The organism is Rathayibacter sp. VKM Ac-2759, assembly GCF_009834225.1.
GTDB lineage: Bacteria > Actinomycetota > Actinomycetes > Actinomycetales > Microbacteriaceae > Rathayibacter.
On the sequence record NZ_CP047176.1, the window covers coordinates 3,062,505 to 3,118,698 of the forward strand.

Sequence of the window (56,194 nt, forward strand, 5' to 3'; positions counted from 1 at the left end):
AAGAGCGCGAGCCAGGCTTGCGCCTGAGCGGACGTCATCACGGGCGCGACGATCGTCACGCGGCGGCCCCTCGGAGCAGTTCGGCGATGCGGGAGCGCTCGCGCACCCCGTCGTGTCGGGCGAGGTCGACGAGGAGTAGGCCTAGAGGCAACGGGGACGGCGGCACGTGGTCCATGAGGTGGAGACGGACGTTGGGCTGGTCGGAGGGGCGCAGCAGGTACTCTCGCCGCAGTGGATCGATGTCGGCCTGGGCGACTCGGGCTTCGAGCTCGCCAGCAGCTGCGATCTCCGCGCGCGGGTCGCTGAAGCCGGATCGGACGAGGCGCCGATCGTCCGCGAGGTCGGTGAGGTCGCTCGGGGCCACCCGGAGCTTCAGGACCGCCTTCTCGCGCACCCATGCGGCAAGGATGCGGTCCGGCTCTGAGCTGTGGACGAGGGTGTTGCGGTAGCCGCGGAGGCGGGCGTGCTCGGAGGCGGAGAGCCCTTGTGGCTGGTCTCCGGAGAGTAGGGCGAGCAGGCCTGCCTGCATGCGCTCGCTCAAGGGCCTGCTCGGCGCCGGGCGATGCGCGTGGGCCTGGTCGATGAGCCACTGGCCGCCGACTCGTCGGGCAGGGAGGATGCCACGTTCGATGAGTGCGCGAACCCGGCGTGGTGACACGCCCTCGCGCTCGGCGAAGTCCGAGACGCTCTCCTCAGGCATACGCACAAGCATACCGACATCGGAATAGATGTGTAGGGCCCAACGGGAACGAGAGCCCGCCTGCACGAATTCGATGTCCTCTGCCCAACGGAGACCTCGATGTGGACTCGCGTGCCCTTGCCTGAACGAACAGAGCCGCCCCTTCCGCTCGCACGCCCGTACGGTCGAGCGCGACTGGCGGATCGCGTGCCAGCGATTCGTCGTGCGCGGACGCAGGACGCTCTGCGGATCGCGACCACCTCGCCGAGCCGACCGCGGCCGATCGACGAGCGCAGCGAGGAGAGAGGCGAATGAACTCAGTTCTGCGGGAACCCCAGGTTGATGCCGCCGTGGGAGGGGTCGAGCCAGCGCGAGGTGATCGCCTTCTGCTGGGTGAAGAAGCGGACGCCCTCGGCGCCGTGGGCCTTGGTGTCGCCGAACAGCGAGGACTTCCAGCCGCCGAACGAGAACGTCGCGACCGGGACGGGGATGGGCACGTTGATGCCGATCATGCCGACCTCGACCTCGTTCTGGAAGCGCCGCGCGGCGCCTCCGTCGTTCGTGAAGATCGCGGTCCCGTTGCCGAACGCGCCGTTGTTGATCAGCGCCACGCCCTCCTCGTACGACTGCACGCGCACGATCGAGAGGACCGGTCCGAAGATCTCCTCCGTGTAGACCTTCGACGTGATCGGCACGTCGTCGATCAGCGTCGGGCCGAGCCAGAAGCCGTTCGCGTCACCGTCGACCTCGATGCCGCGGCCGTCGATGACGACCTTCGCGCCGTCCTCCTCCGCGATGGCGATGTACGACGCGACCTTGTCCCGGTGCTGCTGCGTCACGAGCGGGCCCATGTCGCAGCCGCGACGGCCGTCCCCGATGCGCAGCGTCGACGCGCGCTCCTGGATCTTCACGATCAGCTCGTCCGCCACCGGCTCCACCGCGACGACCACCGAGATCGCCATGCACCGCTCGCCCGCGGAGCCGAAGCCCGCGTTGATCGCGGAGTCCGCGACGAGATCGAGGTCGGCGTCCGGCAGGACCAGCATGTGGTTCTTCGCGCCGCCCAGCGCCTGCACGCGCTTGCCGTGCTTCGTGCCGGTCTCGTAGACGTACTGCGCGATCGGAGTCGAGCCCACGAACGAGATCGACTTCACATCGGGGTGCTCGAGGAGGCCGTCGACGGCGACCTTGTCGCCGTTCAGCACCGTGAACACGCCGTCGGGCAGGCCCGCCTCCTTCCAGAGCGCGCCGAGCCAGATCGCCGACGACGGGTCCTTCTCGGACGGCTTCACCACGACGGTGTTGCCGGCCGCGATCGCGATGGGGAAGAACCACATCGGCACCATCGCCGGGAAGTTGAACGGCGAGATGATGCCCACCACGCCGAGCGGCTGCTTCGTCGAGTAGACGTCGACCCCGGTCGACACCTGCTCCGAGTACTCGCCCTTCAGGTGGTGCGCGAGCCCGGTCGCGAACTCCACGACCTCCTGGCCGCGGGTGATCTCCCCCATCGCGTCCGAGAGGACCTTGCCGTGCTCGGAGGTGATGATCTCGGCGAGCTCCTGCTTCTTCGCCTCGAGGAGCTCGCGGAACCGGAACACGATCTGCTGGCGCTTCGCCAGCGACGTGTCGCGCCACGCGGGGAACGCGGCCTTGGCGGAGGCGACCGCCGCGTCGATCTCGGCCGCGTCGGCGAGCGCGACCTCCTTGGTCGCGACACCGAGCGCCGGGTCGTAGACCGGGGAGGTGCGACCGGACGACGACGCCGACGGCGCCCCGTCGATCCAGTGGCCGACGACGGACAAGCCGTCAGTGGACGGGGTGGTGCGGGGCTCGGCGATGCTCATGGGGTCGACTGTAGGCCGCGCACCCCGTCCCGGGATCGCGGATTCGTCTAGACCGGCTCCTCCGCACTGGACACTTCCGGCTCGAAGCGCGTCAGTGCGGCCGTGATGTTGTCGTGGCCGCCGCGCTCGTTCGCCCAGGCGACGAGCGCCTCCGCCAGCGTCACCGGATCGGTGCCGACCCGGGAGACGGCCTCGTGCAGCACCCGGGCGAGATCCTCGGCCGGCGACGCGTAGTTCCACAGCCCGTCCGAGCACGCGAGCACCCAGCCCGGCTCCTCGAGCACGACGGAGGCGATGGTCGGCGACTCGTCGTGCGCATCCGCGCCCAGCCACTTCGTGATCGCGTGGGCGTCGGGTGCCGACTCCGCCTCCTCGCGGCTCGTGCCCGAGGCGATCTGCTCCTGCGCCCACGAGTCGTCCACGGTCAGCTGCCGCGCCGGGCCCGCGTCGGGGATCCAGTAGCTGCGGCTGTCGCCGACGTTGCCGGTGACCAGCAGCGCGCCGTCGAGGATCGCGGCGGTGAAGGTGCACGACGGCGGGTTCTCCCGCTTCTCGGGCACCGCGGCGTCGATCGCCCCGGAGGCGCGCGCCACCGCCATCTGCAGCAGCGCGCCCCAGCGATCGGCTCCGCGCGCCTCCTCGGCGACCTCGGCCTGCAGCGCGCTCAGCGCCGCCCGCGCCGCGGCGAGGGAGGCGCGATCGGAGTCGGGGGTCGACGAGACCCCGTCGCAGACCACCAGCAGAGCGGTGCGGAGAGCCCCCTCGGACGCCACCGCACCGAGCGCCATCGCGTCCTCGTTCGCCGGGTGGCGGATCCCCCGGTCGCAGACGCCGCCGACCAGCGGGTGCGGCGCCTCGGCCCAGTGCTCGCGCTCGGTCGGCGCCCGCTGCCCGCACTGCTCGCAGTAGCCGTCGTCGGCGACCGCTCCCCCGCAGTACACGCACGGGGCGGGTTCGGGCGCCGCGGGCTCGGCCGCGCGCACGATCAGCGTGCTGCCGCAGGCCTCGCAGAACGCGTCGCCGGCGGTCACCGGCTCGCCGCAGACCGGGCAGGCCGTCGCGAGGCTCACGTCAGCGTCCAGCGGCGCACGTCGTTGGCGCGGTCGACGAGGCGGAGCCGCTCCTCCTTCTCGCCGGTCGAGCTCGCGAGCGCGCGGTACGAGGCCTCGAGGCCGTCGCGGATCGCGGCCTCGTTCGCCTCGACTCCGCCCAGCATGGCGCCCTCGGCCGGGCCGTCCCGGCGGACGAGCTCGAGCGCCGACTCGAGCACGCCGGTCGTCAGCTCGAGCCGGGTGCGCTGGTCGATCGCGACGGAGTCGATGCTCGACAGGGCCGCCGAGAGCGACGGGAGGCCGCGCCCGGAGCCGGCCAGCAGCTCGGCGCGGCGGCGGCGCGCGTCGACGTAGGAGGACCGCGTGGGCGTGACGATGTCGAGGGCGTCGAGCGCCCCGTCGAGGTCGGCGCGGTGCTGACGCACGCGGGCGAGGCCGAAGGCGGCCGGAGCGGTGTAGTTCGCATCCGCTCGCGCGCAGATCACGTAGAGCGACTCCGCCACCTCGGGCTCGCCGCTCGACTCGCAGGCCGCCGCGAGAGCGAGCTTGGGCGCGAGCTCGCCGGGCACCTGGCCGTAGACGGTGTTGAACGAGGCGCGGGCGCCGACGGAGTCGCCGCGTGCGAGCTGCGCGAGGCCGCTCATCCAGACGGCCCGCCACTCCCACGGGTCCTCGGTGAGGATCTCGCCGGTCGCCCGCGCGACCTCGTCGAAGCGCTCGGCCTCGATCGCGGCGCGGGCGCGCGCGAGCCGCACCTCGACGGTGACGGTCGGCGCGAGCGCGAGGGCGCGGAGCCGGACGATCGGGTCGGCCACGTTCACGCCGGCCAGCCACGCCTTCGCCGCGTCCGACTCGTCGATCTTGAGCAGCGGCAAGGCGTCCCACGGCAGCGGCCGATCGACGACATCGGCCACGGGCGCCTCGAACAGCGCCGACTCGGTCGAGTGCAGCGCGGGGTGCCCGGGCCCGCGGTCGGTGGCCACGACCTCGCGCAGCACCCCGAGCAGCTGCCCGCGCATCTCGTCGACGGTCGCGAAGCGGTCCTGCGGGTCGGGCGCGCAGGCCTTGGCGATCAGGCGGTAGAACGAGTCGTAGCGCTGGAACAGCGGGGTCTCGGAGACGGGCGGCAGCGACGCCACGTAGGTCGTCTGGTTGCCGCGGAAGTCGAGCACGAGCGAGGCGATGGTGCGCCCGATCGTGTACACGTCCGACGCGATCGAGGGCCCGACCTCCGGCACCTCCGGTGCCTGGTAGCCGACCGTGCCGTAGATGGCCGACTCGTCGTCGTCGGCCCGGCGCACTCCGCCGAGGTCGATCAGCTTGACCTGGTCGCCGACCTGGATCATGTTGTCGGGCTTGAAGTCGCAGTAGAGCATCCCGTGGTCGTGCAGGTAGGCGAAGGCGGGCATCACCTCGAGCACGAACGCGAGCGCCTGGTCGACGGGCAGCGGGTCGGCCGCTCCCCCGTTGGCGTCGAGCCGCTCCTTCAGGATCTGCTTGAGGCTCGGCCCGCCGACGTACTCCATCACGATGTAGCCGGCGCCGTCGTGCATCACGAAGTTGTAGATCTCGACGATCAGCGGATGCTCGACCTCGGCGAGGAACTGGCGCTCGGTGATCGCGGCCGCGTACGCGTCGGGGTCGCCGGAGTTCAGCAGGCCCTTGAGCACGACGAAGCGGCCCGAGACGTTCTGGTCGCGTGCGAGGTAGATCCAGCCGAGTCCGCCGTAGGCGAGGCAGCCGACCACCTCGTACTGCCCGCCGACCACGTCGCCCTGCTCCAGCTGCGGCGTGAACGAGAACGGCGTGCGGCAATTGGGGCAGAAGCCCTCGGTGCGCCCGGGCTTGCCGTCGCGGCCGCGGCCGACGGCGGTGCCGCAGTTCGAGCAGAAGCGCTTGCGCTCGGGGAGCACCGCCTCGGCCATCAGGGCGGCCATCGGGTCGGCGGCGGGGCGGGAGGGCACGGTGGTGAGCCCGGCGCCCAGGCGCGGTCCGCGCAGGCGCGTCGAGGTGGTGCCGACGCGGCGCGTCACCTTCGAGCCGGTCTGCGCGGTGCGCGCCGAGCCGAGCGCGGCGGTCGCGAGGCGGGCGGAGGAGGTGCGTCCGCTCCGCGCGGTCGCCGCTTCCTCTGCGTCGGGGGCGGCGGAGGCGTCGGGGGTGCCCTCGACGAAGCCGGTCCCGAAGGCGGCCGAGGCCGTCGCCGGGGCGGCGGCACCGCGCGCCGTGGGCGCCGAGGCCGCCGCTCCGGTCTCGGGCGGCAGCCCGCAGACGTTGCAGTAGCCGTCCTCGATGACTCCGGTGCAGCCCGGTGTCGAGGTGCAGGGTGAGCCGTTCATGCGGTGGCCTTCCGGGTGGAGGTGGGGAGATCGCGGGTGACGACGTCGTACTGCTCGACGAGGTGGCGGGCGAGCGGCACCGGGCAGGGCACGGCGTCGAGGGCGGCGCGCACCTCCTCCTCGGCGGCGATCCCCACGGCGGAGGCGGCGCGGCCGTTCGCCACGGCCCGCTCGCGGAGGGCCCGGAGACGGAATCCGAGCGCCGCCCGCTCGCGCAGCGGCGAGGTGTAGGCGGCCTCGACCGCGTCGAACGCGCGGCCGACGGCGGTGAGCCGGGCGAGATGCGCGTCGAGCGCCTCGCGGTTCGAGGGCGGGTCGCCGAGCCGCGAGACGTCGGGCACGGCCAGGCGCGGCGGGTCGGCGATCTCGCGGCGGCAGCGGGCCACGAGCTCGCGCAACGGCGCCTCGCGACGCTCGGCCGCCTCCGCCAGCTCGATCGCCCGCCGGCGGTCGCGGTCGAGGCCGCGGCGCTCGGAGGCGGCGATGATCAGATCGCGCTCGAGACGGGCGGAGTCGTTCTCGAGCTGGCCGAGCGGGCCCGACACGTCGGCTCCGCGGCCCGCCTTCTCGGCCAGCGCGTCGAGGCGCGAGCGCAGCACGGCGACGCGCTGCGCGGAGTCCTGGTCGACGGTTCCGCGGTTGTCGCGCGTGAGGTCGCGGCAGCGCTCGATCTCGGCGCGCATGCCGACGATCCGCCCGGCGACGTCGGTACCGCTGGGATCGAGCTCGAGCCGCGACTTCAGCTGACCGACGACCGCATCGCAGAGCCGCACGGCCTCGACGAGCGAGACCGCGGCGCTCGCGCCCGAGCCGGAGGCGTCGAGCCGCCCCCAGATCAGCTGCGACATCCGCTCGCGGGCGACGACGTCGACGCGGCCCGAGTCCCAGACGAGCTCGAGCTCGGCGAGCCGGCGCGTGACGGACTCGCGCAGCGACTGCGCGAGCACGACGTCGGAGGTGTAGCTGTCGGCCTGCGGTGAGGCGAGCGCCGCCGCGTCCAGCCGCGAGAGCTCGCGGGTGGTGCGCTCGAGCCAGCGCCCGAGCGCGGCGAGGTACTCGAACAGCTCGCGCTGCGGCACCGCCTCGCCGAGGCGCCCGGGAGCGACCGGACTGCCCTCGGCGGTCCCCGTGACGCTCATCGTCCGTAGGTCGCCGCGGGAGGGGACGCCGCCCCGAGCTCGCCGAGCCAGCGGTCGTAGATGCTCTGCCAGCGGCCGTCGGCGCGGACGCTCTCGAGCGCGGCGTTCACGAAGCGCACGTAGTCGGTGTCGTCGGCGGGCATGCCGAGCCCGTACGGCTCGGAGCTGAGCTGGTCGCCGATGACCTTCGCGTACGGGTCCTGCGCGACGAACCCGGCGAGGATCGTGTCGTCGCCCGCGATCGCGTCGACGGTCCCCTCCTGGAACTGCGCGAGGCACTGGGTGTGGGTGTCGGCGGCGACCGCGTCGACGTCGGGGTAGTCGCTCTCGAGCCGGCTCAGCGTGGTGGTGCTGCGCGGCGCGCAGACCTTCCGGCCGGCCAGTCCGTCGATGCTCGTCGCGTCGTCGTCCTCGGAGACGAGGACCTTGAGGCCCGCGTCGTAGTACTCGGACGAGAACGCGATGCTGCTCCAGCGATCGCAGGTCATCGTGAGGGTGCGGGCGACCATGTCGACCTGCGGCGCACCCTCTCCGCCCGTCAGTGCGGGAAGGCGCTGGGCGGAGGTGATCACCACGAAGGTGATCGCGGCGGGGTCTCCGAGGATCGCTCGCGCCATCTCGCGGGCGATGTCGACGTCGAAGCCCTCGATCTCGCCGGTGAGGGGGTTCCGCGCGCTCATCAGCAGCGTGTCGGCCGAGACGCCGACGCGCAGGGTGCCGGCGGCGCGGATCTGCGCGAGCCGGGTGCTGTCGGCGACCCCGGTCGGGGCGTAGGAGGTGACCGCCGACGGCGAGCACTCGGTCGCCGCGGGCGCGGCGCTCGCGGTCGCCGTGGGGGTCGCGGTCGGCGTCGCGGTGCCGACGGCGGCTCCGAGGTCGTCGGCACCGGTCGTGCAGCCCGAGACGGCGAGGGTCGCGCCGAGCACGAGCGCGACGGCGGCGGTTCGGAGGGAGGAGAAGCGCAGGCGGTTCATCGGTACTCCTCCAGTCGCTGCGAGACCCCTCGCCAGGCGAGACCGGCGCCCACCAGGCCGGCGGCCAGGAGGATCCAGGAGGCGATCGAGGAGATCGCGCCCCAGGTGCCGAGGGTGGCACGGGTGATCGCCGCATCGTCCTCCACGGCGTCGCCCGCGGCCACGCTGAACGCGGTGAAGGCCTCGTTCGCCGACCCCTCGCCGGTCGCCACGGCCAGCCCGACGGCCTGGTCCCAGCGCCCCTCCTCGTCCTCTTTCCGGATCGCGTCGTGCTGGGTCAGCCATGCATCGAGATCGCCGACGAGCGCGCTGTCCACGGTCCCGTCCGCCACGCCGTCCTGCAGCTTCTGCCGCGCCTGCGCCGCCGCCTCCTGGAACTGCGCCTCGAGCGCCGCGCCCGAGCCGCGCTTGATCAGCGTGAAGCTCTCGAGCGACTTCGCGTCGGTGGCGGCGGTGAGCGCCTGCGAGACGGCGAGGGTCGCACGGTAGGACTCGCTGCGCACGGTGGCCGCGTTCGAGGCGGTCGTGCCGAAGGCGACTCCGCCGGCGATCCCGAGCACGAGGAGCAGACCCGTCGCCGTGGCCAGCGGGCGGTTGAGATAGCGGTGGGTGCGCCGGGCGAGCCAGATCTGCGCGCCGACCATCAGCAGCAGCATCGCGAGCGAGCCGATGAGCAGCAGCGTGCTCCAGCGCACCGTGTCGTAGGCGCCGGCGACGCGGTCGGCGCCGGCGCCGACCAGGTCGTTGAGGTCGTCGAGCACTCCGCCCTCGGCGGTCAGGACGGCGGACGCCTGGTCGAGGTAGGCCGAGCCGACCGGGAACCCCTGCCGGTTGTTCGCACGGGCCTGCTCGATGTAGCCGCTGTAGGTGGTGAGGTCGCGCGCGACCGCCGCGAGGGCCTCGGCGTCGCGCGGCTCGGAGGCCGCGAGCGTCGCCAGCTGCGCCGCAGCGTCCTGCACATCGCCGGTGAACACCGCCCGCTGATCGGCCGGTTCGAGCCCGCCGACGAGGAACGTGTTCGCGGCGATCGCGTTCGCGCCGACCAGGAGGTTCCGCACGTCCTGCACGCCGACGATCTGCGTCGACTGCTCACGCGCCTCCGCCGCAGCGCGCGCCTGCATCGCTCCCGCCTGCTGGGCGAAGACGCCGAAGAGCACCGCGGCGACGGCGGTCAGCACGAGCAGGAGGCGGAGGGTGCGCGGAGTGGTCGAGGTCGCCCGCGCGAGCAGGGTCGGCTTCGCGGCGGGTGCGGGTGCCGGGGCGGGTGCCGGGGCTGTGGGAGGCGGCGCGGTGACGGTGCTCATGTGTTCTCCTCCACGGGTGCAGCCTCGGCCTCGACCACGTCCTCCGGCTGCAGGATGCGCAGGTCGTCGAGCGTCGGCTCCTCCGTGTCGCGCAGCCGCCAGGCGTGCCGGGCGATGGAGGCGTCGAGCACGTTGCGCACCCAGCGGCCGTTGCCGAACGCCTCCGTGCGCTCCTGGGCCGCGGCGAGCTCGGCGAAGGCGGCGAGCGCCTCCGAGGTCGGCTCGAAGTCGGCCGAGGAGGCGAGGCGCGCGAAGATCGCCGACAGCTCGTCGTCGGAGTAGTCGGCGAAGTCGATCGTCGTCGAGAAGCGGCTCGCGAGCCCGGGGTTCGTGTCGAGGAAGCCCTGCATGGGCCCGGAGTAGCCGGCCACGATCACGACCAGGTCGCCGCGGTGGTCCTCCATGTCCTTGACGAGCGTGGTGATCGCCTCGGCACCGTACTGGTCGAGCGCGAGGGCGTAGGCCTCGTCGATGAAGAGGACTCCGCCGCGGGCCTTCGCGATGACCTCGGCGGTCTTCATCGAGGTCTGGCCGAGGTAGCCGGCGACGAGCTCCGAGCGGTCGACCTCGACGAGCACGCCCTTCGAGAGGATGCCGAGCGCGCGGTAGATCCGCGAGACGAGCCGCGCGACGGTGGTCTTGCCGGTGCCCGGGTTTCCGGTGAAGACGAGGTGGCGGGTGAGCGTCGGCGTCGTGAGGCCGGCTGCCTGGCGGAGCGTGTCGATGCGGAGCAGCTGCGTCTGCCGCTTGATCTCGCTCTTGACCCGGTCGAGCCCGATCAGCGCGTCGAGCTCGGCGAGCAGATCCTCGATCTTCTCGGGTGGGGGCAGCGGCTCCGGCTCCTCCTCCGCGACCGGGGCGGCGGGCGGAGCCGCCGCGACCTCGTCCTGCGGCCCGTCGTGCTCGGTGCGGCGCAGGCGCGCGAGGATCTCGTCGACTCCGGGCACCCCCGCGGGCAGATCGGCCGGGAGCGAGGAGGCGGGGGACGACGAGGGCGGCGCTGAGGTCCGCTGGAGCGGCGCGGAGCTCGCCGGCAGTGCGGAGAGCTGGGCGGCGGCCGTCGCGGAGGCGGCGGCGATGCCTCCGATACCCGGTTCGCCCAGTGCGCTCGCGGCCGAGACGACCTCGGTGAGGGCGCGCGCGTAGGCGTTCGCGTGGGCGGAACCGGCCGCGACGAGCGAGGCGAGCAGGTCGGTGGGCGAGCTGCGCCACCGCCGCCCGCGGGAGGCCGCGGTGAAGAAGGCCTCGAGGCCCCCCGGCGTCCCGGTCTGCGCGAGCCAGTCCTGGCCGGCTCCGGTGATCGACTCGGCGACCGCGGCCGCGAGCCGACCGCCCTCGTCGCGGACGGCGGCGGCGTCCAGGCCCGCTCCGGATCCGGTGAGGACGAGCGCGTCGAGCGCGGAGGCGAGCGCGGTCACGAGGCGCTCGGCGGCTGGAGGGAGCTCGGCGAGCTCGGCGGTTGGAGGGAGCCGGGTGCGCTCGGCGCGTCCAGCCCGCTCGGCGACAGCGACGACTCCGTGAACTTCTCGGCGAGGAACTGCCCGTGCGCGATCAGCGCCGAGGCGTCCTGACGCGAGACGGCGTCGGAGATGCGGTCGAGCGTCGCCCCGAGCAGGTCGAGCTGGTCGCAGAGGATCATCAGCGAGGTCTTCCCCTTGTGGACGGCGCGGCGGTCGGCGAAGTCGCGCGGGAGGCGGAGGTAGCCCTCGACCGCCTCGGGCAGGTAGCTGGTCGCGGTCGCGACGACGGTGTGGCCCTGCTGGCTCATCGCGCCGAGGCGGTCCAGCCGCGGCACCATCTCGCGCACCGTCTCGTCGACGCGGCGGATGCGCGCCGAGACGAGCGGCGGCACCCGGCCGCTCGTCGACGCGGCGACCCGGTCGAGCGCCGCGAGGATGTCCTCGCTCGACGGCACGCGCGGGAGCGAGGGAGCGGACTCCTCCGCAGCGGCGGCGTCGTCGCCACCGCCGAACAGTCGGGAGAGCCAGCCCATCGGCTATCGGCCGAGATCGAGCGAGGAGGTCGCGTCGATGTCGGAGTTGCTGCGGCGCGCCCGCTCGACGTACTCGCCGGCCTTCGCGGTCTCGGTCTGCAGCACGCCCACCGTCTGGGCCATGCTGTCGAGCGCCTTGATCTTGAAGTCCGAGATCGAGTCCATCGTCTGGTAGATGTTGGCGAACGCCGCCTGCAGCTGCGGGAGTCCGACCGTGGCCGACGCCGCCTGCGACTGGATGCTCGCGGACTGCTCGGCGAGCATCCGCGAGGTGGCCTCGATCATGTTCGAGGTCGTCGTGTTGAGCGCGGTGATCTGATCGAGCACCAGGCGCTGGTTGGCGAGGGCCTGCGCGACGATGACCGCGGTGCGCAGCGCCGAGACGGTCGTCGTGGTGGCGCGGTCGACGCCCTTGATCAGTTCGACGTTGTTCTTGATGACCACGTCGATCGCGAGGTAGCCCTGGATCGAGACGGCCAGCTGGGTCAGGAGGTCCTGGTGCTTCTGGCGCGCGTAGAAGAGGACGTCCTCGCGCAGGGCCCGGGCGCGGTCGGGGTCGGTCGCGTCGAGCTCGGCGATCTTCGCCGAGAGCTTCACGTCGAGGCGCTCGGCGACGTAGATGTACTCGTTGAGACGCGTCATCGTGTCCCACAGGTTCTGCTTCTCGAGGTTGAGCGCCGCGTTGTCCTTGCGCAGCTCGTCCTGGCCGTCGTACAGCGCCTGGATGATCGCGTTGAGGTGCGACTGCGCGCTCTCGTAGCGGCGGAAGTAGTCGGTGATCTTGTTGCCGAAGGGGATGAATCCGAGGATCTTCTTCTGGATGTTGTCCTCGGAGGGATCGAGGTCCTCGACCGTGCGACGCAGCTCGAGCAGGGTCCTGCCGATGTTCGAGCCCTCGCTCAGGCCGCCCTCCTGCAGGGCGCGCACCGGGGTCTTCAGCAGCCGGTTGGAGGAGTCGGCGGCCGAGCGGATGTCGGCGTCGCCCATCGTGCGGATGTCGTTGGCCTTCGCCGCGAACTCGGGGCTGCGCGCCTCCGTCTGCAGGAGCGAGTCCAGGTAGCCGTCGACCTTGGCCTCGAGGCCGGGCAGCGCCTGCTCGGGCACCTTCGGCGCGATCGACGGCGCCGACGTCGTGGGTACGGCGTCGACCGGAGCCGGCGGCGTGAGCGAGAGGGCGTTCTGGGGCGGCTGCAGGGCCTCGGTCATCGGGATCCTCACCGTTTCCTGGCGCTCGGCGCCGACTGCGGATGAACGTCGGGACAGTGTATCCCGAGGCGTCGCCAGGGAGCCCCGGGACGGGTCACCTGCGGCGCAGGGTCGCGACCGCGACGCCGCCGAGCGCGATCGCGCCGCCGATCAGGGCCGCGAGCGGCGGAGTCTCGGCGAGCACCAGCCACGAGAGCAGCACGACGACCGCGGGCACGGCGTAGGTCGTCGCGGCGGTGCGTCCCGCGCTGGTGCGGGCGAGCACGTAGCCCCAGGTGGTGAAGGCGACGGCGGTCGGGAACACGCCGAGGTAGACGACCGCGAGGACGGACGGGAGCGGGGCTCCGGCGAGGTCGCCGACGAGCTCCGGCGCGAACGGCAGGCAGGCGGCGGTCGCCGCGAGGCAGCCGATCCAGGTCATGGTCGGCGCGTCGATCCGGCCGAGCAGCCGCTTCTGGAGGGTCGCGGCGCCGCCGTAGAGGACGGCTGCGGCGAGCGCGAGGACCACCCCGATCGCGTCGAACTGCCCGGTGGAGGTCGAGATCGCGATGACCGCGACTCCGGCGAGCGCCACGAGCATGCCGCCGAGCAGGCGCCTCGGGAAGCCCTCGCCGAGGAGGAGGCCGGCCAGCACGGCGGTGATCATCGGCGCGATGTTGACGATCAGCGCGGCCGTTCCCGCGTCGACGTGCCGCTCGGCGGCGTTCAGCGCCAGGTTGTAGAGGCCGAACCAGGCGACGCCCCAGACGATCACGAGCACGAGGAGGCGGCCGCGCGGGAGCGGGCGGCGCTCCGCTCGGGGACGGCGCGCCGTGAGAACGAGGTGCACGACCGTGAGGGCGACCGAGCCGACGACGATCCGGCCGAGCGTGAGGGCGCCGGCGCCGAAGTCCTCGCCCGCGATCCGGATGCCGACGAACGCCGACGCCCAGAGGAGCACGGTGGTCGCGATCGCGAGCCAGAGGAGGGTGGAGCTGCGGCGGGTGGTGGTGGTGTCGGTCACGGTCCATGGTCTCGTGCCCGAAGGCGCTGCGTTCCGCGCCCGCCCCGGTGTCCTCGCAGCACGACGGAGCACGATGTGCCGGTGACCCCCGTCGATCCGATGCCCCTCGTCGATCCGCCGACCCGCATCGCGCCCGCGCTCGGCGGACCGCGCATCCTCCGCCAGCGCTGGACCGAGGCGTCCTTCCTCCACTGGCGCGTGGATCCGGCGCTCGTCGCGCCGCACCTCCCCCGCGGAGTGCGCCCCGACGAGTTCGACGGCTCGTCGTGGGTGGGCCTCATCCCCTTCCGTCTGTCGCGGACGGCCTTCCTGGGCGGCCCGCGGGTGCCCTGGCTCGGCACGTTCCCCGAGGTCAACGTGCGGCTCTACTCGGTCGACGAGCGGGGTCGCCGCGGAGTCGTCTTCGTCTCCCTCGAGGCGTCGCACCTCCTGCCCGTGCTGACGGCGCAGGCCGTGTTCGGGCTCCCCTACCGCTGGGCGCGCATGGGCATCGAGCACCGCCACGGTGCCGTGATCTACTCCACTTCTCGCATCCGCGACCCGGCGGCCCGCTCGCGCATAGTGGTGCGCCCCACTCCCGGATCCGACGCGTCGGAGGACCCGCTCGCCTCGTTCCTGACCTCGCGCTGGGCCTACCACGAGACCCACCTGGGCTCGACCTGGTACGGCCGGAACCTGCACCGGCCGTGGCCGCTGCAGCGCGCGTCGCTCCTGGCTCTCGACGACGGGCTGCTCGACGCGGCGGGATTCCCGGGGCTGGCGGCGCGCGCGCCGGACTCGGTGCTGTACTCGCCGGGGGTCGAGACGGTGTTCACGGTGCCGCGGCGGGTGGCGCCGTAGCCTGGAGCGATGCGGAGTCGCGCGGCCGTCACGGTGCTGGGTCTTCTGGCCTGCGCGCTGGCGCTCGGCGGGTGCGCGATGTCCTCCCCGCCGGTCGGCGACGACGGGCCGGCGGGCTGCGTGCCGCTCGTGCGGATCGAGCCGAGGGTCGCCTCCCCCGGTGAGACGGTGACGGTCGTCGTCGCCGACGGCTGCGACCTCGAAACGCCCGAGGACGGCTGGGACGTCGTGGTCGCGCCGGTCGGAGGACTCGAGTCGGGGGTCAGGAGCGTGGTCTCGACGGATCTGGGCGAGGGGTTCTCGGTCGACGTCGTGCTGCCGGCCGACTTCCCGGCGGGAGAGGCGTTCGGCGGGATCGACGGGTGGGACTTCTCGCACTGCCCCGACTCGGCGAGCTGCGCGAGCCCGACCGGGGACTTCACGGTGCGCTGACGAGCGCGAGCAGGCGTCGTTCCTCCACAGAATCGACTTCGCGGAACCGTCCACAGAACGGTCTCCGCTGAGCGGCCGATGTCGGTGGTCCGTGGTGTCATCCTCGTATGGTTCTTCTGGATGGGGATGCGAGGCCGCCGGGTGGCGTCTCGGTGCGCGAGTGCTTCGATGAGGCGCTGGTGTCGGCGGTGGGTGCGGCCTGCGCGGTGGACGCCTTCCTGGGGCAGGCGCAGGCCCAGCGCTACGAACTGGTCGAGCTCGCACGGCTCGCGGCCCTCGCGCTGCCGGAGGCTCTCGTCGATCCGCACGTGCAGAGGCACGTCGAGGTGAGGGAGGCGGCGCAGCGAGCGCTGGTCGCCGACATCGCGACGGGCATGCGGATGTCGGAGGCGGATGCACGCGCACTGATCGAGGAGAGCGCACTGCTCGTGAACGAGCTGCCCGGCACCTTGACCGCGCTGCGGGAGGGGCGCTGCACCCCCGAGCACGTGCGGGTGATCGTCCGGGCCGCCTGGGACGTCCCCGCGGAGGTGCGCGAGCGTCTCGACGAGGAGGCCGCGGCGCTCGTGGTGGCGCTCACTCCCGGGCAGGTGCAGCGCCGGCTCCGCTCGATCCGGGAGCGGCTGCATCCGGAGTCGGCGACGGCGCGGCATCGGCGGTGCGCGGAACGCCGCGGGGTGTGGCTCGGCGGGGAGGCCGACGGGATGGCGACCCTGCACCTGCACCTGCCCGCCCCCGAGGCGCACGGCGCGTTCGACCGTCTCGATCGGGCGGCGCGTGAGCTCGCCGCGGCACCGGAGGAGGCGCGGACAGTCGGCCAGCTGCGGGCCGACGTGGCGGCGGCACTCCTTCTCGACGGGGAGACCTCCCCGGACGACGAGCACCGGGCCACCGTCGCGTCCGTGCCGGCGGGGATCCGGCCCCGCGTGTCGGTCACGGTTCCCGTGCTGACGCTCCTCGGGCGCTCGGAGGAGCCGGGCACCCTCGACGGATACGGGCCGATCGACCCCGAGACCGCACGTCGGCTCGCGGCCGACGCTCCCTCGTTCACCCGGATCCTCACGCATCCCGAGTCCGGCGCCGTCCTCTCCGTCGGGCGCGACTCCTACCGCGTCCCCGTGGATCTCCGGCGGCACCTGCAGCACCGCGACGCGACCTGCCGGTTCCCCGGCTGCATCCGCTCGGCTGTGGACAGCGATGTCGACCACGGCATCGAGTGGCAGAACGGCGGCGCGACCGACGCCGAGAACCTCGCCCACCTCTGCCGGCACCACCACCGCCTCCGACACACGACCACCTGGACGCTCCGGCATCGGCCCGGAGGCGTCCTGGAGTGGACCAGCCCCACCGGGCGCCGACACACCACCCGCCCGGCCGAGCCCGAGCCGCCGTTCGAGCGGGGACGAGGACCGGACAGAGGACGCGAACCGGATCGAGGACGCGAGCCAGACAGCCGACGCGAACCCGAGGGAGTACGCGAACCGGATGGAGACCGGCTCCGAGCGGAGGTGACGCCGCCGTTCTGACGGAGAACCCGACGGAGAAGGAGTCGGGCCGGGGTGCTCCTGCGAAGGCCGATGAAAGGATCGAACGCAGAACGCAGAACGCAGAACGCAGAACCTAGACCCTAGAACACAGCCGGCGAAGGGGAGGCCGATGACGATCGAGACGACGAGGCTGATCGAGGTGGAACTCGAGGGCTGGTCGCTGGACTGCTGCGGGCAGCCGTTCCGCGTCGGCGACGAGGTCAGCTGGACACTGGCGACCCTCCCGCCCCGAGCGACCGGCCCGACGCGGTACCTCGAGGAACGGCACGGGTCCTCCCTCCCTGTTCTCGACGTGACGGGAACCGTCCGGTCGCTGACCGGGCTGCTCGTCACCGGCAGGCAGCCGGCCATCGGCGAAGGCGTGGACATCTCCGACCGGTCGGAGCGGATCCTGAGGCGGTTCGACGGGTTCGACCGGTCGAGGGGCGGCTGGACCCTGCGCGCCGCACTCGAGATCGGCGCGGACGCGGAGCTGCCCCCGCCCTGGGAGCCGAGACCGCCGGCGGTCCGTGACGTGCCCCGCCCACCCGCAGAGGTGGTCACCGGTCTGCACGCGCTGCTGCGGAGGCTCCACTCCGAGTACGGCGACCGCGTGCGCATCCGATCGATGCGCGGCGGGGCGAAGGCGAGCCTCCTCCCCGCGACGGCCGGCGCCGGAGCCGTGCACTGGGCCACGGGACCCGAGCTGATCGTCGTGAACCTCGAGTACACGAGGGTGATCCTGCCCGCGGACGACGCCGGCGTCCTGCGAGTGGAGTCGCTGATCCGCGCACTGGCGGAGGGCACCCCACCGGAGACCGGCGAGTCGACTCCGCCCGTCGAGGGCCGTCAAGGGGGTCCTGTGCGGTTCGGTCGACGGCGTAGCGTTCCCACCTCGGCCTGGTGACGGCGGGCAACTGATGAAGGAGGACCATCCATGACAGCAGGATCCAGCGGCACCACGCCGACGACAGCCGTGCTCTTCGACATCGACGGGACGCTCGCCGACTCCAACTTCCTGCACATCGAGGCCTGGGCCCGGGCGTTCTGGCAGTGCGATCTCGAGGTCGCGTCGTGGCGGATCCAGCGCGCCATCGGAGCGGACGCGGGCGAGCTGCTCGGGCTGCTCCTCGAGGACGCCGTCGACGAGCCGACGCGGACGCAGCTCAAGGCGCTGCACGCCAAGAACTACGCCGAGCTGTCGGCGCGCATCGAGCCGCTGCCGGGAGCGCGCGAGCTGATCGCCGCGATCGCCGCCCGCGGTGCCCGCGTCGTTCTCGCGACCTCGGCACCGCAGGAGGAGCTCCAGGTGCTGCTGCGGGTCCTCGATCTCGGCGACTCCGTGCGCGCGATCACGAGCGGCGAGGACGTCGAGACGGCGAAGCCGAGCCCCGACCTGATCGGCATCGCCCTCGAGCGGGCCGGCGTCACGACCGACCACGCGATCATGATCGGCGACGCGACCTGGGACGTCATCGCCGCCGAGCGGGCCGGTCTGGCCACGATCGCGGTGATGTCGGGCGGGACCGGGGAGCGCGAGCTGCGCGAGGCGGGCGCGGTGGCGGTCTACGAGGACGCCGCCGCGATCCTCGCGGACCTCGACGGCGGGCCGCTCGCGAGCCTCCTGAACTGAGCGGCGGAGACGACCGCCCAGGAGGCGCGCGGCCTCAGCTCTGCGGGCGGCGACGGAGCAGGAGCAGCGTGACGCCCACGGCCGCGACCACCGCGACGAGCGCTCCGCCGATCCACAGCACGTCGCCCAGCAGCGCGGGATCCGCCGCGGACGCGCTCCCGGAGTCGTCGGACGTCGCCGCCGACTGGTTCGACACGTCGACCGTGCCGTTGCAGTCGGGCACCGACTCCGAGCCCTCGGCGAGCGCGACGTCGGCACTGGGCTGCCAGTCGAACGCGTACTGACCCGACACCGGATGGCCGTCGGTCGAGACGACCTGCCAGGTCACCTCGTACGACCCCGCCGCACCCAGCTCGAGCGGCATGGACGCCTCCGGACCGCGCACGGAGACGCAGCCGTCACCGTAGAAGAGGCCGTCGGGCCCGACGACGCGCAGCGCCGCCGCGGAGCCGTCGGTCCCCAGCACGAGCAGGTCGTCGTTGGTCGTCAGCATCAGCGCGCCCGGCTGCTCGGTGACGGTGGAGTCCTCCGCCGGAGTCGTCGAGACGAGGTAGTTGTGGGCGCTCGCCGGGGTCGCCGTCGCGACCGAGCCGAAGAGCCCGATCGCGACGGCGGCGAAGAGCAGCCCCCGGCGACTGCGCGTCACGCGGACGCCTTCGGGGCCCGGCGGCGCGACGCGAGGGCGACGGCCACGCCGACGGCTCCGACGACGAGTCCACCGACCCCCAGCACGCGCGCGACGATGTCATCACCGGACGAGACCGCGGTCGTGGCGGAGGCGGTGGTCGCCGCCACGTCGTCGCCGTCGTCGTCGGTGCCGTGATGACCGGCGCCCTCCTCCGCCGCCGTCACGACGACGGTCGGCGCGGGCAGCTCGGGCTCGTCCTCGCCCTCGACGGTCGGCTGGTCCCAGGCGGTCGAGCCCGTCTCGCAGGTCTGCAGGACCGGGAACTCGAGGGTCTGGCCCGCGGAGTCCTCGGGGAGCTGCAGCTGCAGCGAGACCGTGTCGCGGTAGCCGTCGGCGAGCGGGGTCTTGGCGGTGTAGACCACGTCCGAGACGCGCTGGGTGGCCGTGTTGCCGTGGGAGTCGGTCACGGGATCGGCGATCGCGACCTCGTTCTTGACGACCTCCCAGCTGGGGTTCACGGTCGGGCTGACCGAGTTGATGCCCTCGGGCATCGTGATCGTGAGGCCGGTGGTGGGCGAGCCGTCGCAGCCGTGCGCGAGCGAGAACGTGACGACGGTGTACGACCCTGCGGCGGTGCTGCTCGCGGCAGCGGTGACGTGCGCGTTCGCGGCGGCCGGCGCCGAGAGCGCGAGGGCGAGGGCCCCCGCGGCGGCGAGCGAGCCGCCTCCGACGAGACGCAGGCGGGAGGAGCGGGAGGAGACGGGAGACGTGGTCATGGCAGAGGAGTCCTTCGGTGGCGGCGGATCGCCGGGAGAAGAGGACGCAGCGCGGAGTCGCGGTGCGCGCGGGAACGCCGACCTGAGTCGTCCCGCGCGGGGCGACGTCAGGCGGCGAGCAGAGCCCGCACGGGGGGCCCGCGGTGCCGCAGCAGGGAGAGGACCGCGTCGAGGGCGCGGGGAGCGCGCGGCTCCGGAGTGCCGACGAGGGCGACCGCGGGCCCGGAGGGGTCGAGCAGCGCGGAGGCGCGCGCGACGATCCGCACCACGATGCGCACGATCTCGGCGCCGAGGGTCCAGAAGAGGCGCTCGCCGTGGCGCAGGGCGGCGACGGTGAGCAGTGCCGCGGCCAGGTGGGCGCCGAGCATGGCGGGCGAGTGCGCCGCGTGCCCGCCCGCACCCGCGACGAGCTCGACGGTGCCGCCGTCGTGGAAGTGCGCCCCGGTCCCGCTGGTCCCGGCGACGCTGACGTCGCCTCCGCTCCCCGTCGCGAGGAAGAGGCCGTGGTACGCGATCTGGCTCAGGAGCACGGAGGCGACCAGTCGCGGGAGGGAGAGGCGGCGGCCCGAGAGGAGGACGCAGACGACGGCCGAGAAGGCGATCGCGAGCGCGAGGATCGGCAGCGCGGGCGCCTCGGCCCCCGCGAGAGTGTGCGAGGCGGCGGCGGTCGCGGTCGCGGCGACGGCGGCGACGACGCCCCGTGCCACCCGTGCGCCTCGCGTCTGCACCTGCTCGTCTCCCCGGGGGTGATGGCCGGAATGCGCACCGTGCGCAGGCCTTCTCCCAGGGTAATCGACGGGCGGGCACCGCAGAGACCCGCGTGATTCCGGGGAGGACAGCACGTTACGAAGCCGTTACCTAGTTTGACGAGCGATTTCCAAACCCCCTCAGGGAGGGCTCCGAAGACATGTCAACGGCCGCGAAACGGTCCACACAGTTCCAGGTCCTCCGCCCCCGTGGAGACCGTCTCACGAAGGAGAAACCCCATGCGATCCACCAAGCGCACCATGCTCGCCGCATTCGCCCTGCTGGGCACCGCCACCCTCGGCCTCACCGCCTGCTCCAGCGGCAGCGACAGCACCGCCGGCTCGACCGACACCGAGTCCGAGATGTCGACCCCCATGGCCACCTCGTCCGAGATGGCGACCATGGACCCGGCAGCGAACCTCGTCGGCGCCGGCTGCGCCACCTACGCCGAGCAGGTCCCGGACGGCGCCGGCTCCGTCGCCGGCATGGCCCTCGACCCGGTGGCCACCGCCGCGTCGAACAACCCGCTGCTGACCACCCTGACCGCTGCGGTCTCGGGTGCCCTCAACCCCGACGTCAACCTCGTCGACACGCTGAACGGCAGCGAGTTCACCGTCTTCGCCCCCGTTGACGACGCGTTCGCCAAGCTCGACGCCGCGACCCTCGAGACGCTGAAGACCCCCGAGGGCGCCGCGACGCTGTCGTCGATCCTCACCTACCACGTCGTCCCCGGCCAGATCGCCCCTGACGACATCGATGGCACGCACACCACCGTCGAGGGCGGCGACGTCACCGTCACCGGTTCCGGCGACGACATCAAGGTGAACGACGCCTCGGTCATCTGCGGAGGCGTCCAGACCGCCAACGCGACCGTGTACCTCATCGACACCGTGCTGACCCCCCCGGCCAGCTAGTCACTGACGACCACGACCACGCCGAAGGGCGGGCGCCTGCGGGCGTCCGCCCTTCGGCGTTCGTGCGCGGCGGTGTCGACGGCGCGGATCCGGACACCTGCCCGGTCCTCGGCCTCGGCGCGTCTCCGGGGTGTTTCACTGGCACGATGACCGATCACGCCGACCACATCGCCGACTTCGCCGGGTTCCTGACCGCGTCCCCCTCCTCCTTCCACGCCGCGGCCGAGACGGCCCGTCGGCTCGCGGCGGCCGGATTCACCGGACTGGACGAGACGGAGGCCTGGCCGAGCGCCCCCGGCCGCTACTACGTCGTCCGCGACGGCGCCGTCATCGCCTGGCACCTCCCGTCGGGCGCCGATGCGGTGACGCCGTTCCGCATCCTGGGTGCGCACACCGACTCCCCCGGCTTCACGCTCAAGCCGAAGCCGACCATCGAGGCGAAGGGCTGGCTGCAGGCCGGCGTCGAGATCTACGGCGGCCCCCTCCTCAACTCGTGGCTCGATCGCGAGCTCGAGCTGGCCGGTCGCCTCGTGACCCGCGACGGTGCCGAGGTGCTCGTGCGGACGGGGCCGTTCCTGCGCATCCCGCAGCTCGCCGTCCACCTCGACCGAGAGGTGAACGACGGACTCAAGCTCGACCGGCAGAAGCACACGCTCCCGGTGTACGGCGTGGGCGGTGCGGCCGACGGCGACCTGCTCGGGCTGCTCGCCTCCCGGGCAGGGCTCGCGGACGCCTCGGACATCGTCGGGTACGACCTCGTCACCGCCGACACGCAGCCGCCCGCGCGCTTCGGCCTCGACGACGCGCTCTTCGCCGCCGGCCGGATGGACGACCTCAGCTCGGTCCACGCCGGCCTCGTCGCGCTGCTCTCGGCGAGTGCCGCTGACGCCTCCCCAAGGCACATCAGCATGCTCGCCGCCTTCGATCACGAGGAGCTCGGGTCGGCGACGCGCTCGGGCGCCAGCGGGCCGTTCCTCGAGGACGTGCTGAACCGGATCGGCGCGGCGCTCGGAGCGGGCGTCGACGAGCGCGCCCGGGCGATCGCCCGCTCGTGGTGCCTGTCGGCCGACGCCGGTCACTCCGTGCACCCGAACTACCCCGAGAAGCACGACCCGGTGAACCAGCCGGTCGCGGGCAGGGGACCGCTGCTCAAGATCAACGCATCGCAGCGCTACGCGACGGACGCGCGCGGCGCGGCGCTGTGGGCCGGGGTCTGCGCGCGAGCGGGCGTGGAGTACCAGGAGTTCGTCTCGAACAACACGGTCCCCTGCGGCTCCACGATCGGCCCGCTCACCGCGACCCGGCTCGGGATCCGCACCGTCGACGTCGGCGTGCCGCTGCTCTCGATGCACTCGGCGCGGGAGCTCGCCCACGTCGACGACCTCGTCGCGCTGACGCGGGCGATCGAGGCGTTCTTCGCTCCGGCCGACTGAGCGAGGCAAGCCCTCGTCGCGAGGTCGTCGCGGCCCTACGGTGTCCGGATGCAGACCCTCACGCGCCGATCCCGTTTCCACCGGCGCTTCATCGTCGAGGAGCGGTTCATGCCCGCCGCGGCGAGGCGGAGGCTGAACACGTCCGCTCTCACGCTGATCGTCGTCGGGCTTGTCGCCTTCGCGGCCCTCACCGCCCAGGTCATGACCCGCTCGGGCCTCGCGGCGCTCGACCCGGCGGTGGCGGAGTGGTTCCGCGAGCGCCGGTTCGCCGAGGGAACCGTGGTGATGGACACCCTCGCCACCGTCTTCGGGCCGGTCTACCTGCCCGCCATCATCGCCGTGGTCCTCGTGCTCTGGATCGCACTCGCCCGGCACCTGTGGCGGCCGGTGCTGCTCGCGCTCTTCATGCTCGTCGGCGTGATCAGCGTGCAGCTCGCGGCGCATCTCGTCGAGCGCTCGCGCCCGCCGATCGCGACGATGCTGCTCGGACCCGACCTGACCTTCTCGTACCCCTCGGGCCACGTGATGGGCGTCTGCGACTTCTTCCTGATCACGACGTTCCTGCTCGCCTCGCGCCGCTCCTCACCGATCTGGGCGGTCGGGGGGTATGCGCTCGCCGTGGGGATGATCGTCTGCCAGATCGTGAGCCGCCTGTACCTGGGCTACCACTGGCTGACCGACACCCTGGCGTCGTTCTCGCTGTCGCTGGTGATGCTGGGGTCCGTCATCGCGATCGACACGTGGCGGACGGCGCGGGTACCGGGCGAGCAGGTGTCCGGCGAGCTCTCGGAGGTCGGGCGCGGATAGGGCGCCGGGTGGGTCGAGTCGTCTCCACGGGCGCGGTCCGGTGGTGATCGCAGTGGGCGGGGAGCTGCGGATCGTGCTTGTCCGCGCGAGAGCGGTCGGGGGCGGTCTCGGAGGAGGGGGCGCCTCGGCTGGGCGACGGCTGCTTGCTGGTCGAGTAGCCGCGCAGCGGCGTATCGAGACCCACCAGTTCCTGCGGGAGTGCCTGTAGCGGTCTTCTACTGATGCCGGCGGCCAGAGTGTCGTCCTCGAACGGCCGCGACGGGCCCCGCGCCTCGAGCGCAGCGGGTGCGCTTCCTCCACAGGCGCGATTCGGGGGTGGGTTGTCCCGTTCGAGCGCTCGGGCCGGGTCGGTGTCGGAGGTCCTTGATTCACTATCCGTATGGAGAGAACGGGTGCGGAAGCAGCGGCGGAGGTGACGCCTGACACGGTCAGGACGCTCGCCGACCTCGCCCTGCGCGCCGACGTGACCTCCTCGCTGGCGCAACTGGCGAAGGCCACCGCGCTGTACGCCTCCTACCGCGCAGCCCGGCTGATCCCGGACGCGTTCGTGCGCGGCGGCAGCCTTGGCCGCAGCGAGTCCCGCGAGCTGTTCGAGCGGTCGATCCGCGCGGACCTCGCGGTCTCGATGCGGACCACGGAGCGGAGGCTGTCGCGCATCCTCGAACACGGGCAGCTGCTGAACGAAGACCTCCCACACACCCGCGCTGCCCTCGCGGACGGCGTCATCCTGTGGGAGGCGAGCCAGGTGATCTGCGACACCGCGAGCACCCTGCCCCGGTCATCGCGGGCCGTCTTCGACGAGCGCGCCGCCGAGGTCGCGCTCACCGCGACCCCGACGCAACTCCGGAGGGCCGTCGCGCGGATGAGGGACCAGCTGCACGACGAACCCCTCGCCGCACGGCACGTCCGAGCGCGCGCCGACCGGGGTGTGTGGGTGAGCGCGGAGATCGACGGGATGGCCACCCTCGGCGCGCTCCTGCCGGCCGAGGTCGCGATGGGCGCGTTCCACCGCATCGACCGCATCGCCCGGACCCTCCGGGACGGGACGCCCGACGGCACATCCGGCGACACCACCGTCGACGGCGCGGGTGACGAGCGGACCCTGGCTGAGCTGCGCGCCGACGCCCTCGCGGATCTGCTCTGCGACGGCGACATCGCCGGCACCACCCCCGCCGACGACGGCCCGACAGTCCCGCCGACGTTCGTCCCCGGAGTGCGTGCAGAAGTGCGGCTGACGCTCGCCGCGAGCACCGCCACCGGAGCCGACGACGCCCCGGCCGATCTCGACGGATACGGACTCATCCCCGCCGCCACCGCCCGCCGACTCGTCGGCGTCGGCGCCTCGTTCACCCGGATCCTCACCGACCCGGACACCGGAACGGTCACCTCCGTCGGCCGCACCCACCGCGTCCCACCCTCGCGGATGCGGCTCCACCTCCAGCTCCGCGACCAGACCTGCCGCTTCCCCGGCTGCACCCGCCCCGCGTCCAGGGCCGAGGCCGACCACACCCTCGAATGGCGCAACGGTGGCGACACCGCCCTCGCGAACCTCCTGAGCCTCTGCACCTCCCACCACCACGTCCGCCACGGCGACCGCTGGACCTACGTCCTCCACCCCGACGGCACCACGGAGTGGACCACCCCGACCGGCCGCCGCGTCACCACCCGACCCCCGGCACTTCCCGGGCGGCCACCCGATCCGCCACCACGACCCCGGTTCAAGGACAGACCGCCGTTCTGAGGTCGCGTCTCCGCGACGCCGAGACGACGAACGGCGCGAGCCCCTGAGGACCCGCGCCGTTCGTCGGAGATGCTGCCGTCGACTTACTCGGCGGGTGCGCTGATCTCGGTCAGCAGACGGTCACCGGGGAACGCGGCGACCATGTCGGCCTCGATCTCGGCGCGCTCGAGCAGCTCCTCCATGCGGTGGCGGCGATTGCGCGTGATGAGCGTGACGACGGTGCCCTTCTTCCCCGCGCGGCCGGTGCGGCCGGAGCGGTGCAGATAGGTCTTGTACTCGTCCGGCGCGTCGGCCTGGATCACCAGGTCGATGTCGTCGACGTGGATGCCGCGAGCGGCGACGTCGGTCGCGACGAGGACGTCGACGCGGCCGCTCGTGAGCAGCGCCAGGTTGCGGGTGCGGCGCGACTGGTTCAGGTCGCCGTGCAGGCTCGTCGCGGGGATGTCGGCGTGCTCGAGCTGCTCGGCGAGCTGCTCGGCGAACGCGCGGGTGCGGGCGAAGATCAGCGTCTTGCCCGCTCGTGCGGCGAGCTGCTCGATGATCTGACCCTTGTCGCGGTGCTCGATGAGCAGGACGCGGTGGTCGATGGTCGAGGACGCCTGGTCCTCCCCCGCGACCTCGTGGACGCTCGGCTCGACGAGGAACTCGTCGACGAGCGTCGCGACGCCCTTGTCGAGGGTGGCCGAGAACAGCAGGCGCTGACCGCCGCGAGCGGTACCGCGGAGGATGCGCTGCACGGGCTCGAGGAAGCCGAGGTCGCACATGTGGTCGGCCTCGTCGAGGACGGTGATCGTGATGCTCGAGAGGTCGAGACGCCCCTGCTCGGCGAGGTCCTCGAGGCGGCCCGGCGTCGCGATGATGATGTCGACCCCGCGCTGGAGGGCGCCGACCTGCTTGTACTGCGGGACGCCTCCGTAGATCGTCGCCGTGAAGAGGCCGACCGAGCGGGCGATGGGCTGGATGGTGCGGTCGATCTGCATCGCCAGCTCGCGGGTCGGCGCGAGGATGAGCGCACGGGGGGCGCGACCGGGCTTGCGGCCCTTGGCGCCGTCGTTCTCCATCAGGCGCTCGACGACGGGCGCGCCGAACGCGATCGTCTTGCCCGAGCCGGTCTTGCCGCGGCCGAGGACGTCCTTGCCTGCGAGCACCTCGGGGATGGTCGCGGCCTGGATCGGGAACGGCGCGGCCGCTCCCATCCCGGTCAGCTGACGGACGATGTTGGCGCCGAGGCCCAGGTCGCCGAAGGTGACGCCCTCGACGTCGACCGCGAGGGTCGAGGTCGCCTCGAGGCGCTCGAGCACGACGTCATCGACCTGGTGGGTCGGGCGCGCGGTGCGGCTCGGGTAGAAGTCGGATCCGGAGTCGCGACGCGACGGCTTGTCGTGACGGTCGAAGCTGCGGGTCGGGCGGTCGCCGCGGTCGTGCGAGCGGGCGGGGCGGGAGTCGCGGTCGAAGGAGCGCGCGGGGCGCTCAGTGCGCTCGGTGCGCTCGTCGCGGCCGTACGAACGGGCGGGGCGCTCGTCGCGGTCGTTCGAACGAGCCGGACGGGCGTCGCGGTCGTAGCCGCGGGCAGGACGGTCGGTGCGATCGAAGCTGCGCGCGGGGCGGTCGCTGCGGTCGTACGAGCGCGCGGGGCGGGCATCGCGGTCGTTCGAACGCGCGGGGCGCTCGTCGCGGTCGTAGCTGCGCGCGGGGCGGTCGGTGCGGTCGAACGAACGCGCGGGGCGCTCGTCGCGGTCGTACGAACGGGCCGGGCGGTCGGTGCGGTCGAACGAACGCGCGGGGCGGGCATCGCGGTCGTACGAACGGGCCGGACGGTCGTCACGGTCGTTCGAGCGCGCCGGGCGGGCATCGCGGTCGTAGCCGCGCGCGGGGCGCTCGTCGCGGTCGTAGGAGCGCGCCGGGCGGGCATCGCGGTCGTAGCCGCCGCGCTCAGCCGGACGGGCGTTGCGCTCGGACGCGCGCTCGGCGCGCTCGTCGGCGTTCCAGCGCGCCTTCTTGGGCGCGTTCTCGTCGACGGGGCGGTAGCCGCGGTGGCCCTCGCTGCGCGCGCCGGGCTTCGCCGCGGGGAAGCGCGGACGGCCTCCGAGCTGCGACTTGCCGCTGGAGGGGCCGAAGCGGTTGGGCTCGAAGTTCTTGGCGGGGCGCCCGCCGGCGGGCTTCTTGTTCTTGGGCATGACTGCTGCTTCCTGGGTTCAGGTCGTGCGCGAGCAGACTGCGGCGATCAGCACCCTCGTGGGGGCGTTCGAGCGCAGGCCTGCGAGAACCCGGGCGACGTGCTCCGGCTCTCGAGGGACGAGAGTGGACGATCGCTGATCGGGGCCGATTCACACATGTGATTTATCCGACGACGACTGTCGTGGATCCGGCCCGCTTGACTGACAAACCCATCCGCGCGTCAGCGCACGGAGTCAAGAGCCGACCGCAGGAGTCTACAGGGCGGGTGGGGCTGCTGGCTAGGGCGCGGTCGCGCTACTCCGACGCCCGCCGCGCGCGGTACGCCGCCACGTTCGCCCGGTTGCCGCAGTTGCCGGTGTCGCAGTAGCGCTTCGAGCGGTTGCGCGAGAGGTCGACCAGGACGGCCTCGCAGTCGTCGGCGGCGCAGATCCGGATGCGGTCGCGCTCGTCACCGCGGACGACGTCGACGAACGCCATCGCGGCCTCGACGACGATGCGGGTGGCGAGCGGGCTCTCGTCGCGGGTCGCGTGCAGGTGCCAGCCGTAGATGCCGTGCCGGACGAGCTGCGGCAGCGCCGGCGCGTCCTCGAGCATCCCGTTGACGATGGCGACGAGATCCTCCTCGGCCCGGCTCAGCCAGAGCGAGCGGAGCGGTGCCCTGACGGCCCGCACCGCCTCGAGCTCGTCGGGGCTGTGCTCGCGACTGCCGGTGTAGCGGTTCTCGCGCACGAAGTCCTCGAGCTGCTCGAGGGTGGCCAGCTCGTCCTCGCCCGAGTGCGAGAGCTCGGGGAGGGTGTTGACGAGCACGGCGGTCGCGGTGAGTGCCGCCTCGACGTCATGAGCGAAGACCATGTTGACTCCTGACAATGCGAACGGTTAGTGTCACGAGCATAACGCCCGACACTCCTGAAAGGGGCCGCTCGTGACGACCTCCGCGACGATCCCCGCCCCGATCTCCACGCCCCCGCGCCGTCTCGGTTCCGGCCTCGTCCTCGCCCTGGCGGCCGCCGCCGCCTTCGGGCTCGGCGGACCCTTCGTGAAGCCGCTGCTCGAGGCCGGCTGGACCCCCGCCGCCGCCGTGCTCTGGCGCGCGGGAGGCGCGGCACTGATCCTCGCGATCCCGGCCGCCCTCTCCCTCCGCGGCCGCTGGCACGTGCTGCGCCGCAACCTCGGCACGATCGCGCTCTACGGAGTCTTCGCCGTGATCGCCGCGCAGCTCTGCTTCTACAGCGCGATCGAGCACATGTCGGTCGGCGTCGCGCTGCTCATCGAGTACCTCGCACCGGTGTTCCTCGTGCTCTTCGCCTGGGCGCGCACCAGGAAGCACCCCGGCCGCTTCACCCTGGGCGGGTCGGCGCTCGCGCTCCTCGGACTGGTGCTCGTGCTCGACCTGTCGGGCCAGGCCACTCCCGAGCTGGTCGGCATCGCCTGGGCGCTCACCGCCTCGCTCGGCCTCTGCGTCTACTACGTGATCGCCGGCCGGATCGACCCCGAGCTGCCGCCGCTCGCCCTCACGGCGGGCGCGATGACGGTCGGCGCCGTGCTCCTGCTCGCGCTCGGCGCGGTGGGGGTCGTGCCGCTGCGGGCGAGCTTCGGCGACGTCGTCTTCGTCGGCGCGGAGGTGTCGTGGCTGCTGCCCGCCGCCGTCATCCTCGGCATGTCGACGGTGACGGCCTACCTGCTGGGGATCGCCGGCGGATCCCGGCTCGGCACCCGGATCGCCTCCTTCGTCGGCCTCACCGAGGTGCTGTTCTCGATCGTCGCGGCATGGGCGCTGCTCGGCGAGCTCCCCGCGCCGATCCAGTTCGCGGGCGGTGCGCTGATCCTCGTCGGCGTCGTGCTCGTGCGGCTGCAGGCGGAGGCGCCGAGCGAGGACCCGGCGGAGGAGACGGAGCCCTCCGTACCGCTGTACACCCCCTGATCAGGGGGTTGCTCTAGGCGCGGAGCCCGCGGGCGCTTACGCTCGTCTCACCCATGCGCGAGCCTCTCCGACCCACGCGATCCTTCGCCCTCTCTGCGGCGATCCTGGCGCTCACCGCGGCGGTCCTCACCGGATGCTCGAGCGCTCCCGTCTCGGAGCCGATCGCGCAGGCGGCGGGGGCTGCTCCCGTCACCGAGTGGTCCGACATCCCCGTCGAGTCCGACCTCGTCTACGACGACACGACGGGACAGGCGGTCGACGTCTGCTCGCCCGTCGACGCCGCGGCGGCAGCCCTGCCCGCGGTGCTCGTCGTGCACGGCGGCAGCTGGGCGCGCGGCGACAAGGCCGACGAGAACTGGCGCCCGCTCTGCCAGTGGCTCGCCTCCGAGGGCTTCGTCGCCGTCTCGGTGAACTACCGCCTCGCCCCCGACGCCGTGTTCCCCACCCAGATCGACGACGTCTCGGCGGCGCTCGACTGGATCCTCGAGCCCGAGCAGACCGAGCGGTTCGGCATCGACCCCGAGCGCGTCGCGGCGTTCGGCGGATCGGCCGGCGGCAACCTGGTCTCCCTCCTCGGCACCCGGGAGGCGACCGCCTCGCGCCTGGCGGCGGTCGTCGACCTCAGCGGCCCCTCCGATCTGACGGCGGCGGGCCTCGCCGACGACGACCCGGTCGTCGGCGTCGCCGGCGCCGTCCGCACCTACCTCGACTGCACCGACCTCGCCGCGTGCCCCGCAGCCGAGGAGGCGTCGCCGCTCGCCCACGTCGACGGCACCGAGCCCGCCTTCTTCATCGCCCACTCCGCGAACGAGCGCATCGCGCTCACGCAGTCCAGCGCCTTCGCCGAGGCCCTCGAGGCCGCAGGCGCGAGCGTCGACTTCGTCGTGGTTCCCGGAGCCCTGCACTCGATCGCCATGCTCGACGACTCGCTCCGCGCCACGATCGTCGAGTTCCTGCACGCGCAGCTCGATGCACCCGCGGAGCAGACGCTGTCGCTCGAGGCCGGAGCGGCGGACCCGGCGTCGTGACCGGCGGAGTCGTCGTCACGCTCGAGCGCGGCGACTCGCCCGATCTCGCGGCCCTGCTCGCGCCGCCCCCACCCCGGCACGCGCGCGTCTTCGCGGCCCGCGACTCCTCCGACCGCCTGCTCGGGGCCCTGGCGCTCGCGCCCGGACCGGACGACTTCGCCGAGCTGCTCGCCGCGGTCGTCCTGCCCGGGGCACGCCGCTCCGGAGTCGCCCGGCGCCTCGTCGCCGCGGCCGAGGCCTGGGCGCGGGTCCAGCGGATCCGCACGCTGCGGTTCCGCGCCCCGGCCGACGCGACAGACGCCCTCGCCGCCGCTCCCGCCCTCGGCTTCATCGAGATCGACGGATTCGGCCCCTACGTCGGCGACGCGGCGAGCGTCTGCTTCGCCAAGGCGATCTGACCCCTTCAGCCCTGCGGAGTCAGGCACGCAGCAGCGCGGTCACGACCGCCGCGCTGAGCACGACGACGACCAGCGGCGCGCGCAGCAGTGCGGCGATCGCCCCGGCCGCGACGCCGGCGGCCCGGGAGGCGTGCGCCGGCTCGGTGCCGTCGGCGAGCGCCGACACCAGCGCGACCGCGACGAGCAGGACGACGGTGCCGCGGTCGAGGAGGCGCCCGGTCGCCTCGCCGAGATCGATCCGGTCGCCGAGCGCGGCGCCGCCCGCGCGCAGAGCGAAGCTCCCGACGGCGAGGACGACGATGCCGAGCGTGACCGCCGCGGTGCTCACGCGCGCCTCCCGGCGACGACGAGCCCGGTGAGCGCGAGCACCGGAGCGAGGCCGAGCGGAGCGGTCGGCAGCACCGCGAGCGCGACCACTCCCCCGGCCACCGCGGCGGCCGCGGTCCGGGCACTCCGCAGGGCGGGCAGCGCGAGGGCGAGCAGCACCGCGGGGAACACCGCGTCGAGGCCGAGCGCGGCCGGGTCGGCGACGACGGCTCCGAGCAGCGCTCCGAGGAGGGCGCCGACCGGCCAGGCGACCGCGACCGCGATGCCCGAGGACCAGAACAGCGCTCGGCGGCGCTCCAGGGTGGCGCCTGACATCGCCAGCGCCACGGTCTCGTCGTTCGCGAGGTGGGCTCCGAGGAGGCGGAGCGGCCCGCCGGGCAGGAACGCACCGACCGTCATCCCGTACGGCAGAGCGCGCGCGTTCACGAGCAGCGCGGCGAGCGCGGCGGCCAGCGGGGCGCCTCCGGCCGCGATCACCCCCACGAAGAGGATCTCGGCCGACGCACCGAACACCGCGACCGCGAGCAGGAGGATCTGCCAGAGCGGGAAGCCCGCTCCCGCGGCACCGAGTCCGTAGGAGACGCCGACGACGGCGACCGAGACGCTCACGAGGGCGATCGAGCGGCGGTCCGCGGCCACGAGCGTTCGGAGGAGCGAACGTACGGCGCTTATGGTGGACATGCGGCCATCGTGCCGCCCCACCGCCCGTTCGTCAAGTCGAACGATCGATCAGGAAGGCGAACGCCTTGACCGACTCCCCCCGCGACCTCGTCGCCTCCGCCCTCCGCCGCGAGCGCGGACGACTCGGCCTCAGCATCTCCGAGATCGCCCGCCGCGCCGGCATCGCCAAGTCGACCCTCTCGCAGCTCGAGGCGGGCGAGGGCAATCCCAACCTCGAGACGCTCTGGGCGCTCGGCGGCGCCCTGGGCGTCCCGTTCTCGCACCTCGTCGAGCCGCCCCGGCGCACCGTTCAACTGATCCGCGCCGGCGACGGGCCCCGCATCGCCTCCGCCACCGCCGACTACGTGGCGACCCTGCTGAGCGCCTGCCCGCCCGGAGCGCGCCGCGACGTCTACCTCGTCGCCGGCGAGCCCGGCACCGCCCGCGACTCGGCCCCGCACGCCCGCGGCACCGTCGAGCACGTCGTGCTCTCGACCGGCCGCGCCCGCGTCGGCCCGGCGGACGCCCCGGTCGAGCTCGGCCCCGGCGACTACCTGTCCTACCCCGGCGACGAGCAGCACGTGTTCGACGCCCTCGAGCCGGGCACGACCGCTGTGCTGGTGTCGGAGCACGTCTGAGGCGCTTCAGTCGAGCGCGCAGCCGACCTCGTCCGACAGCGCGTGGGCGATGCGCGCGCGGTGGTCGGGCGACATCTCCGGCAGCGCGTCCAGCGCGAACCAGCCGACCTCGCTCGACTCCTCGTCGGCGACGTGGGCCTCGCCCGAGACGTAGCGTGCCCGGACGGTGTGGTCGAGGTACTGCGCGCGGTCGCCGTTCGGGTACCGCATCGGCGCGAGGGTGTGCACCCAGACCAGGCGCTCGACCTCGATGAAGACTCCGGTCTCCTCGAGCGCCTCGCGCACGGCGGTCGCGGCGACGGTCTCGCCCGGGTCGATGACGCCGGTCACCGGCGTCCAGGCGCCGGTGTCGGCCCGGCGCACGAGCAGGACCTGCTCGTCGCGGAGGATCACCGCGGTGACGCCGGTCAGCCAGAGCAGCTCGGTGCCGATCCGCTCGCGCAGCCGGAGGATGAACTCGGGAGTCGCCACCGCGGTCAGGCCGTGCGCGCCGGGTCCTGGGGCCGGAAGTCGAACGCGACGACGCCCGCCGTGTCGAGGAACGGCCCGACGAACGCCTTGAAGGCGTCGTGCGCCGGATCGAACAGGCCGGGCCCGTCGACGGCCGGCCGGCCGACGTAGTAGTTGAGGTCGCCCTCCGACGCGAAGGTCAGCAGGAACGCGCGGTCGAAGCCCTCGCCCGCGCCCTCCGTGCTGAGCTGCGGACCGGTCTCGAGCGAGACGATGTACGGCCGGCCGTCGCGGACGCACTCGTCGGCGAGCGCCGCGAAGCGCTCCGTCACCGCATCGACCTCCGAGATCAGCGCCGTCGGGCGGAAGCGGAAGAGGACGATGTGCCGCAGGGTGCCGGGGCGGAAGTCGGTGTCGACGTAGCGCTCGGGACCCACCTCGGCGAGGACCGCCGCCGCCCGCTCGGGTCCGCTCCTCCAGCGGGAGCCGATCGTGGTCGAGTCGGCCGTGCTGGTGCGAGTCATGCCGATGCCCTCTCGGCGCGAGCGGCACGCCGCCGCTCACGATACCCCTCGACCAGGTTGTAGACGACCGGCAGCACGACCAGGGTCAGCACGGTCGAGGACACGAGGCCTCCGATCACGACGATCGCCAGCGGCTGCGAGATGAAGCCGCCGTGCCCGGTGATGCCGAGCGCCATCGGGAGCAGCGCGAAGATCGTCGCCAGGGCCGTCATCAGGATGGGGCGGAGCCGCCGCTCGGTGCCGTGCAGCAGCGCCTCCCGCACCGGCATCCCGCGCTCGCGGTACTGGTTCACCAGGTCCACGAGCACGATCGCGTTCGTCACCACGATGCCGATCAGCATCAGCACGCCGATCAGCGAGGGCACGCCGAGCGGCACGCCCGTGATCACCTGCAGCGCGATCGCCCCGGTCGCCGCGAACGGCACCGACACCAGCAGGAGCAGCGGCTGCAGCAGCGAGCGGAAGGTCGCGACCATCACGACGTAGACGATCAGGATCGCCACCAGCAGCGCGATCCCGAGCTGCGAGAACGCGTCGCTCTGGTCGGCCGTGACTCCGCCGAGCGAGGCCGAGACGCCCGCGGGCAGGTCGGTGTCGTCGATCGCCGACTGCACGGCGAGGTTCGCGGAGGCGAGGTCGTCCCCCTCCGGGGTCACGGTGATGGTGGCGGTGCGCTGGCCGCGCTCGGTCGTGATGCTGGCGGGCCCGTTCGTCTGCTCGACGGCGGCGAGGGTCGACAGCGCGACCTCGCCGGTGAGCGTCGGGATCGGCAGCGCCGAGAGCTCGTCGATCGTCGCCGGAGGCTGCGCGTCGGCGAGGTAGATCGAGAGCGTCCGGTCGTCGATCACTACGCTGCCGGCCTGGGTCGGCTGCAGGGCCTGGCTGACCAGCGTGCCGACGGCGACCTCGCTGAGTCCCGCCTCCGCCGCCGCCGCGCGATCGACACGCACGGCGATGTAGGGCAGGGAGGAGGAGAGGTTGCTCTCGGCCTGGCTGATCCCGTCGGTGCCGCGCAGCGCCGCGAGCAGGGTGTCGTTCGCGCTCTGCAGATCGCTCTGCGACGCGGTCGAGAGGTCGACCTCGATGTCCGAGGAGGCGCCGAAGCCGGAGGCGGCCGAGACGCTGATGTCGTCGGGCGAGGCGATCGCGCCGAGCGCATCGCGCACGTCGGTCTGCACGACCTCCTGGTCGGCCGACTCGTCGGTGGTGACCGAGTAGCGGATGGAGGTGCCGCCTCCGCCGCCGCCGAAGGCGCTCTGCAGGCCGCCGCCCGACGAGCCGATCGTGAGCTGGACGGTCTCGACTCCGCCGACGTCGAGGATCGCGGCGCTCGCCTGCTGCGCCGTGGCGTCCTGCGCGTCGAGGCTCTGCCCGACCGGGACGGTCTGGGTGACGGTGAAGGTGTTCTGGCCGCTGGAGCCGAGGAAGTTCGTCTTCATCAGCGGGTAGAGCGCGCCGGTGCCGACGAGCACGAGCAGCGCGAGCAGCACCGTCGCGACGGAGTGCCGCAGCGTCCAGCCGATGATCGGGCCGTAGACGCGCTGCAGGGCGGAGGCCCGGCGGGGAGCGGCATGCGCGCCGTGATGCGGGGGCGCGTCGTCGTGCGCGGTCTGCTCGCCCGCCGCGCTGCGCTCCTCGGCGAGCGCGGCCTGAGCGGCCTCGCGCACGCCGGCGCGCTTCGAGGGGCGGAGGAACCAGTACGCCAGCACCGGCACGATCGTCAGCGCGACGATCAGGGAGGCGAGCAGCGCGATCGACACGGTCAGCGCGAACGGCCGGAACAGCTCGCCCGTCGTGCCGCCGACGAACGAGATCGGCAGGAACACGGCGACGGTCGTGATGGTCGACGCGGTGATCGCTCCGGCGACCTCGCGGACGGCGACCGCGATCGTGGCCGCGCGCTCCTCCCCCGCGTCGAGGTGCCGCTTGATGTTCTCGATGACCACGATGGAGTCGTCGACCACGCGGCCGATCGCGATCGTGAGGGCGCCGAGCGTGAGGATGTTGAGCGTGTAGCCGGCGGTCTGCAGGCCGATGAAGGTGATCAGCACGGAGGTGGGGATCGAGATCGCCGTGACCAGGGTCGAGCGCACCGACAGCAGGAACACGAGGATCACCAGCACGGCGAAGACGAGGCCGAGCGCCCCCTCCTGCGCGAGCGACTCGATCGAGTCCTGGATGTAGGGGGCCTGGTCGAAGACCGACGTGAACGTCGCGCCGTCGCCGAGCGACGCCTCGAGGTCGGGCAGGAGCGCGGTGACACCGGTCGAGACGTCGACGGTGTTCGCCGCGGGCAGCTTGGTGATCGAGAGGGTCAGCGCGGGCTGGCCGTTGACGCGCGAGATCGAGGTGATCGGGGCGTCGGTGACGGCGACGGTGGCGACGGCTCCGATCGTGGTGGGGGCGGTGGGGGCAGCGGTGAACGACGACTGCGAGGGCAGCAGGGGCAGCGCCGCGATGTCGTCGGTCGAGCCGAGCTTGACGCCCGACTGCACCGAGAAGGTCGAGCCGTCCTGGGTGATCTCGCCACCGGCGACGAGCACGCCGTTCTGCTGCAGGGCGGTGCGGATGTCGTTCACCGTGAGCCCGGCCGCGGCGAGCTGAGCGTCGTCGGGTGTGATCGTGACGCGCTGGGCGCTCTCGCCGACGAGCGCGGCCTCGCGGACGCCCTCGACCTTCTCGAGATCGGGGATGACGCTGGTGCGCAGCTCGCTCGCGAGCGCCTTCGCGTCTCCGTCGCTCGAGACCGCGAGCTGCAGCACCGGCAGATCGTCGAACGAGCCGGTGACGACCTGCGGATCCACGCCCTCGGGCAGCGTGCTCTTGATGCGGTTGATCGCCTGCAGGATCTTCTGCTCGGCGGTCGCGAGGTCGGTGCCGTAGACGAAGGACGCCGAGATCAGCGACGAGTTCGTCGACGAGGTCGCGCTCGTCGTCTCGAGCCCGGGCACGCCCTGGATCGCGGTCTCGATCGGCGTCGAGACGTCGTCGTTGACCACCTCCGGTGCGGCTCCGGGATAGCTCGAGATCACCGCGAGCTGCGGGAACGAGATCGACGGGGCGAGCTCCTGCTTGAGCCCGGTGAGGGCGACGCCGCCGAACACGGCGATGACGACGGTGACGAGGGCGATGAGGGCCCGGTTCTTCATGCTCAGGACGGCGAGGAGATGCACGCTATGAGTCTTCCATCAGCCAGCTGAGTATTCAGCTACACCACGTCGGCCAGCTACACCACGTCGGCCAGGTACCCCGCGTCCGCCACCGGGTGCCGGGCGACCTGCGCCCACGCGGCGGCCAGCGCCTCCACGGCACGGTCGGTGACCTCGGGCGAGTAGCCGATCGGGATGCGCAGGAAGCGCTCGAACGCTCCGTCGATCCCGAACCGCGGACCGGCGGTGATCAGCAGGCCCGAGGTGCGCGCGGCGAGCGCCAGCTGCGAGCTCGCGGGGCGGCCGAGGCCGACCCAGGTCGACAGACCGCCCGAGACGCGCGGGACGCTCCACTCGGGGATCGCGCGGGCGAGCGCCGCCTCGAGGTGGTCGCGGCCCGCTCGCAGCTGACTGCGCCGCAGCTCGAGGACGCCGTCCATCCGCCCGAGCATGTCGGCGACCAGCAGCTGCTCGAGGATCGGGCTGCCGAGGTCTCCCGCGCTGCGCGCCGCGACGAGCTTGCGGATCACGCTGCGCTCGGCGCGGATCCAGCCGATCCGGATGCCGCCCCACAGCGTCTTGCCGACCGAGCCGATCGAGAGCACCGTCCCCTCCGGCCCGTAGGCGGCGAAGGGCAGGGGGGACATCCGCCGGTCGATGTCGAGCTCGGCCGTCGTCTCGTCGGCGACGATCAGCGTGCCCTGCCGGGCCGCCGCGGCGATCGCGCGCTCGCGCAGCTCCGGGGCCATCGAGCGGCCGGTCGGGTTGTGGAAGTCGGGCATCAGGTAGGCGAGCGACGGGCTCGTGCCGCGCAGCGCCGCGATCAGGCCCTCGCCGTCCCAGCCGTCGGCTCCGTCGACGTTCACCGGCACGAGCCGGGCGCCCGCGAGGCGGAGCGCCTCGTAGGCGTGCGGATAGGTGGGCGCCTCGATCAGGGCGCGGTCGCCGCGGGCGAGCAGGGTCCGCGCGACGAGGGCGATGGCGTGCTGGGCGCCGATCGTCACCATGATCTGGCCGGGCTCGGTGCGCAGCCCCCGCTGCGTGTAGCGGTCGGCGATCGCGCGACGGAGGATCGGCAGCCCGACGGTGTCGTACGAGCCGGCGTCGAAGTGGTCGGCCATCCGCTCGGCGGCGCGGGCGTACGCCTCGGAGAGCTCGGGCACGGCGGGGAGGGCCGCCTTGGTGAAGTCGAGGAAGTCGGGCGCCAGCGACGGCACCGCGTGCACGACCGCGCCGGGCAGGCGCGTCACGCTGCCCGAGCCCCGCACGCTGACCAGGTAGCCGCTCTCGCGCAGCTCCCTGTAGGCGGCGGCGACGGTCGTCCGGCTGACGCCGAGCCGGGTCGACAGCTCGCGCTCGGCGGGCAGGCGGCTGTCGGTCGGGATCCGGCCGTCGATGCTCAGGAGCCGGATGCGGTCGGCGAGCGCGAGGTACGCGGGCCGCGTGCCGCGCTGCTCGCGCCAGTCGCCGAGGAGGGTCTGCAGGGCGCGCACGCCGAAGTGGACATCAGCCATGCGTCCAAGGTAGCCGGATTGGACCGCGCGACAAAGGCCAATCATGAGGTGGGATGAGATCCATGACCACCTCCGCCCCGGCACTCGTCGCCGCTCCCTCCCTCAGCCAGTGGCGCTGGCGGCCCGTTCCGCGCCTGCTGATCGGCCTGATGCTCTACGGCTTCGCCGACGCGATGATGATCCGCGCGGGCATCGGAGTGGATCCGTGGACCGTCTTCTCGCAGGGCCTCTCACGCCAGACCGGACTGGGGATCGGACTGCTCACGAACGTGATCGGCCTGCTCGTGCTGCTGCTGTGGATCCCTCTGCGGCAGCGCCCGGGCCTCGGCACGGTGCTGAACGTGCTCGTCGTCGGGACGATGATCGACGTCGGGATCGCCGTGCTGCCCGCTCCCGAGCTGTGGTGGAGCCGCGCGCTGCTGTTCGCGGGCGGACTGCTGCTGCTCGCCGTCGCCAGCGGGATCTACATCGGAGCGCGCCTGGGCCCCGGGCCCCGCGACGGCCTGATGACCGGGCTGCACGCGCGCACCGGGCTGCCGATCTGGATCGCCCGCTCGGGCGTCGAGGTCACCGTGCTGCTCGTCGGCTGGGCGCTCGGCGGCGACGTCGGCCTCGGCACCCTGCTCTTCGCCGCCCTGATCGGGCCGCTCTGCTCGGTGACGCTGCCCCTGTTCGGCGTGCGCAGGCACTGAGACACGGCGAACGCCCCGCCCGGGGACCCGAGCGGGGCGTTCGTGGCGCGTGCCGCCTAGCGCTTGCCGGCGAGCTCGGCGCGGGTGCGGCCGGCCTCCTCCGAGTCCTGGATGGAGGCGATGCCCTCGGTGATCGAGGTGCCGGAAGCGGGAGCACCGTGCCCGTCGGAACCGTGCTCGTCGGCGCCGAGCGTCGTCTCGTCGAACGGGGCACGGCCTCCGAGGACCTCGCGGACCTGCACCATGTCGATCTGCTTGGTCCAGGTGCCGACCAGCAGAGTGGCGACCGCGTTGCCGGTGAAGTTGGTGACCGCGCGGGCCTCCGACATGAACCGGTCGATGCCGACGATGACGCCGACGCCGTTGACGAGGTCGGGGCGGAAGGACTGCAGACCGCCGGCGAGGGTGGCGAGGCCGGCGCCGGTGACTCCGGCGGCGCCCTTCGACGCGATCATCATGAAGAGGAGGAGCCCGATCTGCTCCGGGATCGACATCGGCGCACCGGTGGCGGAGGCGATGAAGAGGGAGGCCATCGTCAGGTAGATCGCGGTGCCGTCGAGGTTGAAGGAGTAGCCGGTCGGGACGGTGATGCCGACCACGGGCTTCGAGACGCCGAGGTGCTCCATCTTGGCGATCAGGCGGGGCAGAGCGGCCTCGGAGGAGGAGGTGCCGACGATCAGGAGGTACTCGCGGGCCAGGTACTTCATCAGCGAGAAGATGTTGACGCCGGTGACCAGGCGCAGCAGCAGCCCGAGGATGACGATCACGAAGATCGCGCAGGTGATGTAGAAGCCGATCATCAGCGTGGCGAGGGCGACGACCGCACCCCAGCCGGTCTTGCCGACGACGGCGGCGATCGCACCGAAGGCGCCGATCGGGGCGACCCAGAGCACCATCGAGAGGATGCGGAAGACGAGCACCTGGAGCTGCTTGATCGCCCCGAGGATCGGCTGGCCCTTGGCGCCCATCTTCTGCAGCGCGAAGCCGACGAGGAGGGCGACGAAGAGGGTCTGCAGGATGCTGCCGTCGACCAGCGACGAGAAGAGGGAGACGGGGATGATGCCGAGGATGAAGTCGGACGTCGTCTCGGCCTTCAGGTCGCTCGTGTCGTAGGTGGCGCTCGAGATGTCGAGGCCCTCGCCCGGGTGCAGGATGTTGCCGACCACGAGGCCGATGCCGAGCGCGAAGGTCGACATCACGATGAAGTAGCCCAGTGCCAGGCCGCCGACCTTGCCGACGGTGGCCGCCTTGGCGATGGATCCGATGCCGATCACGATCGTGCAGAAGATGATCGGCGCGATCATCATCTTGATCAGGCCGACGAAGGCCTTGCCGACGGGCTCGAGCGTCGCGGCGAAGGCGGGGGCGACGAGTCCGACGACGACGCCCGCGACCACGGCGATGATGACCGCGATGTAGAGCCAGTGATTGCGGTCGATCCGCCTGCGGGTGGTGCGTCCGGGCGTCTTTGCCATGAGCGTGTCCTGTCTCTTCGTCGAGGGGGCGGAGCCGGGGGCTCCGGCACAGGACGATGGTGGACCCGCCCCGGCGGGGGCCGGAGGTTGCGTTCATACTGTTCACGGAACGAGGAGGTCCGGGATGTCGGGAGCCGCTCCCCGCGGGAGCATCGCCGCGCGCCTGTTCGCGATCCAGCTGCTCTGCATCCTGCTCGTCGGAGCCGCGGCCGTGGTCGTCCTCGCGATCGACGCCCGGGGCCGCTCGGGCGAGGAGGCCGCCCAGCGCAGCCTGGTCGTGGCGCGCACGGTGGCCGACAACCCCTTCGTGATCGAGGCGACGCAGGAGGCCGATCCCTCGGCGTCGCTGCAGCCCTACGCCGAGGAGATCATGGCCGACACCGATGTCGACTTCCTCACGATCATGAACCCCGACCGCACCCGCTACACGCACCGCGACCGCGACCAGATCGGGCTGCCGTTCATCGGCACCATCGAGCCGGCGCTCGAGGGGCGCACCTTCACCGAGACCTACACGGGCACTCTCGGCCCGTCGGTGCGCGCCGTCGCTCCGATCGAGAGCGCCGACGGCACGGTCGTGGCGCTGGTCTCGGCGGGAGTGACGCTCTCGGCGGTCGACGCCTCCTTCGTCTCGCGAGTGCAGTTCGTGGCGTGGGGAGTGCTCGGCGCCGTCGCGCTCGGCGGGTTCGGGTCGTGGCTGCTCGCGCGGTACCTCCGGCGGGTCACGGGCGGGCGCGGGCCGGAGCAGATGAGCCAGGTGTTCGCCTACTACGAGTCGGTGCTGCACTCGGTCCGCGAGGGACTGCTGCTCGTCGACGACCGCGGGCGCCTCGTGCTCGCGAACGACCACGCGCTCGAGCTGCTCGGGCTCGAGGGCGTGCGGACGCCGATCCCCGTCGCCGACCTCGACATCCCGGAGGCGCTGCGCGAGCTGCTGCAGGCCGACGAGCCTGTCGCCGACCGCCTGGTCGTCGCGCACGAGCGGATCCTCGTCGTCAACGAGCGCCCGGCCGCCTCGCCGGGCGCCCGCCCGCTCGGCACCGTCACGAGCCTCCGCGATCGCACCGAGCTGCAGCGGGTCAGCGGCGAGCTGGAGTCGATGCGGACCCTGTCGGACGCACTGCGCTCGCAGACCCACGAGTTCTCGAACCGCCTGCACACGATCGCCTCGCTGATCGAGCTCGGCAGGCCGGAGGAGGCGCTCGCCTTCGCCGCCGGCGAGCTGAACCTCAGCCAGCGGCTCGCCGACCGGGTGCTGGGCTCGGTGCAGGAGCCCGTGATCGCCGCGCTGCTGCTCGGCAAGGCGGCGCAGGCCCGCGAGCGCGGCGTCGAGCTGCACCTCGAGACGCACCTCGAGCCGGGGACGCAGGGCTTCGAGCCCGGCGATCTGGTGACCGTGCTCGGCAACCTGATCGACAACGCCCTGGACGCTGCCGCCTCCTCCGCCGGCGACCGCGACCCGTGGGTCGAGGTGTACCTCGGGCTCGCCGACGGCACCGACCTCGTGCTGCAGGTCTCGGACAGCGGGCCGGGCGTCGAGGCCGCCGCCGACGTCTTCGCGCGCGGCTACTCGACGAAGGAGTCGGACGCGTTCGGCCGCGGGATCGGGCTGGCGCTCGTGCGGCAGGTGGTGCAGCGGCTCGGCGGGAGCATCGAGGTGTCGCGGCACGTGGGCGCGGTGTTCACCGTGCAGCTGCCGCTGCGCGAGGGGGTGCCGCGGTGAGCATCCGGGTGCTGGTGGTCGAGGACGAGCCGCTGACGGCGAGCGCCCACGCCGACTACGTGCGCCGGGTCGACGGCTTCGAGGTCGCCGCGGTGGCGGGCAGCGGGGCGGAGGCGATCCGCGCGCTGCGGGCGGATCCGGCGATCGCGCTGATCCTCCTCGACATGAACCTGCCCGACATGGGCGGGCTCGACCTCTGCCGGGCGGTCCGCACGGCGGGCCTCGAGGTCGACGTGATCGCGATCACGGCGGTGCGCGACGCGGCCGTGGTGCGCGCCTCCGTCTCGGCCGGGATCGTGCAGTACCTGATCAAGCCGTTCGTCTTCAGCGTCTTCGCGGCGAAGCTGGCGAGCTACCGCTCCTACCGCGAACGGATGCACGGCGCGGCCGTCGCGAGCCAGCACGAGGTCGACGGCGCGTTCGCGGCACTGCGGACCTCGAACGCGCCGGGCCTGGCGAAGGGGCTCTCGGCCGAGACCCTCGAGGCGGTGACGGGGCTGCTGGGCCCGAGCGGGCTCTCGGCCGGCGAGCTCGCCTCCCGCCTCGACATCTCGCGGGTGACGGCGCGCCGCTACCTCGAGCACCTGGCCGACACCGGAGTCGCCGAGCGCGCCCCGCGCTACGGCTCCCCCGGGCGGCCGGAGCTGGAGTACCGGCGGCGGTAGGTCAGGCGGCGGCCGCGCTCAGGGCCGCCGCGATCTCCTCCTCGATGAGGTCGTGGTTGATCGCGGCGGCGACGCGGAGGCCGTCGGCGGCCGAGGCCATCACCTGCGCCATCGGCTCGACGAGGGAGCCTGCGGCGAAGACGTGCGGCACGCCGGTGCGTCCCATCGGGTCGGCGGCGAGGTGGCGGGCGGCTCCGGAGGGGTGGTCGACCAGCTCGAGGCCGAGGCCGTCGGGCAGCACCGCCTCGACCCGCGGGCCAACGACGACCGCGTCGAGGGCGTGCAGGCGACCGTCGATCCGGACGCCGACGAGGCGGTCGCCCTCGACGACGACGCTCTCGACCGCGCCGGGGATCAGCTCGATCCCGCGTGCCGCGAGCCCCGCCACCTCCTCCGCGTCGGGTTCGAACACGCCGTTCTGCAGGATCGAGACGCGGTCGCTCAGCTGCCGGAACATCTGCGCCTGGTGCGCCGAGAACGCGCTGCCGAGCACGCCGATCCGCTTGCCGCGCACCTCGTAGCCGTGGCAGTACGGGCAGTGCAGCACGTCGCGCCCCCAGCGCTCGGCGAGACCCGGGACCGCGGGCAGGTGGTCGCGGACGCCGGTGGCGAGCAGGAGGCGGCGGGCGCGCAGCACGGTGCCGTCGGCCAGGGCGGCCGAGACGCCGTCCGCGTGAGTGGAGGCAGTGGTCACCCGGCCCTCGACCACGCGGACGCCGTAGCCCTCGGCCTCGAGGCGGCCGAGGCGGGCGAGCTCGGTCGGCGGGGTGCCGTCGCGGGTGAGCACGTTGTGCGCGCCGGGCGACGGGGCGTTCCGCGGCGATCCTCCGTCGACGACGAGCACGTCGCGGAGGCTGCGGCCGAGGGCGGTGGCGGCGGCCAGGCCGGCGAAGGAGGCGCCGATGATCAGGACGTCGGCGGGCGTGGTGGTGGTGATGTCGGTCATGAGTCGATGGTGCTCCGGACGGCATCCGTGAGCCAGGATCCGTGCCGGAACGGCATGTGGCAGGCTCGACGCATGGATCCCGCGCAGACTCTCTCCGACGACGAGATCGTGGCGGCCGTCGGACCGCGGCTGCGGCGCCTGCGCACCCGCCGCGACCGCACGCTGGCCTCGCTCGCGGCCGAGACGGGCATCTCGGCGAGCACGCTCTCGCGCCTCGAGAGCGGCGGCCGGCGCGCGACGCTCGAGCTGCTCCTCCCGATCGCGCGAGCCCTCGGCGCCCCGCTCGACGAGCTCGTCGGCGCAGCGCCCGAGGACCCGCGCGTGCACGGCCGCCCGTTCAGCCGGCACGGGATGGTGATCCAGCCGCTCAGCCGCGACGCCGGAGCGCTGCAGGCCTTCAAGACCACGATCCCCGCGGGTCCGGTGCCCGAGCCCGAGCAGCAGCGGACCCACGAGGGCTTCGAGTGGCTCTACGTGATCAGCGGTCGGCTGCGCCTGAAGCTCGGCGAGCACGACCTGGTGCTGCCGCCGGGCGAGGCCGCCGAGTTCGACACCCGGGTGCCGCACTGGTTCGGCCGCGCCGACGAGCGGGCGGTGGAGTTCCTCAGCCTGTTCGGGCGCCAGGGCGAGCGGATGCACGTGCGCGCGTCGACTGCGCGCTGAGGCGTCAGGACCCGGCCAGCACCTCGCGGACGAAGCCCGTGGTCTTCTGCCGGAGCATCGCGATCCGCTCGGCCTTGGCCGCCTCGACGTCGAAGCCGACGTAGGCGACCGAGGGGCGGGTGCGCACGTTGGCCGAGCACTGGAACTCCGCGCAGATCAGCGTGCCGAGCGTGTCGCCCGCGCGTCCCGCGGGCCCGGCCTTCTTCGCGCCGAAGAACACGACGTCGTTGGGCAGGCGGATGTCACGGCACCACGAGCACTGCGCTCGCGAGCGCGGATTCGCGTCGGCCTGCCGGAGCACGACGCCGACGAGCCGCCCCTCGAACGGGACGACGACGTAGGCGCGGCGGCCGATCTTGCGGTCGCGCCAGCCGAGGTGGTCGATCCCCTCCCAGTCGAGGGTGTCGAAGCCGGCGGGGAGGGAGAGGTCGGAGACCTCCTTGCGCGAGGCGTTCACGAAGGAGTCGCGGATGGTCTGGTCGGTCAGGGGGAGCATGGGAGCACCGTTCTAGGGGGCCCGGCGAGGCGGGCGGATCCGGAAGTATGAAGGCGCGACGGAAGAGGCCGGCCTCGAGGCCGGCTTCCGAAGGCGCCGCTGCCCGGTCGTCCGCGGGACGGACCGGGAGCGGCCGCTACCTGACGACGGCGGTGCGACCGCCGACGACCTCCTGGATGCTCATTCCTCCAGCCTAGGCGCTGGGACTCACCCCAGGTGGGCCACGGCCTCGTTCGGAGCCGCCGCGAGGAACTCCTCCTTCTTGATGCGGATCATCGCGAAGGCGATGACGGAGGCGAGCACCAGGCCGACCGCGGCCGCGACGAACACCGCGGAGTAGCCGTCGACGAACGCGACGGGCGAGCCCTGCTCCCCCGCGACTCCGGCGTAGATCGTGGTGAAGATCGAGAGGCCGATCGATCCGCCGATCTGCATCGCGGCGTTCGCGGTCGCTCCGGCGGCCCCGGCGTCGTGCCCGGCGACTCCGGTGAGGGCGACGTTCTGCACGGGCACGAAGATCATCGCCATGCCGATGCCCAGCAGGATCAGCGCGGGCAGCACCTGCACGAGGTAGTCGCCGTCGGGCGTGATGCGGCTGAGGTAGACGAGGCCGGCGGCCGCGATCAGCGGGCCGACGATCATCAGGACGCGCGGTCCGACGCTCGGGAGCAGCTTGGTCGCGATTCCCGCGACGATCATGATCGTGACGGTCATCGGGAGGTTCGCGAGGCCCGCCTCGAGCGGTGCGAGGCCCAGCACCAGCTGCAGGTGCAGCGTGAGGTAGAGGGTCGAGCCGATCATGACGCTGCCGACGATCGCCTGGATGAGGAACGCGCCTCCGCGGACCCGGTCGGCGACGATGCGCAGCGGCAGCAGGGGGTGGTCGGAGCGCGCCTGGATGCGGACGAACAGCGCGAGCAGCAGGACGCCGGCGAGGAGGAAGCCGAGGGTGTCGACGCGCAGCCAGCCCTGCTCGGCGAGGGTGAAGCCGTAGACGACGGCGGCGAGACCGAGCGCGACGGTGATCGTGCCGGCGATGTCGAAGCGGTTGCGGCCCTCGGCGCGGCTCTCGGTGACGAGCAGCGCGCCGGCGATCACGCCGACGATCACGACGGGGACGTTGACGAGGAGGCACCAGCGCCAGTCGGCGAACTCGGTGAGGAGCCCCCCGAGGACGAGGCCCACCGCGGCGCCCGCTCCGGCGACCGAGCCGAAGACGGCGAAGGCGGTGTTGCGCTCGCGCCCGCCGGGGAACGACACGGTGAGCAGGGCGAGCGCGGCGGGGGCGAGCAGCGCCGCGAACGCGCCCTGCAGGCCGCGGGCCGCGATCAGCTCGGTGCCGGAGGAGGCGACGCCGCCCCAGGCCGAGGCCGCGCCGAAGCCTGCCATGCCGATGAGGTAGGTGCGCTTGCGGCCCGTGTAGTCGGCGATGCGGCCGCCGAGGAGCAGCAGCGCGCCGAACGCGAGCGCGTACGCGGTGACGACCCACTGGCGCTCGACGTCGGTGAGACCGAGGTCGGCCTGCGCGGCGGGCAGGGCGATCGTGACGATGGTGCCGTCGAGGACGACGACGAGCTGGGTCATCGCGAGGATCACGAGGACCCACCAGCGGCGGGAGGAGGAGGGCGCGGGCATGGCGGTGCCTTTCGAAGCGGAGGGAGCGGGACCGGCGGGTCCGGATCCGAGCCGCATCGCTGAGGCCGGAACATGTGGACACTGTCCACCCCAACTGGTTGGTTGGGCATCGACGAGTGTATCGTTCGAGCGCCCGGAGGTGTAAGCGTGGTCGAGAAGAACGTCGAGAAGTCGCCCGCGCGCGAGCGGATCCTGCAGGCTGCGACCGCGGAGTTCGCCGCCCACGGCTTCGCCGGCGCGCGCGTCGACCGTGTCGCCGCCTCCGCCGGGCTCAACAAGGAGCGGCTGTACGCCTACTACGGCGGCAAGCGCGGGCTGTTCGTCTCGACCGTCGTCGAGGCGCTGCGGGCGCTCGACGCCACCCTGCTCGCCGAGGCGGCCGACCTGCCCGACCTCGCCGGGCGGATGTTCGACCACGTCTGGGAGCACCCGGACTTCCTCCGCCTGCTCACCTGGGCACGCCTCGAGGGCTCGGGCTTCTGGGAGGAGGCGGGCGAGCGGCTGGGCGGGATGCCCGCTCCCGAGGCCCGGGTGCTCGAGTGGCAGCGCTCCGGCGTCGTGGACGCGAGCTGGGCGGCCGACGACCTCTTCATCGCGCTGCTCGGGCTCTGCGAGATCTGGCACCTGACGCCGTTCGCCGAGCGCGGCGGCGAGGGCACGCGCGAGCGGCGACGGGCCTTCGTGGTGCACGTCGCGAGCGTGCTGGGGGCGCCGCGGTGAGGCGCAGGCCTCAGCTCGCCGAGGTCAGCCGCTCCAGGTAGCCGGCGAACGCGCGCAGGTCGGCCTCGGGCCAGGAGCTGAGCGCCTCCTGCATCCGGCGGCGCTGGAGACCGCCGAGGTCGGCCATCCGCGCGCTCCCCTCCGCCGTGAGGGCGAGGAAGCGCGCTCGCCCGTCGGCCGGATCGGCGGTCATCCCGACCAGACCCAGCCGCCCGAGCTGTCGGGCCTGGCGGCTGATGGCGCTGCGGTCCACTCCGAGCTGCAGGGCCGCGGCGCTGGAGTGGACCGGTCCGCAGCGCTCGAGCATCCGGAGGAGACGGAGCCCGAACGGCGGCAGCGACGGGTCGATCGCCGCCGCCGCGTCGCGGACCGCCGCCCGCACCTGGACGGCGAGCGCGGTGATCTGCTCCTCGACCTCGAGCAGGGCGCTCGCCGGAGCCGGCGCGGTGGGCATCAGTGCCGCTCGACCACGTCGATCGAGCCGGTCGGCCGAGGGTCGGCCGGTGCGGCGTGGCGGGCGTGCCCGGCGGGAGCGGCGTGCCGCGCCTCCGAGTGCGACGCCTCGTCCGTGGCCACCGTCTGACCGACGGGACGCAGCCCCGCCTGGGCGTCCGAGGCGCCGATCAGGGCGTCCTCGGCGGCGGCGACCGGCGCCGCCTTCAGCTGCACGGCGTTCTTGGTGCCGAGGTCGACGTTCGGCAGCAGGGCCACGGCGATCAGGGTGATGACCGCGAGGGGGATGCTGAAGAGGAACACGTCGCCGACTCCGATGCCGTAGGCGCCCTCGACCACGACGCGCACGGCGTCGGGCAGAGTCGAGACCTGCGGAATGGTGCCGCCGGCGAGCGATTGAGCGGCCGCCGCCTGGTCGGCCGGTGCGAGGCCGGCGATGCCGCTGGCCGTGCGGTCGGCGATGACGGTGCCCAGGATCGAGCCGAGGACCGAGACTCCGATCGTGCCGCCGAGGCTGCGGAAGAAGGTGACCGCGCTGGTCGCGACTCCGAGGTTCTTGACCTCGATCGAGTTCTGCACCACGAGCACCAGGTTCTGCATCAGCATGCCCAGGCCCGCACCGAGGACGGCCATCGAGATGCCGACGTACACGAAGCTCGTGTCGTAGCGGAGCTGGCTCAACAGGGCCGTGCCGATGATCGAGAAGGAGGCGCCGGTGATCATGATCGCCTTCCACTTGCCGGTGCGCGAGATGATCCCGCCGAAGATGGTCGAGGCGATCAGGAGCCCCGCCATCAGCGGGATCGTCAGCAGACCCGACTGGGTCGGAGTCGCACCGCGCGAGAGCTGCATGTACTGCGCGAGGAACACGGCGGTGCCGAAGAGCGAGACGCCCACCGAGATGCTCGCGACGACCGCGAGGCTGAAGGTGCGGTTCTTGAACATGCCCATCGGGATGATCGGCTCGGCGACCGTGAGCTCGGTGATGACGGCGGCGACGAGCAGGACGACGGATCCGCCGACCATGACCGCGGTCTCCCACGAGGCCCACTCGAAGTTCTTGCCGGCCAGCGACACCCAGATCAGCAGCAGCGAGACGCCGCCGGCGATGAGCACGGCGCCGAGGTAGTCGATGCGGACCGTGCGCCTGGGGTGCGCGGGGAGGCGGAGGGTCACCTGGAGGAGCACGATCGCGACGATCGCGACGGGCAGCGCGATGAAGAAGTTCCAGCGCCAGCCGAACGCGTCGGTCACGACGCCGCCGAGCAGCGGCCCGCCGACGGTGCCGATGGCCATCACTCCGCCGAAGAGTCCGGCGTACTTGCCGCGCTCCCGGGGGCTGATGATGTCGGCCATGATGATCTGGCTCAGCGCCGCCAGGCCGCCGGCGCCGAGGCCCTGGAACACGCGGAACACGATGAGCATGTTCGTGTCCTGCGAGAAGCCGGCGGCCGCGGATCCGATCACGAAGAGCGCGAGGGCGAGCTGGATGAGCAGCTTGCGGTTGAAGAGGTCGGCGAACTTGCCCCAGAGCGGAGTCGAGACCGTGGTCGCGAGCAGGGTCGCGGTGACGACCCAGGTGTAGGCGTTCTGGTCGCCCTTCAGGTCCGAGATGATCAGCGGCAGCGAGGTCGACACGACCGTGCCCGCGAGGATCGAGACGAACATGCCCAGCAGCAGGCCGCTGAGCGATTCGAGCACCTGGCGGTGCGACATGGCCCCGTCGGGGCCGACGGGGGTGCGCTGCACGGTGGCGGCGCGTTCTGGGCGGGACATTCTGCTCCTCGAGACGATGCGGTCCGTGCGGTGTGACCAGCACTGGTTGACCTGCGTCAACTATTGACCGAGAGCAACTATATAGCCGAGCGTGCCTGTTTGGCGAGGGGTGCGCGGATCAGCGGACGGTGCCGCGGCGGCGCAGCAGCACGACCGCCACCGCGACGGCGATCACCAGCGCGGCGAGCACGGCGATCCCGAGCGGAGAGCCGGCCGCGGCGCCGACGACGGCCCAGAGCACGGCGAAGCCGACGGTCGCGTAGATCAGCGCCCACGCCGCGCAACCGGGGAGCATCGCGAGCAGGTAGACGATCCAGCGCATCCGCGCCGCCCCCGCCGCCGCGTTGAGCATCGTCTGGAACCCGACCGTCAGGAAGCTCAGGGTGACCGCCGGGGCGCCGTACCGCGCGAGCAGCGCCGACGCGCGGCGCATCGCCGGCGACTCGAGCCAGCGGCCCCAGCGCCGGGAGGCGGCACCCGTCACGATCGCGCGTGCCAGCCAGTAGGTGGCCTGAGCGCGGAGGAACACGATGACGAACAGCGCCGCCAGGAGCTCCGCGAAGCCCAGCTCGTCGAGGAAGGTGGGCACGCGGGCTCCCTCCGGCTCGGTCTGGGTGTCGGAGGCAAGGCTACCCTTGCCTGCCGTGGGCCGACCGGCGCGCTCGGCCCTCCCCCACATATCCTCGGAGCATGGACAACATCGATCGGAAGATCCTCGATCTGCTGCGCCAGAACGCCCGCGCGGGCTACGGCGACATCGGCGGAGTCGTGGGCCTGTCCGCTTCCGCCGTGAAGCGCCGCGTCGACCGCCTCGTGGCCGACGGCGTGATCCGCGGCTTCACGATCAAGGTCGACCCGGCAGTCGACGGCATGAGCACCGAGGCCTACGTCGAGCTGTTCTGCCGGGGCACGGTCGCGCCCGACGAGCTGCGCCGCATCCTCTCGGCCGTGCCCGAGGTGGTCTACGCCGGCACCGTCACGGGCTCGGCCGACGCGATCGTGCACATCCGCTCGCGCGACATCCCGAGCCTCGAGCTCGCCCTCGAGAAGGTGCGCATCGCGCCCAACGTCGACCACACCCGCTCGGCGATCGTGCTCTCGCGGCTCGTGCAGCGCGGGGAGTCGTAGCCCGCCCTCAGTGCGAGCGCCCCGCGACCACGTCGGCGAGGCTCGCGAGCGGTGACGTCGTCGGCCGGCCCCGCTCCTCGGCCCGGTCGGCGAGGCCGTAGGCGGTGTAGAGGGTGTTCACGGCGAGCCAGCGCAGCGGCTCCGGCTCCCAGCGGCGCACGCGGTGATCGACCCAGGGCAGCTCGGTGAGCGGGGTCCGCTCCCCCGAGCCGAGCTCCTCCAGCACCAGATCGCGGAGGGTGCGCCCCGCCAGGTTCGTCGCCGTCACGCCCGTGCCGACGAAGCCGCCCGCCCAGCCGAGGCCGGTGGCGCGGTCGAGTCCGACCGTCGCGTGCCAGTCCCGGGGCACGCCGAGCACGCCCGACCAGACGTGCTCGATGCCGACTCCGCGCAGCACCGGGAAGAAGCGCTCGAGGATCTCGCGCAGCATGCCGACCGTGCGCGGGTCGGTCGCGCCGTCGTCGTCGATGCCCGAGCCGAAGCGGTAGGGCACGCCGCGACCGCCGATGGCGATGCGGTCGTCGGCGGTGCGCTGCGCGTACATGTAGGCGTGCGCGAAGTCGCCGAGGGTCTCGCGCCCCGCCCAGCCGATCGCGTCCCAGACCTCGCGGCCGAGCGGCTCGGTCGCGATGAGCGACGAGTTCATCGGCAGCCACTCGCGCTCGTGGCCGCGCAGCCGGGCGGTGAACCCCTCCGTCGCCCGCAGGACGAACCGCGCGCGGACGCTCCCCCGCGCGGTCACCGCCGCGCCCGGCCGGATCTCGTCGACCCGGGTGTCCTCGTAGATCTCCACGCCCAGCGCCTCGACCGCGCGGGCGAGCCCCGAGGCGAGCTTCGCCGGGTGGATGCGCGCGCAGTGCGGGTGCCACATGCCGGCGGAGGTGCCGCTGACCGCGATCCGCGCGGACGCCTCGTGCGCGTCGAGCAGCTCGACGTCGGTGTGCGCCCGGGCTCGGGCCGCCGCGACGGTCGCCTCGAGCCGGGCCTTCTGAGCCGCGCCCCGGGCGACCTGGTACTCGCCGCCCTTCACGATGTCGGCGTCGATCCCCTCGGCGAGCGCCACCGCGATCACCTCGTCGACGGTCTCGTTCACCGCGAGCTGGAAGCGGTCGACCATCCCGGGGCCGTGGCTCCTCGCGTAGGAGGAGACGCCTCCGGTGATCTCGTTGGTCAGCCAGCCGCCGTTGCGGCCGGAGGCGCCGAAGCCGGCGAAGCGCTGCTCGAGGATCGCGATGCGCAGCTCGGGCGCCGCCCTCTTCAGGTAGTAGGCGGTCCAGAGGCCGGTGTAGCCGGCGCCGACGATGCAGACGTCGACGTCGAGCGGGCCGGGGAGCGAGGGGCGGGCTGCGGAGCGGCCGAGGGAGGACCACCAGAACGAGACGTCGCCGTTGATGAGGTCCGTCACTGCCCGGCCTTCGCCTTGATCTCGTCGAAGATCGCGATCACGTCCTGTGTGGCGGTGGTCATCTGGCTGTAGACCAGCTTCGACATCCGCTCCTCGTCGATGAAGATCAGGTCGGGCCGCTCGACGCCCGCCGCGGTCGCCGCCTCCTCGATCCCCTCGACCCCGGTGTTGTAGCCGATGTAGGCCAGCTCCTTCAGCGACGCCTCGGGCTCGAGCACGTAGTCGATGAACGCGTAGGCGGCGTCCTCGTTCTCGGCGCCCTCGACGATCGCCCAGTTGTCCTGCCAGAGGTTGGCGCCTTCCGACGGCCAGACGAAGCGGTAGCGCTCGGGATCGGGGTTGCTGAGGATCCCGAGCCGCGCGTCGCCGTTCCAGGCGTGCATGAGCGTGCGCGCCGACGAGCTGACCGACTGGCTCGAGTACGACTCGAACGCCTGCACGTGCTGCGCGATGTTGTCGAGGTAGTAGCTGCGGAACGCGGCCAGATCGTCGGGGTCGGTGGTGTTCGGGTCGATCCCGTTCGCGAAGAAGTAGGTGTACGAGACCTCGCCCTGGTCCTCCATCAGCGAGAAGCTGCCCGAGGCCTCGTTCTGCGCGGCGTCGAGGAAGTCGGCCCACGAGGTCAGCTCGCGGGTGATGACGCTGGTGTCGTAGACGTAGCCGGTCGAGCCCCAGTCCTTGCAGACGCTGTACGTGTTGCCCGGGTCGAAGGGGGTGTCGACCACGGCCGCGCTGAGCGTCGAGAAGTTCGGGATGCGCGAGAGGTCGAGCTCCTTGAGCAGCCCGGCCGCACCCATCTCGGCGACGTACGAGTGCGTGGGTACGCAGATGTCGTAGCCGCTGGTGCCGCGGGCGGTGCTGAGCTTCGCGGCGAGCTCGGAGTTGGAGCTGTAGGAGTCGACGATCACCGACGAGCCCTGGGCGGCCGTGAAGTCGGTCAGGGTCGCCGGATCGTCGTACTCGCCCCAGGTGTAGATGCTGAGGGAGCCTGAGTCACCGCCGGAGTCGCTCGCGCACGCCGCGAGACCCAGGGCCGCGGCCGCCGCGGCGGACCCGCCGAGGAACGTGCGGCGCGCGAGCCGCGCGTCGAGGGCGGAGGGGACGAGCGCGCGCAGGGGTCGTGAGGAGGACATCGCTTCTCATTTCTGTCGGCGGTACAGGAGGTGCAGGGTCAGGCGCGGTGCACGATCTCGCCGGCGACGATCGTCACGCGGACGCGGGCCAGCCCGATCTCGCTCGGCGGGCGTTCGAACGGGTCGCGGTCGAGCACGACCACGTCGGCCGCGAGTCCGGGGGCGAGGGCACCGGAGGCGTCCTCGTCGTGGTTCAGGTACGCGGTGCCCGCGGTGTGCGCGACCAGGGCGTCGGCGAGCGAGAGCGCCTGCTCTCCGAGGAACGGGCGGCGGAAGGACCCGTCGGCCTGGACGTTCGCGCGGTTGACCGCCGTGTGCACGATCTCGAGCGGATCGGCGGTGCTCACCGGCCAGTCGCTCCCGGAGGCGAGCGCCGCGCCCGCGCGCGAGAGCGACCCGAACGGGTACTGCCGCCTGGCCCGCGCCTCCCCGAGGAACGGGATCGTCAGCTCGTCCATCTGCTTCTCGTGCCGCGCCCACAGCGGCTGCATGTTGGCCACGACTCCGAGCTCGGCGAAGCGCGGCACGTCGTCGGGGTGGATCACCTGGATGTGCGCGAGCGTGTGCCGGCGGTCGGAGTCGCCGTTGGCGGCGCGTGCGGCGGCGATCGCGTCGAGCGCCTCCCGCACGGCCCGGTCGCCGAGGGCGTGGTAGTGGATCTGGAACCCGAGCGCGTCGAGCCGGATCGAGATCTCCTGCAGCGAGGTCGGGTCGACGAAGCTCTTCCCCGCGTTGTGCGTCGGGCAGCCGCACTCGTCGAGATAGGGCTCGAGCATCCCGGCGGTGAAGTTCTCGGCCACGCCGTCCTGCATGATCTTGACGCTCGTCGCGCGGAACCCGGCCGCCGCCGCCCGCTCGCGCTTGGCCACCAGCTCGTCGATCTGCTCGAGCCCCCGGCCGCGGTCCCACCACAGCGCGCCGACGACCCGGGCCTTCAGTGCTCCGGAGGCGGTCAGCCGCAGATAGGAGTCGAGCGTGTCGGGCACGTCGTTGGTCGCGCCGACGATCGCGTCCTGCCAGCCGGTGACGCCCCAGGCGAAGAGGCGCTCCTGCGCCACCAGCAGGGCCTCGTCGAGGTCGTCCTCGGTGGGCAGCTCGATGTGCCGCGCGACGATCTGCATCGCCCCCTCCTGCAGCGTGCCGAGCGCGCGCCCGTCGCCGTCGCGCTCGATGCGCCCGTCGGCGGGGTCGGGGGTGGAGTCGTCGATCCCGCCGAGCGCGAGGGCGCGGGAGTTCACCCAGGCGCCGTGCCCGTCGCGGTTGGGGAAGTAGGCGGGGCGGTCCGGCACGATCTCGTCGAGCTCGGCCGCGGTCGCGATCCCGCCCGGGAACGAGTCCATCGACCAGCCGCCGCCGACGATCCAGTCGAGCTCGGGATGCGCGGCCGCGTACGCCGCGATCGCCGCCCGGTACTCCTCGCGGGTCGTGTACGGGGTGAGGTCGCACGAGAGGATGTCCAGGCCCGCGTGGTGCGGGTGCACGTGGCTGTCCTGGAAGCCCGGCAGCACGAGTCCGCCCGCCGCATCGATCGTCTCGACGCCCTCCGGCACCTCGCCGCCGATCGAGGCGATGCGGCCGTCGACGAGCAGCACCGGCTCCTCGACGACTCCGGCCGGAGTGAGGACGTGCCCGCCCGTGATCAGGAGCGCGGTCATGCGGTGGTCCTCTCGGAGGTGGTGTGGACGCGGGTTCCGCCGACGAAGGTCTCGAGCACGCGGGTCTCGCCGATCTCGAGCGGATCGTGCGCGAAGGGGTCGCGGTCGAGCACGACGAGGTCCGCGTCCTTGCCCACCTCGATCGAGCCGCTCACCGCCTCCGCTCCGTTCACCCAGGCGGAGCCGGCGGTGTACGCGGTGAGCGCCGTCGCGAGGTCGATCCGCTGCTCCGGGAGGAACACCTCGTAGTGCCCGGCCGCCCCGCGCTCCGACGGGGCCGAGAGCCGGTTCACCGCCACGTGCATCGCCGCGAGCGGGTCCGGGGTCGACACCGACCAGTCGCTGCCCGCCGCGAGCACCGCTCCCGAGCGCTGCAGGTCGCCGAACGGGTACTGCCACGCGGCGCGCTCCTCGCCGAGGAACGGCAGGGTCAGCTCGACCATCTGCGGCTCGAGCGCCGCCCACAGCATCTGCAGGTTCGCCGCGACTCCGAGCTGCCGGAACCGCGGCACGTCCTCGGGGTGCACGACCTGCAGGTGGGCGAGGTGGTGGCGGTTGCCGCTGCGGCCGTTCGCCGCGATCGCGTGCTCGACCGCGTCGAGGCACTCGCGCACCGCCCGGTCGCCGATCGCGTGGAAGTGCACCTGGAAGCCCGCGGCGTCCAGCAGCGGCACCGCCTCGTTCAGCACGGCCGGGTCGACCATCGAGAGACCGTCGTTGTGCGTGTGAGCGCCGTGCCCGTCGAGGTAGGGGTCGAGCATCGCGGCGGTGAAGTTCTCGGCCACGCCGTCCTGCATGATCTTGATGCTCGTCGCGGCGAAGCGGCCCGCGCTCCAGCGCTCGCGCTTCTCGATCAGCTCCGGGATCTGCTCCACGCCGCGCGCCCGGTCCCACCAGATCGCGCCGCGCACCCGCGCGGTCAGCTCGCCCGCCTCCGCCGCCCGCACGTAGGCGGGGCCGGGGTCGCCGACGTCGCCGTAGGAGCCGATGATCGCGTCCTGCCAGCCGGTCACCCCGTGCGAGTGCAGCTGGCGCTGGCCGAGGAGCAGCGCCTGGCGCATCTGCTCGTCGGTCGAGGCGGGCAGGAGGCGGCGCACCGCCTCCATCGCCCCCTCGTGCAGGGTCCCCGACGGGCTGCCGTCGGGCAGCCGCTCGATGCGGCCGTCGGCGGGGTCGGGGGTGTCGCGGTCGATCCCGGCCCGGCGCAGCGCAGCGGAGTTGACCCATGCGCCGTGCCCGTCGGCGTTGGTGAGGAAGGCGGGCCGGTCGGGCACGACCGCGTCGAGCACCGCCGCGGTCGGCGTGCCACCGGGGAACACCGACATGCTCCAGCCGCCGCCGAGGATCCACTCCTCGTCGGGGTTCCGTAGGGAGTAGTCCGCGATCGTCGCCAGGTAGTCGCTCCAGGTCGCCCCGTCGCCGACCCAGCAGCGCATCATGTCGAAGCCGCCCCAGACCGGGTGCACGTGCGCGTCCTGGAACCCGGGGACGAGCAAGCGGCCGGCGAGATCGACGACCTCGGTGCGCGGGCCGATCCAGTCGGAGACGTCGTGGCCGACCGCCGCGATCCTCCCGCCCACGACGGCGACGGCGCTCGCGCGGCTGCGCACGGCCTCGGCGGTGAAGACGGGGCCGCCGGTGAGGACGAGGTCGGCGTGGGGCATGGGGTTCCTTCGGAGAGAGGGGGCGTCAGCCGCCCGCGAGCGTCTTGGCGATCTGCGAGGCGGAGTCGCCGGCGCGCCGGAGCACGAGCGCGACGGCGGCGAGGGCGAGGAGGGTGAGCAGCAGCATCACGGTCGACACCGCCGCGATCTCGGGGCGGAGGCCGCTGC

The 56,194-nt window shown here is 72.9% G+C and carries 53 protein-coding genes (1 of these 53 running past the window's edge); 19 read left to right on the top strand and 34 right to left on the bottom strand.

Features of this window, described 5'->3' with window-relative positions; all coding sequences use genetic code 11:
• Positions 1-55 precede the first annotated feature (55 nt).
• From GSU68_RS14295 to GSU68_RS14345, 11 genes are all read right to left on the bottom strand, one after another.
• Positions 56-700 carry a helix-turn-helix domain-containing protein gene (locus GSU68_RS14295; protein WP_208544576.1) on the bottom strand — a complete coding sequence of 215 codons (645 nt, stop codon included), beginning with the start codon at positions 698-700 and terminating at the stop codon, positions 56-58.
• 296 nt (positions 701-996) lie between these two features.
• A complete protein-coding gene (locus GSU68_RS14300) occupies positions 997-2,526 on the bottom strand; it encodes a CoA-acylating methylmalonate-semialdehyde dehydrogenase (protein ID WP_159909358.1) in 1,530 nt (509 codons plus the stop codon).
• Between the two features lie 47 nt (positions 2,527-2,573).
• The gene (locus tag GSU68_RS14305) at positions 2,574-3,596 is read right to left on the bottom strand and encodes a PP2C family serine/threonine-protein phosphatase (RefSeq protein ID WP_244259291.1); all 1,023 of its coding nucleotides are present in this window, start codon (positions 3,594-3,596) and stop codon (positions 2,574-2,576) included.
• Positions 3,593-5,914 (bottom strand): serine/threonine-protein kinase, encoded by a 2,322-nt coding sequence (locus GSU68_RS14310; RefSeq protein WP_159909359.1) that lies wholly within the window; start codon positions 5,912-5,914, stop codon positions 3,593-3,595. Before GSU68_RS14310 ends, GSU68_RS14305 begins: the two co-directional genes overlap by 4 nt.
• Positions 5,911-7,053, bottom strand: coding sequence for a hypothetical protein (locus GSU68_RS14315; RefSeq protein ID WP_159909360.1), 1,143 nt, complete (start codon positions 7,051-7,053; stop codon positions 5,911-5,913). Before GSU68_RS14315 ends, GSU68_RS14310 begins: the two co-directional genes overlap by 4 nt.
• Complete coding sequence (locus GSU68_RS14320) at positions 7,050-8,027, bottom strand: glutamate ABC transporter substrate-binding protein (RefSeq protein ID WP_159909361.1); 978 nt, start codon at positions 8,025-8,027, stop codon at positions 7,050-7,052. Before GSU68_RS14320 ends, GSU68_RS14315 begins: the two co-directional genes overlap by 4 nt.
• The gene (locus tag GSU68_RS14325; protein WP_159909362.1) at positions 8,024-9,331 is read right to left on the bottom strand and encodes a hypothetical protein; all 1,308 of its coding nucleotides are present in this window, start codon (positions 9,329-9,331) and stop codon (positions 8,024-8,026) included. The genes GSU68_RS14320 and GSU68_RS14325 overlap by 4 nt, the downstream gene beginning before the upstream one ends.
• Complete coding sequence (locus GSU68_RS14330) at positions 9,328-10,749, bottom strand: AAA family ATPase (RefSeq protein ID WP_159909363.1); 1,422 nt, start codon at positions 10,747-10,749, stop codon at positions 9,328-9,330. The genes GSU68_RS14325 and GSU68_RS14330 overlap by 4 nt, the downstream gene beginning before the upstream one ends.
• Entirely contained in the window at positions 10,746-11,324 is a 579-nt protein-coding gene (locus tag GSU68_RS14335; protein ID WP_244259292.1) for a hypothetical protein, read from the bottom strand. The genes GSU68_RS14330 and GSU68_RS14335 overlap by 4 nt, the downstream gene beginning before the upstream one ends.
• 3 nt (positions 11,325-11,327) lie before the next feature.
• Positions 11,328-12,530, bottom strand: a complete 1,203-nt coding sequence (locus GSU68_RS14340; RefSeq protein WP_159909364.1) for a toxic anion resistance protein — start codon at positions 12,528-12,530, stop codon at positions 11,328-11,330.
• A 94-nt stretch (positions 12,531-12,624) separates the two neighbouring features.
• A complete protein-coding gene (locus GSU68_RS14345; RefSeq protein ID WP_159909365.1) occupies positions 12,625-13,533 on the bottom strand; it encodes a DMT family transporter in 909 nt (302 codons plus the stop codon).
• A gap of 81 nt (positions 13,534-13,614) precedes the next feature.
• Between GSU68_RS14345 and GSU68_RS14350 the strand changes: the two genes are divergently transcribed.
• The 5 genes from GSU68_RS14350 to GSU68_RS14370 all read left to right on the top strand — a co-directional run bounded on the left by GSU68_RS14350 (position 13,615) and on the right by GSU68_RS14370 (position 17,964).
• Positions 13,615-14,373 (top strand): DUF2071 domain-containing protein, encoded by a 759-nt coding sequence (locus GSU68_RS14350; protein ID WP_348272494.1) that lies wholly within the window; start codon positions 13,615-13,617, stop codon positions 14,371-14,373.
• 9 nt (positions 14,374-14,382) lie between these two features.
• The gene (locus GSU68_RS14355) at positions 14,383-14,805 is read left to right on the top strand and encodes a hypothetical protein (RefSeq protein ID WP_159909366.1); all 423 of its coding nucleotides are present in this window, start codon (positions 14,383-14,385) and stop codon (positions 14,803-14,805) included.
• Between the two features lie 179 nt (positions 14,806-14,984).
• A complete protein-coding gene (locus GSU68_RS14360; protein ID WP_159909367.1) occupies positions 14,985-16,331 on the top strand; it encodes an HNH endonuclease signature motif containing protein in 1,347 nt (448 codons plus the stop codon).
• A 130-nt stretch (positions 16,332-16,461) separates the two neighbouring features.
• Entirely contained in the window at positions 16,462-17,238 is a 777-nt protein-coding gene (locus GSU68_RS14365; protein ID WP_159909368.1) for a DUF6578 domain-containing protein, read from the top strand.
• Between the two features lie 30 nt (positions 17,239-17,268).
• Positions 17,269-17,964 (top strand): HAD family hydrolase, encoded by a 696-nt coding sequence (locus GSU68_RS14370; protein ID WP_159909369.1) that lies wholly within the window; start codon positions 17,269-17,271, stop codon positions 17,962-17,964.
• Between the two features lie 34 nt (positions 17,965-17,998).
• Here the strand turns inward: GSU68_RS14370 and GSU68_RS14375 are convergent, their stop codons facing one another.
• The 3 genes from GSU68_RS14375 to GSU68_RS14385 form a co-directional block, all read right to left on the bottom strand.
• Entirely contained in the window at positions 17,999-18,610 is a 612-nt protein-coding gene (locus GSU68_RS14375) for a copper resistance CopC family protein (RefSeq protein ID WP_159909370.1), read from the bottom strand.
• Entirely contained in the window at positions 18,607-19,368 is a 762-nt protein-coding gene (locus GSU68_RS14380; RefSeq protein ID WP_159909371.1) for a YcnI family protein, read from the bottom strand. Before GSU68_RS14380 ends, GSU68_RS14375 begins: the two co-directional genes overlap by 4 nt.
• Positions 19,369-19,475: 107 nt before the next feature.
• A complete protein-coding gene (locus GSU68_RS14385) occupies positions 19,476-20,075 on the bottom strand; it encodes a hypothetical protein (RefSeq protein WP_159909372.1) in 600 nt (199 codons plus the stop codon).
• 279 nt (positions 20,076-20,354) lie between these two features.
• Between GSU68_RS14385 and GSU68_RS14390 the strand changes: the two genes are divergently transcribed.
• The 4 genes from GSU68_RS14390 (at position 20,355) to GSU68_RS14405 (ending at position 25,010) form a co-directional block, all read left to right on the top strand.
• On the top strand, positions 20,355-21,029 hold the full coding sequence (locus GSU68_RS14390) for a fasciclin domain-containing protein (RefSeq protein WP_159909373.1): 675 nt from the start codon (positions 20,355-20,357) through the stop codon (positions 21,027-21,029).
• 146 nt (positions 21,030-21,175) lie between these two features.
• Positions 21,176-22,462: a M18 family aminopeptidase gene (locus GSU68_RS14395; RefSeq protein WP_159909374.1), complete on the top strand. Its 1,287-nt coding sequence runs from the start codon at positions 21,176-21,178 to the stop codon at positions 22,460-22,462.
• Positions 22,463-22,510: 48 nt separating this feature from the next.
• Entirely contained in the window at positions 22,511-23,269 is a 759-nt protein-coding gene (locus GSU68_RS14400; protein ID WP_159909375.1) for a phosphatase PAP2 family protein, read from the top strand.
• Positions 23,270-23,681: 412 nt separating this feature from the next.
• Positions 23,682-25,010, top strand: coding sequence for an HNH endonuclease signature motif containing protein (locus GSU68_RS14405; protein WP_159909376.1), 1,329 nt, complete (start codon positions 23,682-23,684; stop codon positions 25,008-25,010).
• Between the two features lie 83 nt (positions 25,011-25,093).
• On the opposite strand, the gene GSU68_RS14410 is transcribed toward GSU68_RS14405, so the two are convergent.
• Positions 25,094-27,187, bottom strand: a complete 2,094-nt coding sequence (locus tag GSU68_RS14410; protein WP_159909377.1) for a DEAD/DEAH box helicase — start codon at positions 27,185-27,187, stop codon at positions 25,094-25,096.
• Between the two features lie 295 nt (positions 27,188-27,482).
• Complete coding sequence (locus GSU68_RS14415; RefSeq protein WP_159909378.1) at positions 27,483-28,040, bottom strand: CGNR zinc finger domain-containing protein; 558 nt, start codon at positions 28,038-28,040, stop codon at positions 27,483-27,485.
• A 70-nt stretch (positions 28,041-28,110) separates the two neighbouring features.
• Here GSU68_RS14415 and GSU68_RS14420 point away from each other — a divergent pair, with 70 nt between their 5' ends.
• From GSU68_RS14420 to GSU68_RS14430, 3 genes are read left to right on the top strand one after another with little or no spacing between them, the layout of a single operon-like run.
• Positions 28,111-29,109 (top strand): DMT family transporter, encoded by a 999-nt coding sequence (locus GSU68_RS14420; RefSeq protein ID WP_208544577.1) that lies wholly within the window; start codon positions 28,111-28,113, stop codon positions 29,107-29,109.
• 53 nt (positions 29,110-29,162) lie between these two features.
• Complete coding sequence (locus tag GSU68_RS14425) at positions 29,163-30,137, top strand: alpha/beta hydrolase (protein WP_159909379.1); 975 nt, start codon at positions 29,163-29,165, stop codon at positions 30,135-30,137.
• On the top strand, positions 30,134-30,535 hold the full coding sequence (locus GSU68_RS14430) for a GNAT family N-acetyltransferase (protein WP_159909380.1): 402 nt from the start codon (positions 30,134-30,136) through the stop codon (positions 30,533-30,535). The genes GSU68_RS14425 and GSU68_RS14430 overlap by 4 nt, the downstream gene beginning before the upstream one ends.
• Positions 30,536-30,554: 19 nt before the next feature.
• Here the strand turns inward: GSU68_RS14430 and GSU68_RS14435 are convergent, their stop codons facing one another.
• Positions 30,555-30,863, bottom strand: a complete 309-nt coding sequence (locus tag GSU68_RS14435; protein WP_159909381.1) for an AzlD domain-containing protein — start codon at positions 30,861-30,863, stop codon at positions 30,555-30,557.
• On the bottom strand, positions 30,860-31,543 hold the full coding sequence (locus GSU68_RS14440; protein WP_159909382.1) for an AzlC family ABC transporter permease: 684 nt from the start codon (positions 31,541-31,543) through the stop codon (positions 30,860-30,862). Before GSU68_RS14440 ends, GSU68_RS14435 begins: the two co-directional genes overlap by 4 nt.
• 65 nt (positions 31,544-31,608) lie before the next feature.
• Here GSU68_RS14440 and GSU68_RS14445 point away from each other — a divergent pair, with 65 nt between their 5' ends.
• Entirely contained in the window at positions 31,609-32,160 is a 552-nt protein-coding gene (locus GSU68_RS14445) for a helix-turn-helix domain-containing protein (RefSeq protein ID WP_208544578.1), read from the top strand.
• Positions 32,161-32,166: 6 nt separating this feature from the next.
• On the opposite strand, the gene GSU68_RS14450 is transcribed toward GSU68_RS14445, so the two are convergent.
• From GSU68_RS14450 to GSU68_RS14465, 4 genes are read right to left on the bottom strand one after another with little or no spacing between them, the layout of a single operon-like run.
• Complete coding sequence (locus GSU68_RS14450) at positions 32,167-32,631, bottom strand: NUDIX domain-containing protein (protein WP_159909383.1); 465 nt, start codon at positions 32,629-32,631, stop codon at positions 32,167-32,169.
• A gap of 5 nt (positions 32,632-32,636) precedes the next feature.
• Positions 32,637-33,134: a Dabb family protein gene (locus GSU68_RS14455; RefSeq protein ID WP_159909384.1), complete on the bottom strand. Its 498-nt coding sequence runs from the start codon at positions 33,132-33,134 to the stop codon at positions 32,637-32,639.
• Entirely contained in the window at positions 33,131-36,307 is a 3,177-nt protein-coding gene (locus tag GSU68_RS14460; RefSeq protein WP_159909385.1) for an efflux RND transporter permease subunit, read from the bottom strand. The genes GSU68_RS14455 and GSU68_RS14460 overlap by 4 nt, the downstream gene beginning before the upstream one ends.
• A 53-nt stretch (positions 36,308-36,360) precedes the next feature.
• Complete coding sequence (locus GSU68_RS14465; protein WP_159909386.1) at positions 36,361-37,797, bottom strand: PLP-dependent aminotransferase family protein; 1,437 nt, start codon at positions 37,795-37,797, stop codon at positions 36,361-36,363.
• Positions 37,798-37,946: 149 nt separating this feature from the next.
• Here GSU68_RS14465 and GSU68_RS14470 point away from each other — a divergent pair, with 149 nt between their 5' ends.
• Entirely contained in the window at positions 37,947-38,489 is a 543-nt protein-coding gene (locus GSU68_RS14470) for a hypothetical protein (RefSeq protein ID WP_159910314.1), read from the top strand.
• 56 nt (positions 38,490-38,545) lie between these two features.
• On the opposite strand, the gene GSU68_RS14475 is transcribed toward GSU68_RS14470, so the two are convergent.
• Positions 38,546-39,964, bottom strand: coding sequence for a cation:dicarboxylase symporter family transporter (locus GSU68_RS14475; protein WP_159909387.1), 1,419 nt, complete (start codon positions 39,962-39,964; stop codon positions 38,546-38,548).
• 124 nt (positions 39,965-40,088) lie between these two features.
• Between GSU68_RS14475 and GSU68_RS14480 the strand changes: the two genes are divergently transcribed.
• Complete coding sequence (locus GSU68_RS14480) at positions 40,089-41,687, top strand: sensor histidine kinase (RefSeq protein WP_159909388.1); 1,599 nt, start codon at positions 40,089-40,091, stop codon at positions 41,685-41,687.
• Positions 41,684-42,352 (top strand): response regulator, encoded by a 669-nt coding sequence (locus GSU68_RS14485; protein ID WP_208544579.1) that lies wholly within the window; start codon positions 41,684-41,686, stop codon positions 42,350-42,352. Before GSU68_RS14480 ends, GSU68_RS14485 begins: the two co-directional genes overlap by 4 nt.
• Position 42,353: 1 nt before the next feature.
• Here GSU68_RS14485 and GSU68_RS14490 read toward each other — a convergent pair whose 3' ends face one another.
• Positions 42,354-43,298, bottom strand: a complete 945-nt coding sequence (locus GSU68_RS14490) for an NAD(P)/FAD-dependent oxidoreductase (protein ID WP_159909389.1) — start codon at positions 43,296-43,298, stop codon at positions 42,354-42,356.
• 72 nt (positions 43,299-43,370) lie between these two features.
• On the opposite strand from GSU68_RS14490, the gene GSU68_RS14495 reads away from it, so the two are divergent.
• Positions 43,371-43,961, top strand: a complete 591-nt coding sequence (locus GSU68_RS14495) for an XRE family transcriptional regulator (RefSeq protein WP_159909390.1) — start codon at positions 43,371-43,373, stop codon at positions 43,959-43,961.
• Between the two features lie 4 nt (positions 43,962-43,965).
• On the opposite strand, the gene GSU68_RS14500 is transcribed toward GSU68_RS14495, so the two are convergent.
• Together GSU68_RS14500 and GSU68_RS14505 are read right to left on the bottom strand one after the other, a co-directional pair.
• Complete coding sequence (locus tag GSU68_RS14500; protein WP_159909391.1) at positions 43,966-44,457, bottom strand: FBP domain-containing protein; 492 nt, start codon at positions 44,455-44,457, stop codon at positions 43,966-43,968.
• A 207-nt stretch (positions 44,458-44,664) separates the two neighbouring features.
• Positions 44,665-46,092 carry an MFS transporter gene (locus tag GSU68_RS14505; protein WP_159909392.1) on the bottom strand — a complete coding sequence of 476 codons (1,428 nt, stop codon included), beginning with the start codon at positions 46,090-46,092 and terminating at the stop codon, positions 44,665-44,667.
• A 147-nt stretch (positions 46,093-46,239) separates the two neighbouring features.
• Between GSU68_RS14505 and GSU68_RS14510 the strand changes: the two genes are divergently transcribed.
• Positions 46,240-46,812 carry a TetR family transcriptional regulator gene (locus tag GSU68_RS14510; RefSeq protein WP_159909393.1) on the top strand — a complete coding sequence of 191 codons (573 nt, stop codon included), beginning with the start codon at positions 46,240-46,242 and terminating at the stop codon, positions 46,810-46,812.
• A gap of 10 nt (positions 46,813-46,822) precedes the next feature.
• Here the strand turns inward: GSU68_RS14510 and GSU68_RS14515 are convergent, their stop codons facing one another.
• The 3 genes from GSU68_RS14515 to GSU68_RS14525 form a co-directional block, all read right to left on the bottom strand.
• A complete protein-coding gene (locus GSU68_RS14515; RefSeq protein ID WP_159909394.1) occupies positions 46,823-47,266 on the bottom strand; it encodes a MarR family winged helix-turn-helix transcriptional regulator in 444 nt (147 codons plus the stop codon).
• Positions 47,266-48,981: an MDR family MFS transporter gene (locus GSU68_RS14520; RefSeq protein WP_159910316.1), complete on the bottom strand. Its 1,716-nt coding sequence runs from the start codon at positions 48,979-48,981 to the stop codon at positions 47,266-47,268. The genes GSU68_RS14515 and GSU68_RS14520 overlap by 1 nt, the downstream gene beginning before the upstream one ends.
• A 178-nt stretch (positions 48,982-49,159) precedes the next feature.
• Positions 49,160-49,630, bottom strand: a complete 471-nt coding sequence (locus GSU68_RS14525) for a VTT domain-containing protein (protein WP_244259293.1) — start codon at positions 49,628-49,630, stop codon at positions 49,160-49,162.
• A 101-nt stretch (positions 49,631-49,731) separates the two neighbouring features.
• Here GSU68_RS14525 and GSU68_RS14530 point away from each other — a divergent pair, with 101 nt between their 5' ends.
• Entirely contained in the window at positions 49,732-50,169 is a 438-nt protein-coding gene (locus tag GSU68_RS14530; protein WP_159909396.1) for an Lrp/AsnC family transcriptional regulator, read from the top strand.
• A gap of 7 nt (positions 50,170-50,176) precedes the next feature.
• Here GSU68_RS14530 and GSU68_RS14535 read toward each other — a convergent pair whose 3' ends face one another.
• The 5 genes in view from GSU68_RS14535 to GSU68_RS14555 are tightly spaced (at most 38 nt apart) and all read right to left on the bottom strand, a layout consistent with a single transcriptional unit that may run on beyond the window.
• A complete protein-coding gene (locus GSU68_RS14535) occupies positions 50,177-51,574 on the bottom strand; it encodes an FAD-dependent oxidoreductase (protein WP_159909397.1) in 1,398 nt (465 codons plus the stop codon).
• Positions 51,571-52,707, bottom strand: coding sequence for a spermidine/putrescine ABC transporter substrate-binding protein (locus tag GSU68_RS14540; protein WP_159909398.1), 1,137 nt, complete (start codon positions 52,705-52,707; stop codon positions 51,571-51,573). The genes GSU68_RS14535 and GSU68_RS14540 overlap by 4 nt, the downstream gene beginning before the upstream one ends.
• Before the next feature lie 38 nt (positions 52,708-52,745).
• Positions 52,746-54,362, bottom strand: coding sequence for an amidohydrolase (locus GSU68_RS14545; RefSeq protein WP_159909399.1), 1,617 nt, complete (start codon positions 54,360-54,362; stop codon positions 52,746-52,748).
• Positions 54,359-56,026 (bottom strand): amidohydrolase, encoded by a 1,668-nt coding sequence (locus tag GSU68_RS14550; protein ID WP_159909400.1) that lies wholly within the window; start codon positions 56,024-56,026, stop codon positions 54,359-54,361. Before GSU68_RS14550 ends, GSU68_RS14545 begins: the two co-directional genes overlap by 4 nt.
• A 25-nt stretch (positions 56,027-56,051) precedes the next feature.
• Positions 56,052-56,194, bottom strand: partial view of an ABC transporter permease gene (locus tag GSU68_RS14555; RefSeq protein WP_159909401.1) — the end only. The gene runs 706 nt beyond the window's last position; 143 of the gene's 849 nt are visible here — the last part of the coding sequence; its start codon lies off the right edge, out of view; the stop codon is at positions 56,052-56,054.

Excerpts from the sequence above, each read along its gene's own strand:
- GSU68_RS14325 (WP_159909362.1), bottom strand. The coding sequence starts at position 9,331 with ATGAGCACCGTCACCGCGCCGCCTCCCACAGCCCCGGCACCCGCCCCG.
- GSU68_RS14415 (WP_159909378.1), bottom strand. The coding sequence starts at position 28,040 with ATGGTCTTCGCTCATGACGTCGAGGCGGCACTCACCGCGACCGCCGTG.
- GSU68_RS14410 (WP_159909377.1), bottom strand. The coding sequence starts at position 27,187 with ATGCCCAAGAACAAGAAGCCCGCCGGCGGGCGCCCCGCCAAGAACTTC.
- GSU68_RS14490 (WP_159909389.1), bottom strand. The coding sequence starts at position 43,298 with ATGACCGACATCACCACCACCACGCCCGCCGACGTCCTGATCATCGGC.
- GSU68_RS14520 (WP_159910316.1), bottom strand. The coding sequence starts at position 48,981 with ATGTCGCACCGCCAGGTGCTCGAATCGCTCAGCGGCCTGCTGCTGGGC.
- GSU68_RS14530 (WP_159909396.1), top strand. The coding sequence starts at position 49,732 with ATGGACAACATCGATCGGAAGATCCTCGATCTGCTGCGCCAGAACGCC.
- GSU68_RS14540 (WP_159909398.1), bottom strand. The coding sequence starts at position 52,707 with ATGTCCTCCTCACGACCCCTGCGCGCGCTCGTCCCCTCCGCCCTCGAC.
- GSU68_RS14425 (WP_159909379.1), top strand. The coding sequence starts at position 29,163 with ATGCGCGAGCCTCTCCGACCCACGCGATCCTTCGCCCTCTCTGCGGCG.
- GSU68_RS14495 (WP_159909390.1), top strand. The coding sequence starts at position 43,371 with ATGGATCCCGCGCAGACTCTCTCCGACGACGAGATCGTGGCGGCCGTC.
- GSU68_RS14380 (WP_159909371.1), bottom strand. The coding sequence starts at position 19,368 with ATGACCACGTCTCCCGTCTCCTCCCGCTCCTCCCGCCTGCGTCTCGTC.
- GSU68_RS14340 (WP_159909364.1), bottom strand. The coding sequence starts at position 12,530 with ATGACCGAGGCCCTGCAGCCGCCCCAGAACGCCCTCTCGCTCACGCCG.
- GSU68_RS14455 (WP_159909384.1), bottom strand. The coding sequence starts at position 33,134 with ATGACTCGCACCAGCACGGCCGACTCGACCACGATCGGCTCCCGCTGG.
- GSU68_RS14480 (WP_159909388.1), top strand. The coding sequence starts at position 40,089 with ATGTCGGGAGCCGCTCCCCGCGGGAGCATCGCCGCGCGCCTGTTCGCG.
- GSU68_RS14370 (WP_159909369.1), top strand. The coding sequence starts at position 17,269 with ATGACAGCAGGATCCAGCGGCACCACGCCGACGACAGCCGTGCTCTTC.
- GSU68_RS14440 (WP_159909382.1), bottom strand. The coding sequence starts at position 31,543 with ATGTCCACCATAAGCGCCGTACGTTCGCTCCTCCGAACGCTCGTGGCC.
- GSU68_RS14300 (WP_159909358.1), bottom strand. The coding sequence starts at position 2,526 with ATGAGCATCGCCGAGCCCCGCACCACCCCGTCCACTGACGGCTTGTCC.
- GSU68_RS14465 (WP_159909386.1), bottom strand. The coding sequence starts at position 37,797 with ATGGCTGATGTCCACTTCGGCGTGCGCGCCCTGCAGACCCTCCTCGGC.
- GSU68_RS14400 (WP_159909375.1), top strand. The coding sequence starts at position 22,511 with ATGCAGACCCTCACGCGCCGATCCCGTTTCCACCGGCGCTTCATCGTC.
- GSU68_RS14395 (WP_159909374.1), top strand. The coding sequence starts at position 21,176 with ATGACCGATCACGCCGACCACATCGCCGACTTCGCCGGGTTCCTGACC.
- GSU68_RS14365 (WP_159909368.1), top strand. The coding sequence starts at position 16,462 with ATGACGATCGAGACGACGAGGCTGATCGAGGTGGAACTCGAGGGCTGG.
- GSU68_RS14390 (WP_159909373.1), top strand. The coding sequence starts at position 20,355 with ATGCGATCCACCAAGCGCACCATGCTCGCCGCATTCGCCCTGCTGGGC.
- GSU68_RS14470 (WP_159910314.1), top strand. The coding sequence starts at position 37,947 with ATGCTCTACGGCTTCGCCGACGCGATGATGATCCGCGCGGGCATCGGA.
- GSU68_RS14545 (WP_159909399.1), bottom strand. The coding sequence starts at position 54,362 with ATGACCGCGCTCCTGATCACGGGCGGGCACGTCCTCACTCCGGCCGGA.
- GSU68_RS14315 (WP_159909360.1), bottom strand. The coding sequence starts at position 7,053 with ATGAGCGTCACGGGGACCGCCGAGGGCAGTCCGGTCGCTCCCGGGCGC.
- GSU68_RS14295 (WP_208544576.1), bottom strand. The coding sequence starts at position 700 with ATGCCTGAGGAGAGCGTCTCGGACTTCGCCGAGCGCGAGGGCGTGTCA.
- GSU68_RS14310 (WP_159909359.1), bottom strand. The coding sequence starts at position 5,914 with ATGAACGGCTCACCCTGCACCTCGACACCGGGCTGCACCGGAGTCATC.
- GSU68_RS14320 (WP_159909361.1), bottom strand. The coding sequence starts at position 8,027 with ATGAACCGCCTGCGCTTCTCCTCCCTCCGAACCGCCGCCGTCGCGCTC.
- GSU68_RS14515 (WP_159909394.1), bottom strand. The coding sequence starts at position 47,266 with ATGCCCACCGCGCCGGCTCCGGCGAGCGCCCTGCTCGAGGTCGAGGAG.
- GSU68_RS14355 (WP_159909366.1), top strand. The coding sequence starts at position 14,383 with ATGCGGAGTCGCGCGGCCGTCACGGTGCTGGGTCTTCTGGCCTGCGCG.
- GSU68_RS14505 (WP_159909392.1), bottom strand. The coding sequence starts at position 46,092 with ATGCCCGCGCCCTCCTCCTCCCGCCGCTGGTGGGTCCTCGTGATCCTC.
- GSU68_RS14335 (WP_244259292.1), bottom strand. The coding sequence starts at position 11,324 with ATGGGCTGGCTCTCCCGACTGTTCGGCGGTGGCGACGACGCCGCCGCT.
- GSU68_RS14500 (WP_159909391.1), bottom strand. The coding sequence starts at position 44,457 with ATGCTCCCCCTGACCGACCAGACCATCCGCGACTCCTTCGTGAACGCC.
- GSU68_RS14550 (WP_159909400.1), bottom strand. The coding sequence starts at position 56,026 with ATGCCCCACGCCGACCTCGTCCTCACCGGCGGCCCCGTCTTCACCGCC.
- GSU68_RS14475 (WP_159909387.1), bottom strand. The coding sequence starts at position 39,964 with ATGGCAAAGACGCCCGGACGCACCACCCGCAGGCGGATCGACCGCAAT.